Below are 57,671 nucleotides of genomic sequence, written 5' to 3'. Positions count from 1 at the left end.
ATCATATTTCAGCCGCGGCACCTGCATGATAAAATCATTGAAATTCGCCGTATCGGTTTTCTTTATAAAATGGGCCACTGCCTTTATTGAGGCAATAGTAAGGGTTACATTGTATTTATCCGCAGCACCAGCATGTCTTGTAAAATTGTTCAACTGGTTGCAAATGTTTTCAATGGCTTGCCCGGTACCATATTGACGAATGTGTATCCAGGCCAGCCTCAAATGGGCTTCATGATTAAACTGATCAGGTGAAAGCGCACAATTTTTAAACTGAGTTTCAAACTCCTTGTCTGTTAAGTCAGCATGTGTTTCCATATTAAATTATTATTCTGCAGTGCGTACATTTAATTTGCGGTTGCTTACCGGTATCTATGATACCGCCATTCAAAACCTGGTGGCATCATAGATATTTTTCCATCTTAATATTCGCTCTCTCGTAAAGCCCCGGCTCCAACGCAACTTCAACAAAACCAACACTTTTATACAAGTGTATTGCCGTTGTCAATATAGTATTTGAATATAAAATCAGTCGCTCAATAGAAAGTTGCTTCGATACATTCACACAATGTGTTATCAGCGCTTTACCAATACCGTATCCCTGTGCACTTTCTGTGACAGCCATTTTACCAAGTTCAAACACAGTTGCTGTCTTTTTCAGCAGTGAGGCGGTTCCGACAATTTCACCATTCATTTTGGCGTAAAAGATAACACCTCCTTTTTCGATAATTTCCTTTGCCGGGTCCGACAGGGCAATCACATCGCCGGGCTCTACACGAAAGTATTTTTCAAGCCATTCGTAGTTAAGTGTTTTGATGGCAGGTTTTAAGTCTTCGCAATAGTCAACTATCTCCACCCGGTCACCATGGGAATGTGGCGCTGAAATTACAAGAAAATTTAAATCAACAGGTTGCTGATTAGCTATGCAGTGCAAACTTTTTTGCAACACCTGGATGGATTCATTTGCTTCTACAATATAGTGCTGACCGTTTATCTCAAAAGTGGCGGTACCAGATAAAATATAAAATACCTGCTGCGCCTTTGTGTGATAATGCAATTGTTCAGTGGTTCCCGGAGGCATCCGTTCCTGTATCACACCCAGGCTGTCCGACTTTAGTAAATGCCAGCCAGCACAATTGTTGCCCCAGTTGTAATGTGCCGTGTTTTCAATTGATCTGATCATTTTATTTTACTTTTCTTCATTCACCTTACGTAAGATGCCGCTAATGTGTAAATATCCTTACAATGCTTTTCCATCCACTTATCCGGACTTGCAATGGCCGACCAGCCAAATTGCTTATATAAACCATGGGCGTCGCCGGTTAATAAAATCCACCTGCGCAAACCCTGTAACTGTGGATGGTTCATCACTTCCTGCATCAGCATTTTCGACAGTCCTTTGCCACGGAATTCAGGCAAAATAAAAACATCACCTAAATAAGCAACGGTGGCAAAATCAGAAACAATGCGGGCATAGCCTGCCTGTTGGTCACCATCATAAATTCCAAAATTCAACGAATTAGCAATGGCCGCCTCTACAGTACTCAGTGGGATCCCCTTACTCCAATAAGCCTCCGTAGAAAGAAAATGATGAATTAAATCAACATCCAGTTTGGCTCTGTCTGTTGATATAGTGAAATTGCCCATGTCGCTTTTTAAGATGATAATACGTTTGAAAAAAATAGTTTTAGTCTGCCACTGACAATAAGCGCCGGTGATAATTTATTTGCCCCAGGTGATAATTTAAATGCGTTAGCAGGTGGATCAACGTATATCCCATTTCAGTTGGCTTGTCCCAAATCACTACCGGAAAGTCTTCCTGCAGCTGATTTTCAGACATACTGTTGAGTCCCATTTCCACCACCCGCATGGTATCTTCTATCATTTTTATCAACTCTTTTTGCGGGGTATTTTTTTGAGAAAACTCGAGGTCTCTATATCGTTCATAGCCGGTTTTGGCAAGCCCGGCTCCAATGTATGCATTGAGGTTACCGATTAAATGAAGGCATAAATTGCCTGCTGAATTGGCAATTCCCTTATCTACCAGCCAAAGACTTTTTTCATCATTGTACAATGCAATTTCAGTTTTCAACCTGGTGAGATCCCTGCTGTACAAATTTTTAAAATCTGTTATCATGATTGTATTGTTTATGCCACAAATGTCCACATAATTTTTCAATCAGTACAGATACAAATCTGTATTTTTAAACCAGTACAGTTAAAAATATTAAACAATCATTGTCACCGATCTATTTCTTTTTAACCAACACGATCCGGCTCAGTACAAATTTATTTTTATCCGCCGATGTCTTAAATCTAAACGATATTGACCGGTTATTATCCGTAACTATAATACTCCCCGCTTTTTGCATCAGCAGTTTTTCGTCGGTAGGACCATTGGCATCAATCCAGGGAGAGATCTGTGTTTGCCGCTGCCACAGAGAAAACTGCGCAGCGTTGATGCCTTTGTGATAGTCCACATACACATCAAAATTGCCCGGTGGAATTTTATACAGCAACATCTTTAATAGTGTTTCGTTACTTACCGTATAATACATTGTTTTGGCAGGCGTGCCGTCCCATTTGGTCTCTGCTGCCATATTTTCATCCATGGCGGTATACATCAGTTGCGGGTAAATTTCCAGGGTATCCGGCATGTATATTTTGGTGTTGCTGTTATTGGGTAAAATAAATTGTGGATTGGTCCGGTCGCAATAATAGTAACTTACCGAAGTGTAATCTGCAGGCCATTGATTACCCTCCGGACCATGCTCAATTGAATGCTGTAAACTTTTGGCAAAAGATATTTTATCATTGATAAAAAACCGGTAGCCACCGGTACGTGCCAGCGGGATAGAATAATCCAGGGCACCTGAAAGCGGCAGGCTTGTGGCATCATCCCAGCGATCGAGCAAGGCATACCATCCACCGTTAAAAAAGTCTTCCGAACCCGTACCATGATACCGCAGTTCACCATCCACTACTGTAGAATCATCGCCTTCAAAAAAGCCTGTAATGCCCGGCACCAGGCCCTGTGACTGCAAGGCCACACCTGCTAAATGCCCCCTGCCTTTCACATCCAGCATGGTAAAAGGCTGACCATTGGGAACAGGATTTTCCCTGTACCACATGGCGTAAAATTTGCCTTCATTGGCGACATCTCTTTTTTTACCCGATACATAAAATGTGGTGAGGAGCGTTACATTATTGAGTTCGCTACCGGAGGTTGCTTTTCTGTAAATCAGTTCAATTTTTGCCGCTTTATCATAAGGCATGGGGAACATCGAGTAATGTCTTTTTCCATCAGACCCAACCAGCAATCCCTGCATGGATGCATTACCAAAAGCATAGCCAAAATAGTCTGCCAGCGGGCAGTACACCGCCGGAGTCTTTTCATTGTCCCAGCTTATTTTAATGTCGATATTTTTTGCAATGGTATCCATTGCAGCAGCCGTATTTAATTCGAAGCCAGCTATGCGGCCGCCGGTTGCCGCCTGGAAAATAGTAACTGTTTGGCCGGGTTGCAAGGTGAATATCTTTTTAATTTCGCTGATAGGTATCTCGCTTTTGTAAATATCTTTTACTGTCACAACAGGGCTATTCCAAACTGATTTTATTTGTTGTAATGATGCCTTTTCATTTTTGTCCACCTCCATTGAAAAGCTTTTCATCAGTAGCTTTGGATTAAATAACCTGTACCCTATCTGGTGAAACCGCGTGGTTTTTGCACGCAATACTATTTTGCAGAATTTATTAAACGGAATGGGCAAGTAACAATAATATCCACCCAGTTGGTTAGCACAAAGCGGCGCAATAAACGGAAAAACTTTACCCGAAAAAAGGTCCATGTAACAAATAGAAAATGTGGGTACAGAAGTATCATCAATGTAAAAATCCATCGTATCATTTGTAGGTGTGGGTGTCCAGAAACGGTTGATAACGCCGGGACCTTTCTGATCAAAAATCACCAGCGTGCTGTCTGCATTCCGGCGAACAAAAGAATAAGTGCCATTAAAGCCGTCATTGTTCATTCCTGTCCGGTCGTAGGTAGATACTTCTGCATCGTATATACCAGTTGTATATTCGGGAAGAGAGGAAATATCATACAGACTTTTTAAAAAGTAGCCAAGACCAAATTCTCTTTTATAGTCGCTCTGTTTTTGAGCAAAAGTCAGCTGGCTGACAAATAGCAGCACCAGTGAGGCTATCGTTTTATGGAGCATCGTTTTTTTACAATATTATAAATTCAATACCAGTTACTGTGCTGTCATTTTTATGAATGATTTTACTTTCTTTTGGTCCAGGTGTGTTACTATTGATTTATACCTGCTTTTTATAACCTATTCCGAAATTGGCATTGTTAACAATCAAAATAAAGCCCTTTCTTTAAATTCCTGTACATTTATTTTTGATGACTTACCCTGTTATGGCCGGCGACATTGTTATAATTTAAACGCTGTTCCGCAAGCCAAAGCAATACCTTAATAAATGGAGTTTTGGACCATTAGTCGGCTAGGTAAAAAAGGCTAAAAAATTGATTGATGTATGAACCTTGATGAAGTAAAACCCAGGCCAATGGGCGATGTGCCCGGCTCGCCGGAAAATATTAAGTTGAAAGATTTCCGGCCGGTGTCTGTTTTTAATACCGTTAAGACGGTTGTTCGATCTGCCCGGTTTCCGGTGATAGACATGCATACGCATGCCTGGCAAACAACAACGAATATTAAGCAATGGGTTAACACAATGGAAGCAGCAAATGTTGAAAAAGCGATTATACTATCTTTTGAAACCGGTGCTGCCTTTGATGAAATCATGCGGCGTTTTGCTGAATACCCCGACAAATTTTATATCTGGTGCGGCCTGGATTATACCGGTTACAATGAACCGGGCAATGAATGGACCGATCGTGCGATTGCAGAACTGGAGCGCTGTTACAGGCTCGGTGCAAAGGGCGTGGGCGAGTTGGGTGATAAAGGTGTGGGCGAATATTATTCAAGACCGGTGGCTGGTTATGGCCTGCATTTAAATGATGCAAGAATGCAACCTTTGCTGAAAAAATGTGGTGAACTAGGTATGCCCGTAAATGTGCATATTGCAGATCCTATCTGGATGTACCTGCCCATGGATGAACAAAATGATGGCCTGATGAATGCCTACAATTGGCGGATTGATTTGAACAGGCAAGGCATATTGGATCATGCAGAATTATTAAAAACATTTGAGGAAGCCATACGGCAAAACCCCGGCACAACTTTTATAGCCTGCCATTTATTAAACTGTTGTCACGATCTGGAAATTGTTGCTAAACTGTTTGACAGGTACGATAATATATATGCTGATATTACATCCCGTCTGAAAGAAATTGCTACTGTGCCGCGGTATGCAAAAGCATTTTTTGAACGCTACCAGGATAGATTATTTTATGGCAGCGATGCCGGTTACGATCCCGCTAATACATTCGATTTTGCCACTAAAATTTACCAGGCGACTTTCAGGTTACTTGAATCTGCAGATGAACATATTTATGAACACGACCTGTTTAAATATCACTGGCCTTTGTATGGACTGGAACTTACGGATACTGTATTAAAGAAACTCTACCATGATAACGCCATGAAACTGCTTACAAGGTAAAAGGGATATTTAGTATCTTTCAATACTCTTTTAATGAGCTCTAACCAGGATAAAACGTCTTCATTTTATACAATTTACAATATGATCCACAAAAATTTATTCCTCGCTTTCTTTCTTTTACCACAATGTTTGTTTGCGCAAAAAGCCACTATCATTGAAGAAAGCAGGGAGCTGCTTACCTACCCTTTTAGTGATGCCAACCCGGTGCCGATTTTAACTGGCAGCCATAAAAATATTTATCCCTACCATAGTTTTGACGGCTATGCTGTAACCGGCAAAAAGCAGGCATGGAAAGTAATAAAAATGGAGAACGATTACATTGAAGTGTATGTGTTGTCGGAAGCCGGTGGCAAGGTTTGGGGTGCCATAGAAAAATCCACGGGTAAAGAATTTATTTACCGCAACGAAGTGATCAAGTTCCGCAACATTGCCATGCGTGGGCCGTGGACTTCTGGTGGTATTGAATTTAATTTCGGCATCATCGGCCATAACCCTGGCACTGCCAACCCGGTTGATTATACTACCAAAGAAAACAGCGACGGCAGCGTGAGTTGTTTTGTCGGCAACATGGATTTGCCATCCCGCACACAATGGCGGGTGGAAATCCGGCTGCCAAAAGACAAGGCCTATTTTGAAACAAAAGCTTTGTGGAACAACCCAACGCCATTGACACAATCTTATTATAACTGGATGACAGCCGCCGCCGTTGTTACAGACGACCTTGAGTTTTATTACCCGGGCAACCAGGCGCTGGAACACAATGGCGAAGCCAATCCCTGGCCCATTGATAAAGATGGCCACAACCTGGCGCCTTACCGCAACAATGCTTTTGGTTCGCATAAGTCGGTACATATTGTAGGTGAGTACAACGATTTTATGGGAGGTTATTATCATAAATCGGAATTTGGTTTTGGTCACTGGGCTTTGTATGATGATATGCCCGGGTACAAATTGTGGTTATGGAGCCAGGCAAGGGAAGGTGCCATATGGAAGGATCTGCTGACCGACAGCGATGGCCAGTACATGGAGTTCCAGGCTGGTCGCGGATTTAACCAGTACTCTGCTTCGGATATAAGGACACCGATATCGGAGATGACCTTTCCCCCAAACCAGACCGACCAATGGAAAGAAATGTGGTTCCCCGTAAAAGAGATCGGCGGCTTGCAGGAAGTATCGCAATCGGGTGTGTTGAATGTAACGCACCAGGATGGCACGCTGCAAATTGCCATCAACGCCCTGGCATTTGCCGATGCAAAAATTATTGTACAATCAAACGGTAAAGTAATTTATACACAGGATAAAAAGTTTACGCCAATGGAAGTTTTTAAGGCTTCCGTTGCATTGGCAAAAGATGCGCCGTATGAGCTGGTGGTGGAAGGCATGGATCTGCAACATGGTTCTGTCAACAAAAATGAAGTAAAGCGGCCGTTTAAAACAACCATTCCTGCAAATGAAAACAGTGCGGCTAATTTTTATCACCAGGGGATGGAGCTGAAAGAAGCGAGGAATTATACCGGAGCCAAAATCAGTCTTACCAAATGCCTGCAAAAAGACTCTTTGTATATAGATGCAATGGCTGCAATGGCCGAATTATTTTACCGCAGCAACCAATATGATTCCGCCTTGTATTTTGCCAACCAGGCACTGCAATTGGATGCTTACCATCCGGCTGCAAATTATTATGCCGGCATTAATTACCGTGCTAAAGGCGATTTGATCAATGCGCTTGAAACCTTTGGCTGGTCGGCCCGTTCGATGGAATTCCGTTCTGCCGCCTATGCACAAATGGCTGGTGTGGAACTGCAGTTAAACAACCTGCCGTTGGCAGAACATTATGCGTTGCAGTCGCTTGATTTTAATAAAAACAATGTGGTGGCACTGGAAGCATTGGCCGTTCAATACAGAAAAGCTGGTCAAGCTGAGATGGCAGATAAAATAATTGAACAACTCAATCAACTCGATCCGCTGAACCATTTTGCACATTTTGAAAAATACCTATTGCATCATTCGGCTGAAAATTACACACTGTTTTCTTCCAAGATAACAAATGAATTTCCCTACCAGAGTTATTTAGAAGTGATGCTGAATTATGTGGATGTTGGTTTAAAAGAGGATGCGTTAAAAGTATTGGAGAAAGCACCGGCACATGCGCTGTTAGCTACATGGAAAGCGTATCTGAGTAATGATGAAACCATGTTGGCAAAGGCTGCCAATGAATCACCCGCATTCGTATTTCCTTACCGCACCGAATCCATTGCTGCACTGGAATGGGCCGTATCAAAAAATCCCAGCTGGAAATTTAAATATTATCTTGGCCTGAATTACTGGGGTATCGACCGGTTGGAAGAAGCAGTAAAATTATTCAAAGCCTGTGGCAATGAACCCGACTACGCGCCTTTCTATAGTTCACGGGCCTTTCTTTTCAAAGGCAATGCGGCGTCCGAAATGGCCGATCTGCAAAAAGCAAAAACAATCACCCCATCCGACTGGCGCAACTGGAACAGGCTGATTGAATATTATGAAAGTACCGGTGATAATAAAACGGCCTTAACACTTGCAACGCAGGCCAGTCAGCAATTTAAAGGCAATTACAATCTTGCATTGCAGTTTGCCCGGGTGCAGTTAAACAACGGCCAATATGAAGCCAGCACCAAAACGCTGGATAAGACTATCATCCTCCCTTTTGAAGGCAGCACTTCCGGCAAAACGGTGTATGAACAAGCCTATATCAACGTGGCACTTAATTTAATGAATCAAAAAAAATACAAGGAGGCTTTTGACAAATTGGAAAAATCGAAAGCCTGGCCCGAAAGCCTTGGTGTTGGCTCACCATATGAGCCTGATAACCGCCTGCAGCAGTATCTGCAGGCCATTTGCATGGAAAAAACAGGTCGTACAAATGAAGCAGCATCTTTGCGTGATAGTGTGATAAAATATACTATGGCGGACGAGAATGTCATGCATCCTTCATTTAATAATTTACTGGCTCTGCAAATTTTAAAAAAGAAAAGTGCCTCGGAACAGGCAAACAATTTGGTTGAAAAAATTAAAGCTTCACCAGCGTACAATAATACGGCGCATCGATATACAATAGCTGCATTTTCGAACGATATCAACACGACAGATAGTCTTCAAAAAGATTTGCTGGCCAACAACTATTACAAAATAATCAAGCGGATAGAAGCATTAGAAAAATAAAATGATTTTGGCTGAAATACTCAACTTAGGTAACTGGTATAAGATAATCAATACAGTTTTTGCTTTTTCTTAAACTAAGCATAAATTGCTGCTGATAACAACGATTGACAACAAAGAAACCGCATTCATTGCCCCCAATAAAATACAAAGTAAAAAGCAAATATGAAAAATATTCCTGTTCGCACAACAGTAGTCGGCAGTTATCCCTTTCCCGGCTGGCTCGAATTTTCAACACAACATTTAGATAAGTTTGGCAAGGCCGATATTGAAGAAATGATTGAAGACGCCGTGATTGCTGCAGTGCATGACCAGGTTACAGCCGGGTTGGATGTGATAACCGACGGCGAACAAACCCGCTTTGATTTTAACCTGTCTTTTTATGGTTATATCAGCGGTATTCAAAACAACGATACCGAGACAAGAAAATTCGGCCCGCCTGCACATGACCAGCGGGGGAAAAATAATATTGTAGGCGAGCTCACCGCACCCAACGGACTGGGCGCAGTAAAAGAATTTTTACGCTTAAAAAAACTGGCGCCGGAGGGCCCTGTTTTAAAAGCAAGCATTCCCGGACCGTACACATTAAGCGGCAGGCTGTTGCCGAATGAGCAATACAAAGATCGCTACGCCATCACGGAAGCCTTGATGCCCATCATCAGCAAAGAGCTGGAAGCATTGGTGGCAGCGGGTTGTACAGAAATTACCGTAGATGAACCCTCCATGAGTTGTTATGCTTATAAAGAAGATACCAAACGATTTGTAGATATATTTAACCGCACGGTGAAACCGATTGTGGGAAAATGTAATTTAAGTACACATTTATGTTTTGGCAACTTTAAGGGACGCCCGGTGGGTTACAGAAGCCTCAAACCCATGCTGCCTGATTTCCTGGAACTGGCCGTTGATGAAATTCATATCGAGATGGCCAACCGGGAATTTGCGGAGATAGAATTGCTGCAGCCTTTCGCAGAAAAAATGCATGTAGCGGTCGGCATCATCGACGTAAAAAATTATTACATAGAAACGGTGGAGGATGTGGTGGAAAGAATACAACGTTGTTTGAAATACATTCCCGCTGAGAGATTGTCCGTAGCGCCGGATTGCGGTCTAAGCCAGACAGCAAGATGGGCTTCCAGGCAAAAATTAATCAACATGGTAAAAGGTGCCAAAAAAGTAAGGGAAAGCTTATAATGGAATTGATAAAAGCCATCCAAAAAAATGAAGCACTGGTTGCGGAAATGGATTCCTTGCTGGAAGACAAAACAAATTTTCATGCCTGGTGGCTTGGGCAAAGTGGTTACCTGTTGCAATGGAACGGTAAGCGGGTGCTCATTGACCCTTACCTCTCCGATTCACTCACAAAAAAATATGCAGCATCCGATAAGCCCCACACCCGCATGGGCGAACTGGTGATAAGGCCGGAATTATTAAAAGACATATTGATTGTCACCTCAAGTCACAATCACACAGATCATCTGGATGCAGAAACGCTGATACCGGTGTTAAAAAATAATCCGGGCATTAGTTTCCTCATTCCCGACGCCAACAGAAATTTTGTTGCAGAAAGAGCACAATGCGAAAAAGCATTCCCCACCGGGATAAATGATGACTTGTCTGTCAAAATAGATGACTTTACCTTTTACGGTATCCCGGCCAAACACAATGAAATTGAAAGGGACGAAAATGGCAACTTAAAATTCATGGGTTATATAATTGAATTTGGTCCATACAAAATTTACCATAGCGGCGACACCTTATGGTTTGATGGTATGGTTGATTTGCTAAAGCCCTATAACATAGACCTGGCAATGCTTCCCATCAATGGCAATAAGCCCGAAAGAAAAGTAGCGGGCAACCTGGATTGTAAAGAAGCGACGGAGCTTGCAAAAGCCATTGGTGCAAAATGCGTGGTGCCCTGCCACTACGATATGTTCAGTTTTAACACAGCAGACGTGAATGATTTTATAGAAGCAGCAGAAAAAATAAACCAGCCATATAAAGTTTTAAAGGGCGGCGAAAGATTCAGCAGCAACGCATCATTTTAAACTACAGAATCAATCGAAAACAGCATGCAACAACTGCTTGAAGCAAAAAAAATTGTAATCATCGGCGGCACTACAGGCCTTGGGTTGTCGGCCGCAAAAGCATTTATTGCCAGCGGCGCAAAGGTGATAGCGGTAGGCAGAAATATGGAAAGTGTTGCAACAGCAAAAGAAATTTTAGGAGACCATGCAACTGTTCTCAGTGGCGATGCAATGCAGCCCGATACAGCGGTTAAAGCCATTGATACCTGCATCGAACTGTTCGGCGGCTTTGATGGTTTGTATCATGTAGCCGGTGGCAGCGGCAGAAAAATGGGTGACGGACCTTTACACGAATTGTCACTCGAAGGCTGGAACAACACCCTGGAACTGAATCTCACTTCGCTCATGTTATCCAACCAGGCCGCTGTAAAAAAAATGCTGGCATTGAACACGGGTGGAACTATTTTAAATATGGGTTCGGTGCTGGGCTACTCCCCTTCGCCGCATTTTTTTTCAACACATGCGTATGCTGCGGCAAAGGCTGCCATCATTGGCTTTACAAAATCAATCGCCGCTTATTATGCAAAAAATAATATACGCATCAACGTCATCGCACCGGCGCTGGTTGAAACACCCATGGCACAAAGAGCTGCAAAAGATGACGCCATTTTATCTTTTATAAAAACAAAACAACCGTTGGATGGCGGCAGAATCGGCGCCCCGGAAGACCTGGATGGACTGGCCACCTATTTTATGAGTGACCTGTCAAAATTTACAACGGGTCAGGTTGTCGCAGTGGATGGCGGATGGGATGTAAGTGAAGGACAATATTCGGTCTGACAAAAAATAATTTGTGCACCGGCAATTGTTTTCAATTGAGCATCGTTGTGTCACTCACTTGTACTTTTAAAGCAATAGTGAACAATAAAATTGAAGCGCCGGCATTAAGTCGAACAAATGGCATATCGCAGAGATATACTGTTGTAATAGTGAAGATGGTTTACTACATCAAATTATTGCAACTTCCTTTTCAACCATAAATAAACATGCAAAAAAAAATCATTGGCATTGATTTAGGCGGCACAAGAATAAAAGCGGTAGCATTGGATGCCAACGGTCACCTGTTGCATGAAACCTACCAGCCAACCAATGATGGCGATGATACCAGTTGGAAAAATGCCGTTGCAGTTGCAGTAAAAGAATTGCAGCATTTGTTAAACATCAATGAAACAGTCATTGGACTTTCTGCCCCTGGTCTGCCCAACATAGATAATACTGCTATTACCTTTATGCCCGGCCGTCTGCAGGGCCTCGAAAATTTTAACTGGAGTAAGTATTTGCAGCAACCCACTTATGTGCTAAACGATGCCGTAGCAGCCATGATGGGCGAAGCCACTTTTGGTGCCGCCATCAACAAAAAAAATGTGGTAATGCTAACACTGGGTACAGGTGTGGGTGGCGCCATCCTAATCGACGGAAAGCCTTACCAGGGCGGATTTAATAAAGCCGGTCATATAGGCCATATGGTGATTGACGATGAAGGCGATTGTGACGTAACCGGCATGCCCGGCAGCCTGGAAGATTGCATCGGCAATTGCACCATTGAAAAAAGAAGCCGGGGCAAATTCAACTCCACCTATGCCTTGCTGGAGGCGTATAAAAACGGCGATGCATTTGCAAAAGAAGTCTGGTTAAAATCGGTGAGACAACTGGCCATTGGGCTGGCTTCCATCATCAACATTCTTTCGCCTGAAATCATTGTATTGGGTGGTGGCATCACACAGGCAGGTGATGATTTATTTGAACCATTAAATAGTTATCTTGACCAATACGAATGGCGGCCGGGTGGAAACAAGACAACCATCGTAAAAGCAACGTACGGCGATTTTGCAGGCGCCATTGGTGCCGCCTGCTTTGCCATGAGTAAACAGACTTTATAAACAACAACACATGACGATCACAGAAGATTATTTACAAAAATGCGCCGGCATTATTGAAACGGTGAAGGCACAACAACCACAAATTCAGCAGGCCGCCCAATGGTTTGCAGAAAGTATTTTAGCCGGCAGAATGGTGCACCTTTTTGGCAGCGGTCATAGCCGCATTATGGTAGAAGAAATGTGGCCTCGTTACGGTTCTTTTCCCGGCTTTAATCCCATCGTTGAATTATCGCTTACCTACCACAACAATGTAGTGGGTGCCAACGGACAGCGGCAGGCCATGTTTTTAGAAAATGTAAGCGGTCTTGCAGCAAGAATTTTGCGGAATTTTTCTTTAAGCGAAACAGATTGTGCGCTGGTGATTTCTTCCGGCGGCTGTAATATTGTACCCATTGAAATGGCTGAACTGTTTCAGCAGAAAAAAATAAAAACGGTGGCGCTGGTAACCTCCGCACATTTGGCAAAAAGCAAAAGCAATCGTCCCGACGGCAAAAAACTGGCTGATTTTGCGGACTTAATTTTAGACAGCGGTGCCCCGGTTGGCGATTCCATGATTTATGTAGACGGGCTGGAAACCCCTGTAGCACCGGGTTCTACCGTAGGCGGTGTAATGATCATCAACTGCATTAAAGCAGAACTGGCAAAGCTTTTAACAGCAGCAGGTAAACCGCCTTTCGTATTAACGGCTTCCGCCATTGTGGGACCGGAGAAAGCCACTGCTTTATTTGAAGCAGCCTACGATGAACATGCGCACCGGCTTTCGGCACTTTATAAAGATGTTGGCAAATAGCAGGCACGGGTGGCTCACCCCAAAATAAAAAAAGCTTACAAAGTGAAAAGTATAAGGGTGGTCACCCTGGAAAGGAAACACATGCAAATACAAAGTAACTAATCAAAACATTAGTTGCTTATTCACCATCAAAAATCACTTGAAAAAAGCGGAACAGCCTACATTAAAACAAATTCAATATGCATCGCCGGGTGAGCCACTCTTGAGGAGTGACCCACCCTTAAACTTCAATAAGATGATTAAAAATGGTACCGCTCTTATAGCATTGTTATCACTGTTTTGTTTTAGCCATTGCAATCCCGGTGGTGGCAAAAATGCCATTGCTACAGATTCTGTCAGCATCGCCGCCGGCGAAATTTCTTTTACTAAAAATTGCAGTGGTTGCCACAACTTTAAACAGGATGGCATCGGTCCTCAATTAAGCGGCGTCACCGGTACGCTATCGCCGGATTGGTTGCTTCACTTCATAAAAAATTCACAGCAAATGATTGCCTCAGGCGATCAGCAAGCCAACCAATTATTTGCCAAATATAAAAAGTCGGTTATGCCTCCGTTCGAGGCGTTACAGGATGCTGAAGTCAATCAGCTCATTGCTTATATACATGCACAAAAGGCAACCGGTTCCCAGGCAAACAAAAAGAACAATGGCATATCGAACCCTATTCCCGGGCCTATTGTTCTTTCTAACCTGGTAGTCAACCTGCAACCGATTACCCAATTTCCGGCTACCAGCGATAAGCCGCCACTGGCCAGGATTACGAAGCTGGGGTTTCAGCCAGTGACAGGGAATTTATTCGTCAACGATTTGCAGGGCAGGCTGTATAAAATGAAAAATGATAAGCCAATTGTTTATCTGGACATAGCAAAACTAAAAACCAAATTCATCAACAAACCCGGATTGGCAGCTGGATTCGGCAGCTTTGCCTTTCACCCGGAATTCGCCAGCAACGGGTTATTGTATACTACGCATACAGAAGCCCCGGGTTCAGGCAAAGCCGATTTTGGTTATGCGGATAGTATCAAGGTAACCATGCAATGGGTATTGACCGAATGGAAAACAACAACGCCCAACGCTGATTCGTTTGCGGGTAGCAGCCGGGAAATGCTGCGGGTAAATATGGTGACGGGCATACATGGCGTGCAGGAAATTACTTTTAATCCGCTTGCGAAAAAAGGCAATAAAGACTATGGTTTGCTGTACATAGGCGTGGGCGATGGTGGCAGTGCCGAAGCAGGCTTCGCTTTTCTTGAACACAGCATTGAAAAAATATGGGGCACTATTATCCGCATCGATCCAAAGGGTAAAAACAGCGTCAATGGACAATATGGTATACCCTCAGCCAATCCTTTTGCAAACAGTAGCAATAATAAAGCGGTGAAAGAAATCTATGCCTGGGGCTTTAGAAATCCGCACCGCATCACCTGGACCAAATCAGGCACTATGCTGGCCAGCAATATCGGCCAGGCTAATATTGAATCGCTTTACGAAGTGCAACCGGGCCATGATTATGGATGGCCAATCAGGGAAGGCAATTTTGTATCAGCAGAACTCAGTGACAATTTAGGCAATGTATACCCGCTTCCCGCAAACGACAGCATATATAAAATCACCTACCCTGTTGCTGAATTTGATCATGATGAAGGCAAAGCCATATCCGGCGGCTTTGAATATTGGGGCAATGCCATTGCCGCATTGAAAGGCAAATTTTTATTCGGGGATATTCCTTCCGGCCGGTTATTTTATTTGGATGTAGCCGACCTAAAACAAGGAAAAATGGCAACCATTAAAGAATGGAAAATCACCATTAACGGTAAGCCCGAAACGTTGAAAGCAGTTTGTGGCAGCGACCGCATCGACCTTCATTTTGGAAGAGATATGCAGGGCGAATTATACATCCTGACAAAGGCAGATGGCAAGATGTATAAGATGGCAGGCGCAGAGTTGAAGCCGTAGTTTGATTGAAAGCGCTTGTTATTTCAAGTTCATTTTGCTTTATCTTTTACTAAAGGCAATTAAATAAATACCTTCAGGCAATATTCATTTTATTCACCTGTTTCCTGTTACAGTGAGCCACCCTTTTTGGTGACCCACTGGTAAAAAGATACCATGAAAAAACATTTTTATTACTTACTGGCATGTTGCTTCTTACTTACATTAAGTATATCTTCTTATGCAGATTCACTGCCGGCTCCTTTTAGAATTTTACCGTTGCCAAAAAACGTGCGCCTGCTTAAACAGCCGGGGCTTGCATTTAGTACGCTAAAGGCAATTATCCTCAAAGGCGGGTTGAGAGCACCTGTAATGGGCTACCAACTTTCGCAAATGCCGGCAGGATATACGGCTTCCGGAAAGGGCACACTTACCCTCAACCTCGACCCAAACATGGCTTCCATGCCTTCGGATGAAGGATATATCATGACCATTCATACGGAGAGTGTAGAGATAATTGCAAAGAACGAAGCCGGCATATTTTATGGCTGCCAGTCACTGGAACAACTGCTGGAAGATGCAAGGGATTTCAGAAAGCCAATACCTGCGTGTATCATTACAGATTATCCGGTACTCAGTTATCGTGCTGTACATTTTGATGTTAAGCATCACCTTGACCATATGAATTATTATTACGAAAGTATTGACCGGCTGGCCAGGTATAAAATTAATGCGGTGGTATTTGAGTTTGAAGATAAACTGCGTTACCAGTTGCAGCCCCTGGTGGGCGCTCCGCAATCCATCAGCATTGATGAAATGGCCGCACTTACAAAATATGCCAAAGAAAGGTTTATTGAAATTACGCCGCTGGTGCAGGGTTTGGGCCATGCTACCTTTATTTTAAAACATGAAGAATATAAAGCGCTGCGGGAATTACCTTTTAGTCACTGGGCATTTTGCCCCATGGATGAAGGCACCTACAAAGTGCTGTTTGATTTATACAGCGATGCCATTAAGGCAACGCCGGGCAGTAAATACCTGCACATAGGCGGCGATGAAATTGGTAACATCGGCTTGTGCCCAAGATGCAAACCTACTGCCGATAAAGAAGGTATGATGGCCCTGAATTTACACTGGCTTAAAAGAGTATGTGCATTTGCAAAAGAAAATAACCGCACTCCCATTTTCTGGGATGACATGCCGTTGCAGGAAGCCGGCTTATATACCAGCACATGGAGCGATGAGGTTACTACAGCACAGGCAAATGAAGCCTGGAAAAAAGGCGTTCCAAAACTGGACAGCCTGCAAAAAGATTTTCCTGGTAACTGTGCCTATATGCGCTGGAATTATTCCATGGCCAAACAACCCGGCAATATCCTGGCGCTGGACTGGTATAAGACACATGGCTTAAAGGCGATGATTGCCACGGCCACGAATACCGAGGGCGGCATGTTGTTTCAGCAGGATGAAAGAGACAAGGGCATGACTTCTACTGGCATCAGTGTTATAAAAAGTTTTGTAGAACTGGCTGCTGAAAAAAATATTTCAGGCATGTTGTGTACAGCCTGGGATGATAAAAGTCCGCACATGGAAAATTACTGGCGTGGGTTTATTGCTGCGGCAGAATATAGCTGGTCGCCGAAAGGCCGTACACTGGATGAATATGATGTAGCCTGGCTGCAGAGAGAGTATGGTGTTGCTTTACCGAACTATAAAAAATTTGCAGCTGATTTAAGACAGGGTTCTGAATTATGGTACGATGGATTTTATAAAACGGGTAATTTTTTTGATGATAACAATGCATTGCAGAGTTTCAAACAGGTAGAGCATTGGCTGAAGCCATTGGAAGGCCGTGAAAATACACCCTTTGATTATACCACTAAACTGATTGAACTTCCGGATCTGAAATCACCCGGCACGTGGAGCAAAAAATATAAAGACAGGCTCGGCAGAGCCATTGTGGCTAGTAATAATTATCCGTTGCTTGCTGCTAAAATAAATGATGTCATTCATAATTCGAGGAGGAACAGGTATTACTGGAAACTTTCCCAATCATTGTATAATTTTCAAATCTCCACACCTGATCTATTACTTGCATTGGAACAGGCTGACAGCCCGGATAAAGCAAAACAAAAAGATGGCATAGTACACGTGCAGCAGGCGCTTACACATTTTCACAATGCATGGGCTGGTCTGCAAAATACATACAGCGAAACACGTTTTATTACCTATCCTTCCAATTATATTCCTGACAGGTATTTCCATTTAGCAAGTCAGCGGGAAGATTTAAGTTGGATGATACAGTCGCAGGAATTATTTGAAGGCGTGATAAAAAAGTGGTTGGAAAGCCAGTAGTAAAGCAGTATTGGCAAAAGGACTAGCTTTCAGATGATTTATTGATTCGTAGGACTATCTCTTAAGTATTTTACCAATCACCGGCAATAAAAAATCAGCAATCCGCATCATACCTAAATCCGTTGGATGCACACCATCCACGGCTCCTTCATGATCCGTACCAATCATGCCAGCTGATTTCTGGTAGTATAAATCTTTAACGCCCGCTTGTATAAGTGTTGCATAAGCCCTTTGCAAATCCTTCATCTTTTTTAATTCCGTCCGCTGCGCAGTGGGAACAAAGTAGCTGTTTTCAAACGGAAAATTTTCTACCAGCAGTACCGGTACCAAAGGTCTTAACTGCTTCAGCAATTTAACCAGGTTTACGGCACGCTGGTATATCAATAGTTCATCCGTGTTGGGATTGCAATCCACTACATATAAAGCTGCATCTATCTCTCCCATGGCTTCTGCAACAGACGAATCAAATTTACCTTCGCCGCTAAAACCAAAATTGATAAAGCTTCTGTCAAGCTTTCTTTCCAGGATATTGGTAAATGCCATGCCGGGTCTGCTGGCGCATCCGCCCTGTGCGATGCTGCTGCCGTAATACACTACAGGTTTCTTTTCAATTAAAAACTGATCAACAGGTTTTGTAATGGCCGCATCTGCGTTTATACCAATGGATACAGAATCAACGCCATCATACAACGGCAGGTTCAGCAGGTATTCACGATATACAGGATCACCATTTTTAATCATCACATACTCACTTGTTTTTTCTTTTGGGCGGCCGGTTTGTATAAACTGCCAGCCGCCGTTTACCATCGCATATAAATCAACCCCTTTTATACCGGTCGCCGCCATGTGCGAAAAAAGATTATCATCTTTCAATGTCCATCGTATCGAAATATCAGTAGCGTTGCTGCGAAACCGGATGGAGATGCCTGCCGAATTCTGACCCAGCCCCCATACTTCTTTGCGCAATTTATTTTGGTACTGCTGCGGAAAACGCACATAGTTTTTTTCGCTGTGGTATTTGCCGATAATGGTAAACTCCTGCCCGTCGTAGAACTTCAATGGGTCTGCAGGAGCTTGTTTTATTGAACCACTTCCGCCTGCTATAACAGTTATGTTGCTGCACAGGCAACAAAGGAGAATATAAATAGTGCTTTTCATTTGTATCATAAAATAAGAAGGTAAATAAAGGATATGGCAATTTAGAATTATTACCATCAAGTAAAAATATTTTTATTCAATACAGGCATTTGCTGTTATTGATTTGAACGATGCCGGCTGGGGTGAATTAAATTAAATGCATAGTTTTACTGTTCCCGGAGATAATCAACATTCACATTTCATCTTTTATCCAAACACCATTTACCCGGGCATCAATTATGAACCAACGGTCTATAAAATACATACTGCTATTGTTGATAACAATACCGGCTTTAAATGCCTGCGAATACCAGTTTGATCAAAAAGTAAGGCAATGGAATCCGTACACCAAATTCCAGGTACTGGTTTTTGAATCTACAAAAAACCAACGTGACTCCATCTTCATCAGCGACGTTGAAGAACACCAGCAGAACAACAATCCCGTTATAAAAGTCAAATGTGAAATGGTAAACAAAAACCCGGCAACGTCGGTTAAAACGCAGTCCTGGCTGCTAACCTTAACCACCACGGAACGCAACAAAGCGGAGTTTAACATCCATCTGTTTACAAAAACAGCAAGGCTCTGGCCCTTTGTTCCGAAAAGAACAACCTGGCTGGATTCTCTACCAATGACTAAAATGGAAGTGTACGGTACAGATTACAGGGATGTGATACTATTGGAGCCCGATAAGGATGCTGCAGACTATACTACCTCGTCAGCAGGCGAAACATTTGTTGAAAAAATTTACTGGAGTAAAGAGCATGGTCTGATCAGATACGATTTAAAGAACGGTACCGTTTGGAACCTGGCGAAAAAATACAGTCTGTAAAAAAGCGGGATCATTGATCATAAGACTATGTGCTGACCTGTATAAATAAGCCCTCCTTCAAAACCAAATAATAATCATTTACAGGTAGTACCTGGGAGTAAAGTTAGCCGTATAACCTGGGTTAGTTTATTATTATGCAGCAGGATTAACAATTTTTTTTCTAAAAGACACGGCAAAAAAAGAGATTGGTGGCCAAACTTTTCAAAATAAATTACTGCCGGAAAATAAATTATGTAAAGCAGCCTCCTGATTTGCGGATACAATCTTATAAAAGCAAGAAAGGACCGCACTACGCGATCCTTTTGTCAGAGGTCCCGAGCAGATTTTTCAGGAACCAAATTAGGTTTGATTATCAATAATTTAATTTCTTCAGTCTATTTTTTAGTCTATCGCATAATTTCTTATTCCAAAATCTTACTCAACATCATTCAATTTTACACCTACCTACAAAGATAATTTTTTTTTCCTTATTAGTTAAGCCGCCAATTTGTTTGATTACATCATTATTGTATGGTATGCCTTTTTAAAAATTCAACAGTAAGGTTTGAACTTAATTTTTATCTATTTTAGTGTGCATGTGCTGATCGGAACATTGTAAATACCCGCAGTTTTTTACAAACTAATTCACTCATATCCTTCCATTAATTTAATCATGGGGATAAATAACAAACAAACAGTTAAAAAAAACTTTCTGCAGCAAAATGTTTACAATTAAAAAAGGCATTGCATATAGAAAGTATGTAAACTGAAGATCCAGTTTTATACCAACTTACAGCCAAAGCTAAACGTTGTACAGTCGCACGGCTTCCTGAGAGCCCCAATTGATTGACTTTAAAACCGTGTATAGTCCTCATTCCATCATGATCGTAGCAACCCTGCCTTGAAACAGTGTTTGGCAAAAGCAAGGTTTTTGTAAAAAGAATACTATCCGCCGCCCCGGATGGAGATTGTTTTTACAAAACCCCCGGCCAGTCCCGACCCTGTATTTTGGCGGGACGCAGACCTTGTTTTTGCCAATCTGTCAATAAATTTGCGGCAGATCAGGATGAATGAGTGTTAGAGATAAGTGTTTATTAAATCTGCCTTGAAGCATTTTCAGCATGTAAAAAATTTAAAATTGTGTGTATGGCGAAAGAAATAACTTAGTGATCAAAAACATTCACCTGCGTAATTCGCCGGCTTATTTTCCAAAAGTTGTAAGAAATATGATAGCGTATGGCGTCGGGTCTTTGCAATAGCTTTTTGCATAGTTTTTGGAGTTCGTTGTTGATCTGAAGCAATTTGAAACAGCCTAAATTGTGGTTGGCGAGGCAGGAGCAAATCTCAATGCCCAATATTTTTTACTGCGCAGTTCGCATATCCCGTTTGCCGAAGGCCTATAAAGTAATACAGGCATAATGCGCAGGTACTTTACAATCATTTTTTTGTAAATTGTTTGGACAGCCATTGTTTTACCGCAAGCAATTTTAAAATACGGAATTGTGGATGGTGAGCTACGAGCTAACCTCAATGACCGATATCAATGCAGTACTTGGCTTCTTCTGATTTTCGCACAGCTTTGTTCTTTATAATAATAATTAGTGTATGTTGTTCTTTCTTTTTACCCATCCATGAAGCAACATTGGTTAATCTACGACTTTAACAATGCTGCAAGATTCAGGCAACTCCGGTCGTTGCAAGTCTGGTATTAAATCAAATAGGTTACTCCGGTTTTATTGGCCCTTTCGCCAGCCTTACCAATTCTGCATATTTGTTCAGCGGCAACCTTATTTACCAGACATAATTGTACGCATGATTGATAAGAAGAGTCTATCCAAAAAAGAAATTTGTACCAAATTTATTACACCAGCTATGGAATTGCAAGTCCAATATACCTAAGGCTATTATTGAAGCAAGGACAATAAACATTCCGTAAGGGCGGGTATTCAGCAGGCGCTTGACTATGCTAAATAATGGACATTCCCTGAATGGTCAGCGGCAGGCGTGACAGCTAAGGACGGCAATATTGAAACCGAAATTATAATGGAGCCTTTAGGTCACCATAGCAAAACCCCATCACTGTTTTTCTGAATAATTTGTTCAGCGGTAATTAATGCGATTGCTTTTTTTTCAATAAACGTTATAAAGGTTATTCTTTATCCTTCCAATGCCATCTACAGAAACGACGGCTTATAATTATGGATTAGGACGGCAGGATAATTGAAATTGACCAACGTTTAACTTTTGACAAACCTTGTATTCCGTAAAAACCGGAAGATGATTGTCAAAGTCATTGATGAGTACCGCATCGTAAATGTTACAAGTGAATGAACCGGTTCAAAATGAATCACCCAGCCTGTTGTACGTACCACATTTGTAAGAAGGGTATTATGTTGTTTACAATCAGAGATGCGCGACAACATTAAAAACTCCAAAAACTTTATCTGTCTCTGCACATATGCAACTCCGACCAATTGCTTAACATTAACTTAAAGGTTTGTTAACAACATATACAACGTTGAATAGTATTTTTATGAAAATTAACTGCTGTCATTCATCTTGATAAGTACTGTATTTAATCGCAACGTCCAATGTGATAAACTCAGACAAGAATTGAATTGCATTTGTAGTTATAATTACTATAAGGCATTCCTCCGGTTGGAGGATATTTTTTACCAAGATTATTTCATATACAATTATGCAGGCGATTCAAAGGTATCATTATGACCGGCTAAGGGGCTACCTCAACCTCTTGCAGAAAGAAGCTGAATTTTATCAGTTGCCGGAAGGTCACCTGCTTTCGATCATTGAACAGGGCAATAAACTGCAGGACCTGTTTACTAATTACCATGAAGCACTTGCTTTTATTGAAATTTTAATTAAACAGTATGATTCGGAATATCATGCTGTACGGCGGTTAATGCATCTTCATAAACAATACCGGAAAAGTTTTCCGAAAAATAATTCTTTACAATCATCGCCAATCCCGGAAATAATAAGAGGTGCTGATGACAATAAAGTCTTATAGAGAAAGATCATTTTTTCTCCGGTGAAAAAGATTTCAATACAATCAGTTAAACCATTCTGCCAGGTTTAGAACACTTTCCTAATTTTAAAACATACTTAAATATTTCATACAAAAATGAATACAAATTATCAGTTCAGTGCAAAGCGAAAGCTAACCGTTATATTACCATTGGCTGCTTTGCTTTCGCTGCAGGCATGCAAACAATCACCAACAGATTTTGCAACAACATGGACAAAAGAAATTAAAGAAAAAATAATCGAAGACGCCAGCCAGCAGTCAGACAGTACTTTTTCCGATACAATACATCACGAACTTACTTTACTAAAAGGCAACAAAAAATTAAAGCAATTTTATTTTGCAGCGCGGAAAGATCAAAATGAAAATGAAAAGATAAAATATGACACCGGAATGATTGTTCTTTTCAGTTCAGATCAAAATTTTCAGTACATCAGGCAGCCGCTTATACCAGATGTGGACAGGAGTTATGAAGGAGTTGCCTACAAAGGAAACCGATTTGGAGCAGCTGAATATATTTACAGAAAAGATAAAATCAAAGAAGCCGCTTTCCATTTTAAAAATTTGAACGTAGGTACCTGGGTCAGGTACGATTCGACAGGTAAAAAAGTGGATGAAACAGAAAATGGTAATGCAGAAAAACTGGAACAGCTGAAAGAAATGAAATACTACCGTTAACCCGCTAATCCCAAAAAAGCATAAAAGCAAGTGTTAAAAAAACATATTGTTCGTTGAGGGTTTCATTTATGAAACCCTTTTTTAGTGTCCGCCGGTAAGGTAGAATAACATTAGACCAGGGTCGCAAATGTTAACTTTACAATTACTCTGTAATCAACGGTAGTCTTTTACGCCGGGACGATGTTTCATTCTGTATTCGGTATAAGAAATTACCCATTTTACCGGCTGCCATGTCCGCCTTCGCAGATGTCATATTTGTAAGTATCATTTTTCTGAATGACAAAAGCCAGTCTTTGCAGACTGGCTTCGTAATAATGTAAAGTGTAATCCTGAAATCTTATTCGAATAAATTAATAAAAACCAAACTAGTTGTTTGCAATTGAAATCCATGTTCCACTTGCAGTCCATACATCTGTGGTTGTAACGGCACCACGCTGAGTTGTACCAGTAAAGAAGGGTAAACCCAAAGCAGCCAGGTTAGCACCTCCACCTAAAGCAGGAGAACCAGCAAGAGGTTTCAAAGTACCATCCAGTTTAAAATCTGCAAAAGTACCTAAAGCGGCGTTGTTGTTGGCGGCACCACCTAATCTTCCTAAAGAGAAGGCATCAGTAGTAGAAGTTAATGGAACGGGGTTACCTTCAATTGAAGATTTAACTACAGCGTTGGCAGAATTTGTCTGGAACACATTGTAGGCAACAACAACTGAATCGTTCAAACCTGGAGCATTAGCTACCAGTGCATTTGTTGTAGGAGTTGTAACAACTGCGAAAGGATGTTGCTGAGCGATAACCAGAGAGTTAACTAAAGTAAGTCTTGAATTTCTCCTGATTAACAAACCTCCATCATAGTAGAAACCGGTTGTTGGGTTAGAACCAAAATTCTGTGGAACTGTTGGACCAACAAAGGTAGCATTTGCTATAAATGCATTGGTGTGAGGCAAAACATTCGTTGCACTTGCATCGTTATCAGACTCAATAAAGTGAGAACCTGAGTTATCACAGTTGGTAGTCTGGTATGCAATAATGAATTGCATTTTACCATGATATCCTTCATCTTCATCAAAATTATCATCATGCGGCTCATAAGCCAACACGTGATCAATGTTAACGTCACCGCCAAAGAACTCGATTGCATCATCACCAGCCCATGCAATTTCGTTGTGGTTAAATACAGTGGCAGAACCTACAGCGCACATCGTAAAACCATTTACTTCCTTGTTTACCTGGTAAACAACACCACCGCCAAACTCAAAACGATTGTATTTAATAGATCCGGAATTATCCGCATCATTGGTTCCACCGTAAGTGTTTCTTACATCTGGTTTGTAGTCGAACGCTTCGAAAGTATTGGTGGTAGCACCATTTGCCTTGTGCATTGTAGCTTTACCATACAATACAACTCCACCCCAATCGCCGTAATGACGTGAACCAACTGGTTGTTCAGATGTCCAAACGATTGGTGAATTTGCAGTACCGTTGGCAATTAACTGGGCTCCCTGCTGAATTAACAATGTTCCTTTGTTGTTTTCCAAGTTAACAGTATCAGGAATAGCAGGACCAGTGCTTCCTTTAATTGTAACACCAGGATTTACTGTTAAAGTAACACCTGGAGCAACATAAACCAGACCTTGCAAGATGGTGGTTCTTGTAACAGTGGTGTTAACAGAAATAGTACCCCTTAATGTGTCCTGGGTTGAACCGATGGTTAACGGTTTTTCAACATTAGTCAAATCATTTTTTTTACACGAGCTAATGATAGCTGTCAAGCCCATCGCTGCTAAAAGAATTTTTTTCATTTTGTTTTTTTTAAAATTTTTGGTTTTTTAATTTCGTTGAGAAAATGCGGTCTGGGTTTTTGATAAGACGTCTTGAAATTTTAACTTTTCGAATAAGTAACCAAAAGTATCCACCCAGTATTATGTAATAATTAACAGAACGTTATCAATATGGAATGTTTATAAAAAAGATATTTTCTAACAACGGTAAGCCTTTTCTTTAGCCATATAAAATGAGTAATAAAAAAATTGTGAAATACAAAAAGTGCAGGATTAGTCGGAAAGGTGCTCGCTAAAAAAAGTTTACCTGTACTAAACTTAATTGAGGTTATTAAAATTTAAAATATTAAAAAAGGCAATCCCTGACGTTGCACTAAATTCTTTAAGAGTTGAACTCTTGTGCAACAGTTTACTTGGTCTATTTTAATTATTATAGTTAGTCTGCAAAGGAATAAAATTGGTCCAGCCCTGCAACCAGTTATCTGCACCTATAGCTCCACGGTAGGTTACTTTTTTAATGAAAGCATTGTCAAAATACGGATCATCAAAATTGGCACCACTCAACAATGGTGACGATGAAGAGGGAGATGGGTTAGGGTTATAATCATAACCAAATGGGTCGGCAAAATTAAACTGCGATGAACTTAGGAATTGCTGCCCTGCATAATCTGATCTCAGTAAAAGATCCTTTAAATCCTGTGAAGTATATTGCTTATAAATGTTGGGTGTGAGGTAAAATGTGTGAGTGGTATCATTGCTGTGATACACACAATATCTAAAGTCAGAACTACCATCCTCCAGGGAACGGGCAGTAAGTTTTGCGTTAATGTAAACAGCTGATCTGGGAAAGCCAAGCAAAACAGAATTACGGATACGAAAGCGCCCTGCTTCTACCACAACTGCTGCGACCTTACTACCATCGACATTTCCAAAAGACCCGGCCCGTGTAGTGTCAAAATACTTAAGATTCGTACCATTCTGCAGATCGGGCCCAAGCACGGTCAAGTTGGATACAATAGTAAAAGTGTTTTCACCGGCTAATATCAGACCCGCCAGCGTTGTGTTTGAACCGGCCCTTGGCGAAAAATAGGGATGCCGGTAAGCAAGCAAATTTTGCATGCGTCCCGAATAACCCTCTCCCAGCACGAAATCTGATCCGCCGCAGGCATAGGACACCAAATTACTGGCATCTACATTACCACCGTAAATTTTAAAAGAGTGCTGATTCGCTGAGTAACTGGCCTCTATGTTCTCAACGATCGTACCTCTGCCCACATTCTGTAATAACAACGATGGCAATTGCTGAAAGTTACTGAGGTTGGAACTGCGGCCAGCAAACTCAATTCGAACATATTTTAAAACACCAGTACCGGTGACAGAGCTGTCAATAAGCTGGGGATAGTTTCCACTTATGGCAATCCCCAGCCACGAGTGTTCATTCTGATTATTTTCGCCAATATTCCCCGGAGCTCCTTTGGCAGCAGAACTTGTAAATACAATTGGTTCCGTCGCTGTCCCTGCTGCTTCAATTCTTGCGCCCTGGTTGATCGTAATTCCAATTCCATCGTTAACCTTAACCAACGTACCAGCATCCACTATCAGTTTCTGACCCCTGTTCCTGCTAATACTGGCAGCCAGTATGTATACAGTATCCTTCACGAGATGAATAGTATCTCTACTGAGTCTTGCATCGCCGATTGCAATAATGACTTCAGGTTTGGCATAGCTTTTAAAAACACTCTCCTTTTGGCAACTGCTGAAAAAAATGACAGCAGGCAAAAGCAGGCAGTGGCATAGTTGTTTTAAAAATGACTTCATAACCGTTTATAGTTTACCCTGATTAAAAGGTATAAGTAATTGCCAGTGAATACGTGCGCTGACCTGCTACCTGCGAGGCATAATTATCCGTCCCCTGCAGGTAGTTATCAAATGACTTGCGTATATTAATGATTACCGGCTCGTCTGCCTTTCCATTACCATTGATATCCTGGTATAAAATATAAGGCTTGTTCAACAGGTTGGTGACCTGCATCTTTATTTTACACTTTTCTTTCCAAAGCGCCTGCGTGAACACCAGGTCCACCATATTTCTTGCCTTCATCCTGTAAGGTGGCAATGCGGCAACAAGATGCCCGTTTGCCAGGGTTCGGGTAAAATCGGATGAGCCAAGTTCATTATTATAATCACCTGTTCGGTTCAGTGAAATAGTGGCCTCGAAGGAATTACTGAATAGCTGAAGACTGGCCCCGGCATTTAAAATATAATTAGCCTGACCAGATAAAGCGTGTTCACCCACATAGTCAAAATAAAAATCATTAATTACCTTACGTTTCACCTGGGATTGCAACAAAGTACCATTGCCAAAAAGCGTAACATGGTTTAACCATTTTGCAAAAGATATAAAATCCAGCCTTTTTCTTACCTCAGCTTCTACTCCCTTAACGTATGCGTTACCTGCATTGACAGGTATTCTAAACTTGTCCACATCAAAACCGGTTCTGCCCTTTGCATATTCAATAGGGTCTTTTAAATTTTTATAAAATCCAGCTACCGTTACAATTTCACCGGAAGTTGGAAACCACTCCAGTTTCACATCATAGTTGGTGATAGAAGCACTTTTTAAAAACTGGTTACCCTGCGTTAATGAAAAATTTTGATAGTCATACCTTACAAAAGAAGCCAGATCTTTTAATTCCGGTCTTATCACTGTGTTGGAATAAGCCGCCCGGATATTGACGCTCTGTACGGGACTGTATATAAAATTTACGGATGGTAAAATATTCACAACAGACCTGGCACCAAATTGGGCCGTCTGTTGAAGTGGTTCCTGAAAGTCCCTTAAATAGAGGGGTGTATAAACACTGATAGTTTGCTGGTAGTTTTCAATTCTCACGCCCCAGATAATCCTTATTTTTTTTCCTATCTTATTTTCAACACTTTCATATGCCGCAAGTAAACTACTGCCCGCATTATAATTGGAAGAGGTACTGGCCGAAGCGGCAAGCCGGTTCGTTACATCGGTACTACCAGGCGCATAGCTGGACGCCGCGAATATACTGTCTATAGTTGCCGAAATCGTATTTTCAACAGGCAGCACGGTACCGGTCGCCTTTCGTTGCCTGTTCTGAAAGAGGATGCCGGCTTTAAACAAATGCTTGTTTCCTGAAAAATTAAACGGTGTTGTAATATTGAATGCGCCTCCGTAGATGATATCCTTATTTTCTGACCAAGCCCTGCTGGCCCCTGATAATGCTGCACTGTAGGTAAGATTGGAAGATCCCTGTTCAACAATCCTCTGTACAGAATCTTTTATTCCGAACACAAAATTTCTTGTGTCCGGCGTAGTTGTATTATTTGCTGTGGCATTTACATTCCATTCAAGCCTTGTTTCATTATTTTTACCGGTGCGATGCTCTCCGGAAAGAATCGAGTTCAAAATGCTTTTCTTTTCATTTAAATAAGTCAGACCGATGTACTGATTGTCCTGGTTGAAAAAATCGGTATTGCCAAACCTTACTTCCGGCCTGTCTATAAATAAATTATTCAATACCTGGCTGTATAGATTTTTAAGCGTTATTTTACTATTGCCAAAACGGTACGCGAGATTAACCACACCTCCGATATCCACCGAATAACGGTACCGCATATTCTGAGAATAATATCCCAAACCAGAAATGGTGTCTGGCAACAGACCGTTTGAAAAAATGGGGTCTCTGGATGTAGTTTCCCTTTCAATGAGTTCCGTCTTACGCTGGCTGATGGCGGCCACTATGCCGATCTGGTTATCATTTTTTAACTTAAAAGATTTGCCCCAGCCCAGCTGAAAACTTTCGTTCAATCCCGAGTGTCCGTCATTTACGGGCGCCAGGTTATTGGCAAGCGTTTTTAAATACCGTGACCTTTCCTGGGGATTTAAAAAATAGATAGGTACCTGGCTGGTGCCCGTTGGAAATTCTTTCGGCAGCAATAAACTTTTTTCCTGAAAACCAATCACAGCCAACTTATTTCTTTTGTCGGCATAAAAATCCTTTCCGAATGTTTGATCAGAAAAACCGGTTTGTACGGTAACAGAATAGAAGTCTTTTACCGGAAAATCTTTTGTATTTACCTGCACAATCCCGCCGGCGAAATTACCGGGCATATCGGGAGTGGCTGTTTTATTTACCGTGATATTATCAATTACAGCGGCCGGTATCAGGTCGAATGCAAAGGCGTTGCGGTTGGTTTCTGTACTGGTCATAGGTACGCCATTCAGCATCGTCTGGTTATACTGATCATTCAACCCCCTCACTACCACAAAACGGTTATCCTGTACGTTTAATCCTACTACCCTTTTCAAAATCTGGCCAGCATTATTATCCGGTGTTTTGCGGATGGCTTCTGTCGAAATACCGTCTGACGCTGCTGCGCTGCGCTTTTGCGCAGAATAAAGCGAAGACTGTGCTTCCTTTTTTACGGAGGAAGTAATAACAACACCAGCCAGTTTATTCGAAACTGTTTGTAAAATAACGTCCAGCACTGTAGGTTGTCCTTCTTTAATAATTACACCAGTTAATTCCTTTGCGGTGTAGCCTGCATGTGAAAAGCTAACAGTGTACGTTCCGGCCGGGAGGTTAAGCGTGTAAGTACCATCCGCAAGTGTTGATTTGCCATACCTGGTTTCTTTCACCGTAATGTTGGCGCTCATTATTGCTTCATTGTTAGCCGCATCAATAATTTTTCCGGTAAGCTTGCCGGTTTGCGCAACTACCATATGAGCAAAAAGGATAGTGCTTACTACCAACAAACACAAGGACCTGGTGCCGCCGCTTAATCTATTGCTAACCGGTATCTGATAAAACATAATCGTATAAATTATTTCTCTTTAAATCCCTGCAGCAAAACCTTACTCAGGGAAATTATAATTTGTTTTAAGTGGTGTGGCGTTCACCCATCCTAACCACCAGTTGTCGCTGCCCAATGCGCCCAGATAATTTTCCTTGATAAAAAATGGCTCGGCAAAGTAGGCTCCGGTATAGTCACCTGCTTTCAAAACCGGCGAGTTTGACTTTGGTAAAGGATCCAGCTTTTCATAGTTAAAGGGATCCTGGAAGGAAAAATCAGCAACGCCAGAAAATAATTGGTTTTTTAAAACCGGTTGCAGGATAAAGCTGCGTAACTCTGTGCTGCTGAAAGTTGCACTGGCAGCAGGATCAACGAAGAAGGTTCTTGTTGTATCGCCGCTGTAAAAAACGGTATTTGAAAGCTGCGACTCTTTCCGCTGCAACGCGTTACCGGTCAGGGAATCGCCGAGATTCCATGCACCCGCCGGGTAGCCCAGTATCAAACTGTTTCTTACCTGAAATCGGGTATTGCCTGTAGTTACAAGTGCTGCATTATTTGCAAGGCCTGTGTTGGCATATACAGCCGCCGAACCATTCTGACCATCCGGGCCAATGATGGTTAAATTAGAAATGACCGGATTGGTAACTGGCAGTGCGTCCGCAGGATTGCCCGCATTGTTTTCAATGAAAACACCGGCAAAAGCATTGTACGGAGCACTGCCCGTACCTCCAAAAAAAGGATGGCGGTATGCGATGATCTGCTGCATTTTACCCGTATAGCCATTGGTAATATAAAAATCCGCCGGCCCCCCACAGGCATAGGAAATCAGGTTCCTGCAATTGAAGCTGCCACCATAAAAATTGAATGCTGACAACGGATCATCCTGACCGACCCTGCTTGTATAACTTACCATTACATTTTCGATGGTGGTGCCGCTGCCTACTGCATCCAATGTGAGCGCTGCAAATTCTATCCTGGCATATTTAAATATTCCGGAATTATCTGCTGCATCACCGGCAGCGCCCCGGGCATTGTTAACCGCCCTGCCCTTAATAAGGAGACCTCCCCAGCTTTCAGACTGGTTTCCTGTTGCAGCAGCACTGGTAAATATGATGGGATTTTTACTGCTGCCATTCGCCAGAATGGTCGCTCCGGGGTTAATAGTTATGCCAGCCGTACCGTTTGCTGTAATTCCCGGAACTGCTTTTATTATAGTGCCTTCATCAATAATTAATTGTTCGCCATCCTGCCTGGTAAACGGACTGTTTAAAATATATACCGTATCGTTATAAAGATGTACTGCTTTTATTCTCGACTCTTTTAAAATAACCTCCGGTTTTACAGGTGAACTGGTAACATCTTCCGCCTTTTTACACCCTGTCGACAACAACAATACCAGCAGGAAGACATTTGTGATCAATACAGTGAAAATATTTTTTTTCATACGTTATCTGAATAAATAAGATAATGACAAATAAACAGTACGCTGGGACTGTATTGAAATAATAGTGTTGTCGGTTCCGCTCTGATAATAACCTCCATTGTTGCCGATGGCCGTTAAAACCAATGGCGCATCAAATTTTTTATTGCCGTTTAAATCCTGGTACATAATGTAAGGATTGTCTAAAACATTGGTTACACCTGCAATCACTTGCATCCTGGATCTCCATATTTTTTGGCTTACCTGCATATCCAATTGGCGCTTACCTTTTATTCTGTAGTCCGGTATGGCGGCAACCTCGTTTCCATTATCGTGAGACGCAAGTTTACCCGAGCCTAACACCGAAATGTAGCCACCCGTTTGATTAAACAGTATCGTTACTTCCGGTATGTGTGGCTTTTGCAGAACGATACCTGCCTTGTATGTATAAGCGGGGCTTCCCGATAGCGTGTGTTCCGGAAAAGGCTGCGACAACAACCTTACCGGCCCCGCATCTACCTTTGATTTCAGCCAGGTGGCATTTGCAAAAACAGCCAGGTATTGTAACCAGCCAGCGTTGGTTGCTTTATTCAATTGTATTTTTAAGGATGCATCAATACCCTGCACAGTCGCGGGTGCAGTATTATGAGGTTTCATCATGACGGTGCCGGCTGTGTAAGACGATAAAATATACTCTATTGGCTGATCAATGCGCTTATAAAATCCCGAGGCTCCAATGGTAATTCCATTGCCAGATGACCAGTTAATTCCGGCGTCATAATTAGCAATTTCCGTGCTCTGTAGAATTGAATTCCCTGTTTTCACCGTGAAGGTAACCGGGTCGTAATATTTATAGCCAGTGAGCTCCTGCAGCATAGGCCTGTTAAGCGTTTTGAAATAACCGGCATGCAGCAAGAGATGCTTTTCTATTTCGTACCGCACTAACAAAGATGGTAAAACGTTGATATAGCTTACAAACGTATTTTTATCCAGCGGGTTAAACCTTGGATTTTTAAAGCCCGTCACATAATCGTATTCTGCTGCTGAAACCAGCTGGGATGAAGATTCCACCCGTATACTCCAGTCTGTGGCAAGTCGCTCCGTTAGCTCATTTTCAAGATGGAAATAGGCCGCTCCAAAGCTGCCGGAAGCTGAATAGTTAGCCCTGTTATTGGCATACACATTGGAATAACTGCCGCCAAAATTGGTATAATAATTCGTTATAGTTAAACCCCCGGGATAGTATCTTTCAGGTGCCAGCAGGCTATCAATTCTGTAAGAGCCATTGCCTGATACCTGCAGCAGCGTACTTGTAAAAACCCGGTTCGTGCTTTTAATATCCACACCACCGGTAATTACCTGTGGCAGATGCAGGAAATTAAAAGCAGATTGAATGCTGATTGATCCCTCAAAATTATTGTCAGTATAATTTCGCCATAGCCGGCTGTTCCTGGTCAAATTAGGATCAGACAAATCGGGGTTAAGTACGGTTGGGTTAAAGGCAGATTTTACTGTTTGTGCCAGCTCATAATGATCCCTGTAAGCTGCATCGTGGCGCACCAGTAAATTTCTTTCATCCGGATTTTCTTGTCTTAAATATTGGTATCCGGCAAGCCAGTTCAGCTTCAGCTTTCCATTAGTGCTTAAAACATGCTCGCCGGTCAACTGACTTACCAGGAATCTTCTCTGCGTTGTAGAATAATTAAACGCATCATGTGCGAGGCTGTCTTCATCTGCTTTATGTACCTGCGTACGTTGCGTATAGGTGTTGCTGAACTCGCTGCCAAAATAATTTTTAAAGGAAATTTTAGCGGTGCCAGACAAAAAAGTGGCATTCAGTAAGCCTGCAAGATGAGACAGGTATCGGTAGTTGATATCACTGGACTGAGAAGCAATTAATTCTGTTGTTGCATTAAATGGAAATGAATTGCCAGTTACATCAGGTAAAACCTGGGTCACCGATTCTTCAATCAATTGCCGTCTTGATTGCGACAGGTAGCCCAGGATACCAATCTTTTTGTTTTGTTTTAACCTGATTATTTTTCCAAATCCAATAGTCAGTTGCGCATCCGGCTTTGTATTTCCGTAATTGAAAGCGGCAAGATTATTTTTCAAACGTCTGGAAAGGTCCACCTGCTCCTGTACATTTTTACCGTTAAATGAAGCCTGGGATTTTGGCGTCGGAAATGCTGCCGGCAGATCTCTGATATTACCCGGCAGACTCAACCATTGCGCCTTGCCTTTTTGGTCGTTTAAAAAATCTCTTCTACGGGATAAGTCGGAAAAACCGCCCCCAGCCTGCATATAAAAAAATGACTGATCAGGTAAATCCCTGGTCTTTATTTCCGTCGTACCACCAGCGAAATCTGCTGAATAAGTTCCGTCTGCAATTGTATGTACCTTTACTTCACTGTAAGCATCCGCTGGCAGCAAATCCAACGGATAAGCCTTGCGGATCGGATCAAAGGATGTTAATGACATACCGTTTAACAGAACCTGGTTGTACCTGTCCCCCATACCCGCTACGGTAATTGATTGCAGATTGTTGCCAGCATAATCCTGTACAATCACACCCTGTAAACGTTTTAACAGTTGCACCCCATTTCTGTCAGTTCCTGTGCCAATATTCTTTTCCGTCACTGCATCATATAACACACCCGACCGGGGCAAGCTTTTTTTAGAGGCAATAATATTCTCCTTATAAAAACTGGAGTGTGCAACAGCATCCCCTGGAGGAACTGAATCTTTCATTGCTTGCTTCTTTATTCCAGGATGTTCAATTTTAGCCAGTGGAAACAGCGTTATATCCAGATAGGTAGAAGTTCCGGCAATTACTGCACAATCAGTTATCACCTTCGTTTGAAAACCGTTGCTTTTGCAAATCAATGTGTACTTTCCTTTTTTCACCACCAGCAAATAACTTCCATCTGCTGTGCTCATGGTGTTGAATGCATTCTTTTCCTGCTGAATGGTGACGCCGGACAGGTATCTTCCGCTGGAGCCATCCATTACCCTTCCTTTTAAAAAGCCATTGGCCGGCTGCGCAGCAGCAGTGACGGAGAATAACAATAAAAAGCAACTGAAAGAAAAAAGAGATGACGTTAGCTCCGCTATTATTTTTAAAAAGAATATTCTCATAACAATGAATTCATTTTAAACAGGTGATACCGTCCCAACGATTACAGCGTACCGTTAAACATGCATGCCTGTTTTGAAACAAGTAGTTTACTGTTTCAATGGTGTTTATTCAGCACCGGGCGAAAGTAGAGTAACACCCGCATTTGAATGTTACCAAAGTATTATGTAATTATGAAGATTTGCGCAGGCTGGTATGGACGCAAAAAAAAAGCGGTTTATTGAAGCAATGCATATGCTTTCTCCAGAATAGGGTCCTTGCCGCCTGATTCCTCCAGCAAGGTTATGCCAATATTTACATCCGGCGTGATGCCGTTTTCAACAGGGTGTTTATTTATATCCAGTGTTTTCGTCGCCGTGTACTGCAATTTCCACCCGTTCAATAATACATAGTCGTTCGGAAACCCTCCACCACCGCCGGTTTGATCGCCTACAACTTTTACATTTGGCAATACCGACATAAATAGTACAAAATCATTGCAGGCACTGAAGCTGGCCCTGTTGGTTAACACACACACAGGTTTTGTATAAGGTGTGCTGTTGCCCGAAAGAAAATAAGGAGCGGCATCCGAAAAATTTTCGTGACCGCTTCCATTTTTTATCTGCTCATATTTAACCAATGTTTTTTCACCGAGGAAGCGACGTACAAATTTTTCAGCATTGGCAGATCTGCCTCCCGTATTATTTCTGACATCAAAAATAATTCCCTTTGTACTACTCATTTCATTCATTACCTGGTCGGCCTCTGATTCAGTAATATCATTTTTAAAAGAGGCATAATAGATGTATCCAACATTGTTTACTGTTTTATAGATCACAGGGCCGCTAACTTTAAAGTCATTTTTCAGATAACTGGTAACTATATTCTTGTAATTAAAATTGGTGGAATAGAGCGTAAAAAATCCATCATAGGTGGCGGTGTCGGAAGCAGACATAAGGGATACATGGCCATCCTTCAATGTTTCCAGCATATGATCGATCACTGTAAACAAAGCTGCATCTGTCATCTCTTCGGTCACCTGTACCCTATAGGTTTGATAGGTGCTTTTCCAATCAATTCCTTTTACTGAAAACAAGGCGTATTGTTCGTCCATTACCTTCCATGCTTCTTCAAAAACCAATACAGGATTGCTTTTAACTGGTTTTAGGTCCAGGGCTTTTTCACATCCTCCCAAAAAAAACAGCACCAATAACAATGCAGGCAGTTTAATCTGCTTTCCACTTTCCTTTATTATGCTTCTCATCTTTAAAGTATAAAACTATAGGATAAAACAATTGTGTGATTGGCTTGTAGCACCTTCCTGCCACCCGAAAAATGGCAGTAGTCCCAGGTATAATTCAATGCAAGCTGGTGTCTGTCCGCCAGCATTTTTTCCACGCCGAGCATATTTATTAATCTTAGAAACGAATTAAAACTTTGAATCCTGCTTTGACTAAAAATATCGCCGGGTGAAAAACCGGCTTTTTCTGAACTGGCTGATGCACTGTTACTACCGAATGAAGGTTGTACTATGGCAGACACAACCGGGATGCTGATGCGTTCCTTTATTGAAAAGCCGGCTGAAGGATCGCCGATAACATACAGAACCGTTGCAGCCGCACCAAGCGAGGTGGCAAAATCGAATGAAGTATTATTATTGATAAAGCCACCAAAAGACCTGCCATTATAAAGTACGTTTACACAAATACCAGCCTTATAAATAAACGGACGTTCGCTGTTACCAAGTTGGTAAAGATTTGTATAGTCAGCAGTGAAGTGGCTGTTGCGTAAAGTGTTCTGCTTGTCTGCTGTTTGAAGGTTGCCCTTTGTAAAGGAGCATTCTAACTGATGACTTGCTTTATTTTTGACATAACCAGCAGCAGCAAAGCCTGCAACCGTTGTGCCGTCAAAAGAGAGCGCAGTAAATCTTCTATCCTGAACAACCGATTTTCCTGCACCGGCACCCACACTGAAACTCCATTGAGGTATACCAACGTGGCCGCCTTGCTGGGCAACACTCAGATTAAATGTCCATAATAAAAACAACGTAAATGCCATATTCTTTTTCATAACCCTGGTATCAAAGCCCGTGATATTGACTACTGTCCAATTTTTTTTAGCCGAAAACATCAGCAGTTGGTTTATACAAATAAAATCTTTCTCCTGATATTATCTGGCGCTTTTTGACTGAAAAACGAATTGGTAACAGTTAGTTAACAATTAGGTAAAATGAAGATTTGAATTTAGCTGCGAAATAAAAATTTGAAGAATTTTGTGCAAATGATCTGAGAGAATCCCACCCAACTATTTTTTGAAAGACAACGCTTTTAATTACTGTCAGGCAACTGTGGCGGAACATCCGCACTTGCCCGATAAAACGTGATGGCTGTATTTTTTATTGCTGTGATAATGATTTCTTAACACCACCAAAAATGGCCGACAACAATATCTTGATAGGAATGAATGGCTCTATGCTGGATGAAAAACCTACTGGTGTGGGCGTGTATTCCTTCAATCTAATCAATAATCTTTCCAGCCTCGTCATAAATGAAACCCGCAAAAAAATAACGGTTTTCACGCCGACAAATACCTCGCTGAATAAAAATATAAAAACTATAAAACTTTCGGATTGGCTACAATCAACCAAATACGGTAAGCTGGCGGCTTTTTGCAGATTTACCTGGAATACTTTTTACTATCCTTTACAGGCACGCAAATTTGATATACTGATAAGCCCCACGACGCATGGAAGCTTTTTATTAAACAACCAGGTAATCGTTATTCATGATCTGCTGTCGCTGCGTTTTCAAAACATCAGTTCACATCAGCGTTTTTATTTTAAATACCTGCTACCTGCTTTGATAAAGAGAGCCAGGCTCATTATCGCAGTTTCAGAAAATACCAAACGTGATATCATTCATTTCTTTAAATGTCCGGAGGAAAAAATTAAGGTGATTTATAACGGCTATGATGATGACATCTATTTTCCTGTAGCAGAAAAAAAACTCATTATTTATAGTCAGTATGGTGTAAGAAATTATCTGCTGGCAGTTGGGCCAACCTATCCGCACAAAAATTTTGAACTACTCATAGATGCTTACAATGCGATGAACACCGCCTGCAAAAAGAAGCACCCGCTTGTTATTGCGGGAGGGAAAGAAAAGTATTTGGAAGTTTTGAAAGCATATGTACACGGACTGGACCTGGATAGCTGCATCCACTTTGTCGGCTATGTTCCCGTTGAACTGATGCCGTCCCTTTACCGGGAGGCACATACGCTGATCTTTCCAAGTTTATATGAAGGTTTTGGTATACCGCTGCTGGAGGCAATGGCTAGCGGCTGTCCGGTGATTAGCTCCAATACCTCATCCATGCCTGAGGTTTGTGGTGATGCTGTTTTGTATTTTAATCCGACGGATCAATTTTCATTGACTGCATCCATGCAGTTGCTCATTATGGACGACAACCTTCACAGTGAACTGAAGCAAAAAGGACTGGATCAGGCTAAAAAGTTTTCATGGAAAAAAATGGCCGGTTCATTCAACAATATCATTGATAATTTTTCTATAAATAATTAAACCAACTGTAATGCTTGAAATAAGTTGCTCCATCGTCATTTTTCATAATCCAGCTGAAGAACTACGCAAAGCCATTGAAAGTTTCTTAAGCTGTTCAAAGAAAATAAGATTGTACCTGATTGATAATTCTGCTGATGATAGTGCGAGGTTTCAGTTTCTTTCTCCCCAGATTGAATACATCCATACAGGTAAAAATGTAGGATACGGTGCCGGACACAATATTGCTATCAGAAAGGTGCAGGGACGTTCACAATACCACATCATCCTGAATCCGGACATTGAGTTTAATCCATCAACACTGGATGGCCTGTATGAATTTATGCAGCAAAATGCGAATGTGGGGTTGGTAATGCCAAAAGTATTATACCGCAACGGACTCACTCAATACCTCTGCAAGCAGCTCCCCTCCCCTGCTGATTTATTTCTCAGGCGCTTTTTTCCCGGCCCCGTCAAGTTTGCTGTAAAAAAATTACTTGAGCAATATGAACTAAGGCATAAGGATTATAACAACATTATGGAAGTGCCAAATTTGTCCGGCTGTTTTATGTTTATCCGGACTGCTGTTTTTGAAACAATCGGTGTATTCGATGAACAATATTTCATGTACCTGGAAGACACAGATCTCAGCCGGAGAATAAATAAATATTACCGTACCGTATATTACCCACTGGAGACGATCACGCACGGGTACAGCAAAGCTTCCTACAAAAGTTTTAAACTCATGCTCCACCACCTGACTTCTTCTGTAAAATATTTTAATAAATGGGGTTGGTTCAGGGATCAAAACCGCTTGCTGATCAACAGGTACATCAACTATAATTCCTTCATACCACAGATCAAATCTGCAGAACAAAAAAACCAGGTACAGCAACATATTATTTCAGTTGACTAATGAGCAAGAATATAAAGGGTATTTCAATAATTATTTGTTGTTATAATAGTGCCGCCCGGCTTCATAAAACACTGCAGGCTGTTGCTAAACAGCAGTGTGACCCAAATCTTTCCCGGGAAGTGATTTTGGTAGACAATGCTTCAACCGATAACACATCGGTAGCAGCAGCTGAAATCTGGCAGGAACTGGAGACCAGTAGCGATATAAAAATTATCTATGAGCCCGTGGCCGGTTTGGGCAATGCAAGGATCCGTGGTGTTAAGGAAGCTGCCTATTCATTTGTGCTGTTTTGCGATGACGATAACTGGTTAACCGAAAACTACGTCCAGGGCGTATTTGATATGCTGGATGGTGATGAAACCATTGCAGCCTGCGGAGGAATGGGCGTTCCGGTTTTTGAAACTGCTGAACCTTTCTGGTTTTATGCCTATGCTGAAGCCTTTGCCCTGGGGTCACAGGAAATTAACAGCGAGAATGGCCAGATGCTGAATTTGTATGGAGCTGGACTGGCTGTACGCAAACAGGTATACGAACAATTATTCCAGGAAGGCTTTGATCCGCTGCTTAAGGACCGCATAGGAAAAAAACTAAGTTCGTCGGGCGATACCGAATTAACCTATGCATTTGTTTTATTGGGATATAAACTGGCCTGCTCCGATGAACTAAAGTTTTACCATTACCTGCCAAAGGAACGGTTGACGTTTGACTACCTTAAAAAATTATTTATCGCATTCGGCAAAGACGGGCCGGTTCGCAATCTTTACTACGCCTATATCAGTCACCGCTTTTTTCACAGGCATATAAAAAACTGGAATTTTCACCTGCTGCTGAGTATAGTGAGGCTGATAAAATATTCCTGTGTTCCCCCTAAAAAATATGGCCGGGGTATATATTTTCACTGGAATATGGCCTATATCAAGCAGCTGCTGGATATGAGAAAAAGCTATCCTGGAATGAAAGTACATATTTCAAAAATCACGGAAGGCAACTATCATGCCCTGCAAAATACCGGCACGAAGAAGCACCTTTCTGTCGAAACCAACGGCTTGTCCCAACTCAGTAAATGAAAAAATATTACATCAGTTCAGTCAGGGGGCAGTCGGGTATCTGCAAATATTCGGGAGATTTTTATGCACTCGTGTTAAAGCAAAAAGGCTATGTTCTGACAGACAGCAGTGAAAATCTGCTTTCTCTTTTTGAGACCATTTTACCTGCAGATCATGTGCACATTGAGATCGGTATTTTTCAAACAAAGGAGATAGGCATTTTGATGGCAATGCTGGACTCCGGTTATAAAAACATCGCAGTAACCCTGCATGATGCACCATTGTTAAAGTATCCCTTTCATACATTCAGTAATCCCTTTTTAAATAAGCTATCCAAATTTTACGATATCTACATTAATCAGTTTACCTCCGCAGCACCCTATCTTAAAAAAATAAAGCGTATTTATGTTTTATCACTGAAGGCCCTGGTTTTAATGCAATCGAGGTACCAGCTGGATAACATCCATTTTTTGCCGCATGTGATTGACACTGCAGAAATCAACCATAGCGATACAGCTAACAACAATTTTATTTACCTGGGATTTATAGGAAGAAATAAAGGGATTGAATATGCACTGCAGCTGCATCAGCAATTGCTGAATATTTATCCGGACAGCCAATTTTACGTTGTAGGAAAGGCAATTGGAAAGGAACAGGAATTCCTTCACCAGTTAATGAAAAAATATACAGTCAATGTACACTTTACCGGCTATGTGGCGGATGAAGTATTGGATGAGATGTTTGGGCAGGCTACTTTTTCTCTGCTGCCTTTTAAAGCTTACAAATTCTTTATGCCTTTCAGTGGTAGTATTTTGTATAATCTAAAAAAAGGAAAAATTGTTTTCACCTGTAATACGAATGCAGTCGGTGAAATTGTAAGCGAAGGTAAAACGGGCTTTTTCCTTACCGGTATTATCACAGAAGATGTTGACACCATTGCCGGGGTCATGCGTGACAAGGCAATGCAATGTGGAATTAAAAAATCAGTTACCGGTTTCCTGATGCACAACCATGCCGCATCTGTTGTAAGCAGTTATCTGCAGGAGGTGTAATGCCATGTGCTTCATGATCCCGGCAGGCGTCTTTGCTTTAACAACACACAATAGTGTATAGAAACAGGGCTAAAAATTAATCCAATCATAATGCCCCAAACTAAATTTCTAAACAGCTGCAGGGTAGCTTTACTTAAACTTATACCATGACCATTTTGTTCGCCTCCTTCATATTTGTTGCCAATTTTTTACTGGTTTGTTATTCCATCCGGAAAATAATTTACATCGCCCATAAGAAACATTTATTTGATGAGCCTTCCGAAGTACGCAAAATTCATTTAACCAAAACGCCCAACCTTGGCGGCATTGCTATATGTGCGGCGCTCGTTTTTACATCCTCCCTGTTTCTATCTTATGTAACCATTCCAAAAATCAATTACCTGATTTTTGTATCGCTGGTGCTTTTCATTCTGGGCACCACCGATGACCTGGTCGGAGTCAATCCAACAAAAAAAATTATTACCCAGCTGGCAGTTGCATTAATCATCACCATGCTCGCGGGCTGCCGCATCACCAATCTGAATGGCTTTCTCGGCATCACCGTTTTGCCTTATGCTTTCAGTATTGTTTTCTCCAGCGTGTTTATCGTCTTTCTGATAAACGCATTTAACCTGATAGACGGCATCGATTGTCTGGCAGGGGGTATTGGCCTGCTTGTAAGCATTTGTTTTAGTTTTTACTTTTGGGAAATGCAGCAAACAGGATTTATGTTTATAGCAGTGGCAACGGCGGGGTGCCTTGGCGGCTTTCTGTTATTCAACCGTACGCCGGCAAAAATATTTATGGGTGATACAGGCTCTATGTTTTTGGGATTTATAACAGCCCTGCTCTCCATCAATTTTATGGAATTGACTCAGCCGACACTATTTGCCAAACATGCTGTATCCACCAAGGCGCCGGCCATTGTTTTAGGTCTTTTGATCATACCGGTATTCGACACCCTGAGAATCTTTGTACTAAGACTTCTGCAAAAAAAGTCTCCCTTTGCCGCAGACCGCAATCACATTCATCACCGTTTGCTCGACCTTGGATTCAGCCATTTACAATCAACCGGCATATTATTGCTGGTAAATGTGCTTGCCCTGTTGGCTGTACTTATCCTCCCATTCAGAACAGAAATACTCTTTGTAATTATAGCTGCACTGGTACTGGCCTGCAATGCCATTTTATCCTTCTTTCACAGGAAAAGGATGCATAATAATCGTCCAAACCTGGCACCGCATGCCTATCAGCTTACCAGGCAGCCACCCCTCCTGGCAGACAGCCAGTTGCTAAAATAACATTGGTAAAAATGGTAGTCGTCAGTATCAAAATTACGATTCGAAGAGATCATTCTTTTATTGAAGCGATTGACTTTTCTCTTTTCGCAAACCCTCCTGCACCGCCAATAATATCATATTATTAAATCAACCCGGCGGGCACACTAAATCCTCAATAATATTCTAAACTTGCAGCAAAACGGTGTAATGAATCATCCAACTCATACGGATAAAAAGTGGCGGGAAGTGATTACCAACAAAAGCAATTTGTGGACGCTAAATTACAAGGAGATCTGGGACTACAGAGACTTACTGATCATCTGGATGCGACGGGATATTCTTTCAATTTATAAACAAACTATCCTCGGCCCGATATGGTTTGTACTGCAGCCGGTTTTAACAACCATTACTTTTGTTTTTATCTTTTCCCGCATCGGCAAATTTTCTACTACTGGTTTGCCACCTGTTATATTTTATTTAAGTGGCATCGTTATCTGGAGTTACTTCGCTGAATGCATTACTAAAACAGCCACTTTTTTTAAAGACAGTACCCCCATCTTTTCCAAGGTTTATTTTCCCCGTTTAATTATTCCCCTGTCACTTGTATTAACCAATCTTGTAAAATTCGGCATTCAATTTCTTTTGTTCATTGCAGTTTACGTTTATTACCTGGTCACAGGCCATGATATGCATCCAAACATTTACTTACCGCTTATACCCGTATTGATAATTTTAATCGCAGGTTTGGGGCTAGGCAGCGGCATCATTATTTCATCACTAACTACAAAGTACAAAGATTTTGTACACCTGATTACTTTTGGTGTGCAGCTGATAATGTTTATATCGCCTGTGCTTTTTCCGGTAGAGGGTATTGCAGATTCCGGATATAAGAAAGTTATCTTAGCCAATCCTGTCACGGGCATTATCGAAGCCTTTCGTTTTGGTTTTACTGGTAAAGGTTATTTCAGCTGGCAGCTGCTGACCTACGATGCAAGCTGTATGATGATATTATTGCTTGTTGGCATCTTGGTATTTAATTCGGTAGAAAAGGATTTTGTTGATACAATATAAACGTATTAACCAGGATAAATTATTTGTATGATGTCTATAATCATCTGTTCTGTAAATAGCAAACTGCTGGGGCAGCTGCGCCAGAATATTGCCGAAACTATTGGAATTGAATATGAGATCATTGCTATTGATAATTCCAGTAAAAAAGAAGGCATTTGCTCGGTATACAACAAGGGGGGAGCAACGGCCAGGTACCCCATACTATGTTTTATGCATGAGGATATTTTATTTGAAACCAGCAACTGGGGGTTACTTATTGTACAGCATTTTAGGCAACCTAAAACAGGTTTGCTGGGCATTGCCGGCGGGGACAGCAAAGGACTTGTTCCTTCCAGCTGGTCATCCTCCTTTAAATCAAACGAAATAAATATCATACAGCATACAGAAAAAAAAAGGGAAGCAAGGCATATAGTAGAAACATATAACAACCTTCCGGGAACAAAAAAGAAAGCGGTTACACTGGACGGGGTATTGCTGTGTACCAGAAAAGAAATTTTTGCCCAGTTGAAATTTGATGAAGTGAATCTGAAAGGTTTTCACGGTTACGACATAGACTATTCCCTGCAGGTATTTTGTTATTTTGAGGTAGCCGTTATGTTCGACGTGGTAGTGCATCATTTTTCAGAAGGAAAGCCTGATAACAAATGGGTAGAAAGCGCTGTTGTTATCAGCCGGAAATGGAAAAAACAATTGCCCGTTTCTGTATATCCTTTAACCCCTGCAGAGTTTAACTTTTATCACTGGAAGTCACTGCAGGTTTTCCTGGAAAGATTATTTCAGCTCAACTATAGTTATCCAAAAATAATCCTTTACTATCTGCGGTTTTCCTGTTGCAGGTATTTTACAATCAGGCGCTTTCTTTCCATGGGAAAGTATGTGTTTGTTATCATGTGGCATGGCAGGTATAAGAACAAGCAGGCAGTTACCGGCTGCATAAACGAAAAAATAATTCATCAGCAAACTCCCGTTTTCTAATTCCCGCGCCATGATCAATGTAACCAAACCATTTCTACCACCTGCCCACGAGTACCAGCGGTACATTGACCAAATCTGGGAGCGGAACTGGCTTACCAATAATGGCCCATTGGTGAACGAACTGGAACTTAGGTTGAAAGAATACCTGGGAGTGGGTCACCTGTTGTATCTGAACAACGGTACCATTGCCCTGCAGATAGCTATCAAGGCATTAAAATTAAAGGGTGAAATTATTACCACTCCTTTCAGTTATGTGGCTACAACTTCCTCCATTATCTGGGAAGGCTGCACCCCTGTTTTTGTGGATGTGGATAGCGCCACACTCAATATTGATGCGGGCAAAATTGAAGCGGCTATTACGCCAGCCACTTCAGCCATTATTGCCACACATACCTATGGTAACCCCTGTGATATTGATGCCATACAAGAGGTAGCTGACAGGCATGGTTTAAGAGTAATTTATGACGCGGCGCATTGTTTTGGGACAACCTACAAAGGCAAAAGTGTTTACCTGTACGGAGATATCAGTACAGCCAGTTTTCACGCCACAAAAATATTTCACACGATAGAAGGCGGTGCTGTATTTACAAAAGATCCGGAGTTGTTAAAGAAAATGGCCTACATGAGAAACTTCGGGCACAACGGACCAACGGATTACGCCGAAGTAGGTATCAACGGCAAAAACTCAGAGTTTCATGCGGCCATGGGGCTGGTGAATTTGAAATACATTGAAGACAATGCGGCCAGCAGAAAAAAGCAATATGAACAATATACATACTGGATGAAATACCTGAAACTCAGGACGATTAAAATCACTGCGGACAGCAATGTCAATTACTCATACTACCCGGTAATTTTTGAATCAGAAGAAGCGATATTAAAAGCCATTGAAATGCTGAACGGACACCTGATCTATCCGAGAAGATATTTTTACCCGACACTTAATAATCTCCGGTATGTCAGGAAATGTGTTACCCCGGTTTGCGATAATATCAGTCCGAAAGTACTTTGCCTGCCGGTATACCATACCCTCAGCATGGAGGAAATAGATTTTATATGCAGGCTGTTGTTAAGGGCACAAAATAATTAAGCAAAAAAGAAAAATCATTTTATTGATCACTATAAAAATTTAATTATGTTATTCATCGGTTCAGGCGGTCTTGCCGCACAGCTATTTGAGGATTTGCTGGCCAGCAATATCCAGGACGTTGTATTCTGGAGTGAAGTTGATACCGGCAATGATTTTATAAAGGAAAGATTTCCAATCATCGGTACAGATGAAGAAGTCGTCGAGTATTTTACCAATACTTCCACCTCCTTTGTGATGTGTATAGGAGATATTGGTCACAGAAAAAAAATGGCAGAAAAATTTACAAAACTTGGTGGCAAGCAGGCTTCTTTTATTACGCCGTTCTGCAAGATCAGCCCTTTTGTAAAAAAAATAGGTAAGGGTGTTATGATACTGAATGATGCCGAACTGGAACCCGGTGTAATTGTAGGCGACCAGAGTTTACTGAATAAAAAATCAAAGTATGGCCATGCCTGCATCATCGGCACGAACTGCGAAATTGCCCCGCTGGCCATTATATCTGCCTATGCTGAAATTGGGGATGATTCCCTGATTGGCATCGCTTCGCTGATTTTACCCAAAATTAAAATAGGCAAAAATGTTACCGTTTCGGCAGGATCTGTTGTCACTAAAAACATCCCGGACAATGCGGTCGTTTCCGGATCCCCGGCTATTATCCGTTTTTATAAAAAAGTAAAACCGTCAGCGGTTGAAGTATAATTTAATTTAACCAGGATGCTGAACACACTAAAACAATTGTTTCGTAATAATTATAAAACAGCGCCGGATGTGCCGGTACTGAATGCTGCAGCCATGCACCATGCGGAGTCATTTGATATGCTGGTAAAAAACCTGAATACCTATTTTGCCAATCATCCGGAACGAAACATCTATGCAAAAGAACTGGCCTTTCTAAATTCAGGCTTTAAGGCTGATCCAGGTATCGATAAAATCAATTACGCGATCTTTCCCTACGACTTTATACTTGGGTACGACTACCGGGCCATTCCGGTTTATTTTGATGAAACTGCGGCTATGTTTTTTGTTTACCTGGATGGAAAAAAGCTGTATTACCACAAGGGGTACACCAATGCTGCAGATGTACAAAAAAGTTTTACTTTTCTTCTGGCAGAACAGCATCCGGATTCACCGCATTGTTACCTGGGCAAAGATTTGCAGCTAGGCAGTAATGAAGTAGTGGCAGACCTGGGAGCGGCGGAAGGAAATTTTTCCCTGCTGGTAGTGGATCAGGTGAAAGAATTAATTATTGTAGAGGCAGATACCAGCTGGATAGAGGCACTGCACAAAACCTTCGAACCCTGGAAGGATAAAGTTAGAATTATCGGTAAATCTGCCGGCTGTATCAATGATGAAAAAACAATCACGCTGAATAAACTGGAGGAAGGCAACGCAATTACTTTTGTAAAGATGGATATCGAAGGCTCCGAAACGAGTGTAATCAATTACGCGGAGTCCTATATTGGCAGCCATCACCTTAAACTGGCGGTTACTACCTACCACGGCTATGAAGACGCAGGTGTAATTAAATCCATATTGGAAAGGAATGATTACCATACCTGGTTTTCTGACGGCTACATGCTGTTTATTTCTGACGATCTTACACCACCCTACTTCAGAAAAACGCTTGTTAAGGCTTACAAATAAAAGAATCGCTTACTTTGTTCAACTGCAGATGAGGTAATGGATCGCAGGCTGACACCTGCCTGCTTCTTTTTATTTTCGCAAACGAAAACAGAATTTTTTTCGCCATCACAAAATTGTACAAGACACCTTCTGTATTAAAGGTTACCAGTTTGGCAATGGTAAAAAGGGAATACCTGGCCAACCTCCTTAGCACAAGATGTCGATAATGCTGCCGCCTGATATCGCAAGCCTGGTTTAAAAAAATAATCCAGTCTTTTTTTATCTGATCGCGTACTGGCAGCCTTGTATCGGCCGGAAGTCTTTCCCGGTCGTGATAAATTCTGGCAGTGTTGAGTACGCCTATTTTAAACCCCTTAAAAATGGCCCTGTTTGCATAATGATCATCCTCCCCATAATGAATAAAAACCGGGTCAAATCCACCTGTTTTTTCCAGGCAGTCTCTGCTGATGAGCCAGGCAGCCGCATTAACAAAGGGGGTATCTATAATGGTATGTTCCTGTGTATTATTCAGCAAGCCGGTTAACTGCCAGTCCAATATACCGGACCGCACCAGGTAATCATAGAAATAAACATCAAAACCGCTGCCCCCACCGTTCAAATGCAACGGACTTAAAATACCAAACTGCGGATTATCCGACTGGGCTTTTACCAGGCTGGCAATAGTTTCCTTCTCCACTCTCGCATCCTGGTTTAGCAGCAAAATATGGTCTGCCTTATCTTCAAGCGCTATTTTTAACCCGATATTGTTGCCCTGGCCGAAGCCCAAATTCTTTTTCCCTTCAATTATATGGACCATCGGATAATAATCCCGGATAAAAGACAAGGTTAAATCTTTGGAACCATTATCTACAACAATAACCTGCGGACGGTGCGAACTTGTTGTAAGACTTTGAAGACATTTATCAATCCATCGCATGGCATTATAGGTTACCACAATGCAATAAACCAATGGCTGCTTTATCATTTTTAAGTTAAGTTTTTACAAATGAAATGCCCTGTCCGCAGAAAGGATAGATTTGCTTTTCAGTGATAAAATTAGGCGCAATTACTCCAATCCAAAACAAACAAATTATTATCTTTTATGCTTTTTTCGGTGTTAATGGCGCATTATAACAACGCACGTTTTTTGGAGCAGTCTATTACCAGCGTGTTGAGTCAAAGTCATACCAACTGGGAGATTGTATTGGTGGACGATGGTTCAACAGATGAATTTGAAACTGTTGTGAACGCTTTTAAAAATGAGGCAAGAATTAAAGTTTTCAGAAACGGAAAAAACAGGGGCTGCGCTTTTACAAAAAGAAAATGCATTGAAAAAGCTGCCGGAGAACTGGCGGGCTTCCTGGACCCTGATGACAGACTACATCCGGACGCCATCAGAACAATGGTGGAGGCACATACCCAACAACCGGCCTGTAGTATCATACACTCCAATCATTATGTTTGCGACCAGGCATTAAGCATCATCAGGATTGCGGAATATGTCAAAGCGCTACCACCCTATACCCCTTACCTGTTGTTAAATGACGGCAGGGTTCATCATTTCGCAACTTTTAAAAAGACTTGTTACCAACATACCAGGGGCATATCTTATCCCAAACAAATTGATAAGGCCATCGACCAGGATTTGTATTATTTGCTGGAAGAAGAGGGCGATATTTTTTTTATTGATCATCCTTTGTATTATTACCGCATCCACGAGGGTGGTATTTCAACCATGGGTAAAGAAGGCCTAACTACCATGGCGCACTATGCCACGATAGAAGCAGCTTGCCTGAGAAGAATCGAAAAGCTTAAAGAAAGCGACCAACCGGATAAAAAAAACTGGATAAAAAAATACAGAACCAGGTACTATAAAATTCGCATTTTTAATAGTTTTCGCCGGAAACAATGGGGTAAATTCAGTATTAGTCTGTTGGTATTTCCCTTTGTTGGCGGAATGCAAAACCTATTGCAATACTGCCGCAAATTACCAACAGAAGGAATAGCACTGTTAAAAAAATCTTTTGCGACTGACTATAAAATTGTTGAGTAAATTGAAGTCAAGTTTCCAGTCCTTTCATAAGAAAAGTTGTGGTCCTTTCAGCAGCTGCAAGATTTATTTTTTTAAAGCGTTCTCTTTAATAACGTTGTTTCTCAGCAGTGTTACGCTGTGACTTTCGGCTTGCAAATAAATTTTATTGAAACCACATGCTTCCATGGAAGCTACTACACTGGAAGGAATCAAAAAATTATTATAGTATTCGTTCACACCTTTTCTGAGCAATTCAATTTCATCAGGAGCCAGACTGAACAGGTAGTCAATTTTGTTTTCAAGATCATCGGAATTGTCAAAAGTAATTACCTGCTTTCCATCACAAAGCGGAGGCATAAACATGTCAGCATAAGACCATTGTATGAATGGAATACACCCTGCCGACATCGCTTCAATAATATTATGGCTAAAGGGAATTGTAATGCCAGGCAATGCAAAGAAAAAATCAAATTTCGAAAGCCAATCCCTGAGTTCATTCATCGGAACATCCATCTGAAGCCTATCGAGCAATAATATTTGGTTATCATTATTAGCAGTAAAAAAATGATGGAGATCATTCATACTTTTAATTGGCAACAACAGTTTTTTCCTGTTCAAAAATGAATATACATCTGTTCTTGACAGTACACTAAAAAGATCATCCGTTTTAATCGTATCATATATCTGCTCATCAAAATTGCCGGCCATAAAAAGGGATCTTTTCCTTTTAACATTTTCTAATGGAACATTCCACCAACCTGCGTGATACATCAGCGGATGTTGTGCCATTGGAATAAAACAAACATTCTCTGGCGATTGATTTTTTTCTGTTGAGGTTGAGGAAAAATAATCCGCAGAAAGTACCTGGTCGTTCAGGTTTATGAGTTCAGTTTGTGAAGGAGGCACGCCGAGATTTACTATCTTTTCATCAAATAAAAATGAGACACAATTTTCTTTTTTTAATTCGTAGAGTAAATTAAAATTTCTATTTATGTAAATGGTATATCCTTGCAGGTGCAAAAATTTTATCAGCAGGTACAGGTATCGCTTAAAATGATTTTCTTTTAAGTCAAGCAAAATATTTTTTTTCCCTGCTTTCGGGTTAAAAAAAAATCTGTAATACCAGTAAAATGGAACGATGGTAATGTGAACATATATTTTGCGTAACAAATTTTTCATGCCCATTTATTCCATGAGGGATACAATTGCTTGTTGCAATATAGTGCAGTAATTATTTTGAGGGTCTCCTGGTATAAACCCTTACATAATCAACAATAAAATGATCGGGCAAACTTTTTATGCTTAACGGCCCTGCTGCCTGTTGATTTACCCCAAGGCTCAAAACAATAAATTCAGGTACATGAGAAATCAATTGATTGCCGGAAAAAGTTTTTTGGCCATCCACATACGTTGTGTAACTGGTATCGGTCCACTCCAGGCCAATGGTATGAAAATCATCTGCAGTTTTCGACAGTGTTCCCCATTCTGGTCCACCAACTTTATGCCCTGCCCCATAGCCGCCGTAGTGTATGGTATGAGCAACATGATCCCTGTTCAAGTGCGGAAAATATTCAAAAATATCCAGTTCGGCGCCATTTTTATCCGGTGTGCTGCCCGGTGCTGTAATGGTAGGTGACTGCAACCAAAAGGCGGAAATTGTTCCGGGGGTATTGGCGAACTTTGCCCTGCATTCAAAATAACCATACTTTATTTTAAAAGTATTTTCGGTGGAGATCATCCCTGTCAGTACCGAATCGGTACTGGTTTTTACTTCCATTACCAGGTGGCCTTTTCCGTCCAGTTTTGTTGACTGCTCCGTAATGTATGATTCGTCTCTTTTACCTACACCACGGTGATTCCATTTCTTCAGATTGAGCTGCCTTCCTGTAAATTCATCACTCCACACAAGCGTATAGCCTTTCACCGGCGACATTTGCTGATCAGGATATTGCTTTAGCACACAAAAAAATACAAGAAGATAATTCAGGTAAAACATCACAATGGTATTAACTGTACGGTGATAAAAGGAAAAGATTTTTTATAATATTCAAATGTATATGAAAGAACAACGATTCAGGGATGCAGCCCTTTATCAAAATATTATCCTTGTGTTAATTTAACCTGAAGAAATTACTACCCTTGAAGATGTAGCATTGCTGCCAAAATCAAGAGGACCGGATAAAAATCCAACCCGCCTTAAACTCTGTATGCTATGAAAAAACCATAGTAAATATATCTGATTTTGTTCACCCTCTTGAACATTGCAGTTTAAGTTATGATTAAACAATGTACATATGAAAATCAACCCACTTTAACCATAATTTTTATAAAATATGCTGATTCCCTTTAAAAAGTAAAAAATGTAGAATCTATTTACAGCCTTCGTGATGTTTATCACGGTAAATAGGTCATGCAGATTGAATTGTATCATGTGGGCTGTTGGACATTAAAGGATAAACAACATTAGTGGAATTTATTTTTTACTCGTAAAAATCTTCTTTCAAAAAAATAGTATGAGCTCCAGGCAAGCAGCGCAATCAATAAAAGGTTCTGGGGAAATTGTGCGAACCTGCCCAATTTTCCGTCAATGCCTGTCAACAATTGTTGCCAGATATAAAGACTAAAAGACAATTTACCCACCAGTATTGCATATTTGTTATTCAATAAGCGAAACAACATGGTCTGTTCAGCAATGATGACACTATGCAATAACAGGGCTATCATCAATGTTGCTATCGCCGGATTCAAAGCGTCAATACCAATCCTGTTTGAATAAAAAGGCCAGATAAAAAATGGAAGTATTAAAGTTATGTACACACCATACTTCTGAAAAAAAGTAATTGGTAACCAGTTTTTAAAAGCTGCCACCGCAAGCAGCGATCCCATTAAAACCCCATCGCTCTGATAAATCAATAAGCCAGTTAATTTTAAAAATGGCCATTCAGGAAAATGGCCGCTATAGGCGAGCGCTCTAAAAAAAACAATCCCAAAAATGGCGATAATTAGTAACCAATCTATGCTGTTTGTAAATTTTTTAAGCAGTAAGGGAAACACCAGGTAATATTGTTCTTCAATTGACAGCGACCAGTAGTGAGCGGTATACCAGTTGCCCTGGAAATAAGCCAGGTTGCCCATAAAAAAAGCTGCACCAAGAAAACATTTTAAAGGTATGTTCAGGTGCAGCAGGGCATTCAAAAGCAGCATGCAGAAAAGGTAAAGAAACGCCACGGGAAAAATTCTCAATGCCCGCCTGATATAAAAATTTTTCAGGGAAATGTTGCCGGTATGAATCTTTTCTTTTAGCAGTAAAGTGGTAATTAAAAAACCACTGATCACAAAAAAAATATGCACTCCCAAAACCCCTGCTTGTTCTATTATGAAATGTGTTTGTTGATTTACTTTAAAAGCATTTGACAAATGGGAGAACAGCACCAGGCTGATGGAAACAGCCCGGATGCCGTCTAATGCGGGCAACCTGTCTGCAGCAAAAGCCGGTGGAATTTTATATTGCATTGAGTTCATAAATTTTAGAGAAGGTCAGGAAAAACGCACAGGCATCTTTGGAAAAAGATATTCCCTATAAAAAATCGCCTTAAATAATTAAGGCGATCTGTACTAACCTACACTAATAACATCGTTTTTTTTACTGTTTGACAAGTTTGAGTTTTTGAATTTGGCTACCCTGTCTTACTTCTATAAAATAAATACCTGCACCTAATTTTGCGCCAAATTGTATTGTTCCGTTAGCAGCAATTCCTTCTTTTGTTTCCATTATTCTGCCGGCAACGTCTGTTACAATTATTGAAAGCAAATTGTTATCACTACTGTTGATGGAAATGCTGAAATAATTGCGGGCAGGGTTTTGCGCTGCAATAACCTGCAAGGGCTTATTTACACCAATAGTAGTAATCATAACCTGGTTGAAATTGCCGATGCGATGTGGTTGTGCAGTCGCTGTGCTTACCCAGGGCGATAAATACTTTCCCTGAATGGGCGCCTCAAATTGGCCGCCAGGAAGTGTCCAGGCAACGCCAAGATGATCCGGACCGACATATTCCTTATGGAGTGTTTCAATATAGTAACGCCCACCCTTGACTAACATTACCGGTGCTGATTTTTGTTTTGCAAATTTGTTCCATTGCATGGGCTCCGTCCAGGATTCTGCATAAGCAATCAGTTGTTTATTGGCGGGATTGTCGTCTGTACTTAACCACAATCCTACCTGGTCATCACCGGAAATATAGAAATTATAATAACCGGTTTGTGGCGCACAAATATAGCCTCTCACCCTTGCCGCATACTGATCGCCGAGATTGGGTCCGTATTCAAATGCGCTAAGAGATTCCAGCACATCCGGTCTATCCGGGAAGGCGGGATTGTTCATCACATCGCCCACGATTAAACCTTTGGTGTTAGAAAAACCTTCCGCAGAAATGCTGCCGCTCCCGGTACACGTTGTGAGATTTATCAGCACGATACCAGAACAGGTTGTGGCACCAAGGTTGTCGGTAACTGTTGCCGTTAAACTATAATTGCCTCCCTCCACATAAGGCCTGGTATAAGTATATGGCGCATTGGAATCCTCCCCCAGTTTATTGCCGTGTTCAAAAAATGTTACTTTAGATACTGTGCCGTCAGAGTCTGATGCAGCTGCGGTAATGGTGATGGTGGCGCCGGCATTAAAAGAAGTACCTGTAACGGGACTGGTAATTGTTACGACCGGTAACTTATTATTAACGTTGCAGGAAGGACTATTGCTGGACTGACCTGAAGTACCAATTGAAATAAATGAAAAGATAAAATATGATACCGGTATCTGTATAAAAAGTAAATTTTTTCTCATAAAGTATTTTTACAAAAATAATGTCATCAATTGTGCCACCTCTTTGAGCAATCTTATCAAAAGGTTAAGTAATAGTTATGTCCTTACCAATTCGATTTAAAACGGCGGCCTTAAAGTATTTTGAGACCGGTTAAAGTTGCTGGTTAAAAATTTCAATTTTATTTTGACAAATAGTTATGGCTTCAGGATTTTATAATCGACTGCTATAGTATTGAAGGCTTTTTAAAACAAAGTCTTAGCAATAAAAGCTTTCAAAATTTAATTATCACACAGCATTCGATCTGGGCTATCCCTGATAAAACACTCTATTTTTATAGACTTACTGATTTAAAAAAAATGAAAACCAAATTAATCGTCTTTTTCTCTATTGCTGCATTGCTGGTAATAACAGCCGGTTTTCAAACAAAACAAAATGAATCAGCAAAAAAAATAACCGAAAACTATTTGGTTGAAAAGAATGAATTGTTTAACAGAACAACCGAATTGAATAGCTTAGTCAGTGTTGGTGGTAAATCAACAAAACGCAGTGTGGAAGCCATCAAACTAAAATTAAGGGAATGCAGGCTGGCTTATAAAAAAATAGAATGGGTTCTCTCTTACTATTATCCCCACGTAGCAAATCTTTTCAATGGCCCGGACATAATGGAGGAAGAAGATCCCGGAGAATTTGAACCCGCCCACGGTTTACAGGTTATTGAAAACATATTGCTCAGCGGTGACAAACCAGACTCTGCAGCGCTGCACAAACTTACAAATGAGCTTACATGGCTGCCAAGATCAGTTGCCTCCCTGTCGGAAGCCGTGACAAGGATTTCCGGATCGCCCAACGGTGAAATACTTGCCGCAATAAAATACGAGCTCATTAAAATTACCGTGCTGGGTTTTACCGAATATGACAATCCCGTTCAAAAAAATTATTTGAACGAATCCATCACGGCACTTACAAGTGTAAAAGAAAATCTGAAAATGTTTGATGAACAGGTAAGTCTGCCGTTGCGCAAAAAGAGTGATAGCTTATTTCAACAAGCCATTGAATACATACAGCGTAACAACGACAATGTAAAGTTTAACCGGCTGGCGTTTATCACCACTTATTATCAACCATTAAGTGTTTTAATAGATGATTATGCCGCTGAATTAAAAACAGTTTACAACTCCTACAACCAGTACATTGACATCAGCGAAAAATCTGTTTTTGATTTACCATCTTTTTCAGGCTTTTTAAATAATAAAAATGACCCCTTGTTATCTGCCAGGATAGACTTAGGAAAAAAGTTGTTCTTCGACCCGCTGTTATCAGGCAATCTGCAACGTTCCTGTGCCTCCTGTCATAACCCTGAAAAAGGATTTACCGATGGTCTTGCCAAAAGCATTTCTTTTGACGACCCCGGCAAAACCCTGTTAAGAAATGCGCCGGGGCTTATAAATGTTTGCATGCAAACCACTTTTTTTCACGACTCCCGCGAACGTACTTTAGAAGCTCAAATTAGTTCAGTGATAAAAAACCCGGCTGAATTAAATGGTAACTATCCGCACATTATTTCTCTGCTGAACCAAAGCAATACTTATCAATACATGTTTGCCAAAGCCTTTCCTGCAGACAATCCGGTCACCCAGGGGCATATTGCACAATCCATTGCAGACTATGAACGCTCACTATCCGGATTCAATTCAAATTTCGATCAATACGTTGCCGGCAATACTAAAAAACTGACGGCTTCTGAAATAAACGGGTTCAATCTATTTATGGGCAAGGCCCGGTGCGGCAGCTGTCATTTTGTACCCTTGTTTAGCGGCTTGTTACCGCCGTTATACAATTCATCTGAATTTGAAGTGATAGGCATCCTGGAGAATAGCAATTTTAACAAGCCGGTACTTGATGCAGATAAAGGCATCGGGGCATTGACCGGAAGACAACATCAGATGTATGGCTTCAAAGTACCAGGCCTGCGCAATGCTGCACTTACTGCACCATATATGCACAACGGAAGTTTAAAAACGTTGGAAGAAGTTTTATTGTTTTACAATAAGGGAGGTGCTGCAGGTTTGGGCGTACCTATATCCAATCAGACACTACCATCCGGTTCTCTTAATTTAACAAAGCGGGAAATGAAAGACATTATTCATTTCATACAATCTTTGACAGATACCTCAAACACACAGCCTGCACCTGTTCCACTGTCTTCGGCCGCTGACAAACGAACTCTTCATTCTTAGGATAGTTTTGCAGGTACTAGCTAGCGGCATAACTATCCTTTTTGAAACCAGCAGAATATTTATTACAGGTAAATTCTAAACACCAAGTCGCTATATTGAAATCATTCCTGCGGGTATTTGCCTGAAGCTGCAGACCAGATGAAGTGGATGATCAAATTGTACTGGTTCTTTCATCCTCCCGGTTTATTTGATGGTCAGTAAAACCTGCCATAACCTTTGCCATAATTTTTATTTTACCAAGCCTTGGGACTGCCCGCATTGAGTAAACTAAGATTTTGGTTAAGAAGCCTGGCAAAACAGTTGTCTTACGCCCCAACGCTCTTAAAATTGGAACGCCAACTTGTGAAGGTTTTAGAGTAGTGGTCATCCTCATATTTGCCCTTTGTGCAAATCCGCTATCAACAGGGCCAGGCGCTGCTGCCAACACGTCGACGCCATAGGGCTTCAATTCAACTGCCAATGCTTCTGAGAATGTTTGAACATAGGCTTTTGTTGCAGCATAGTTGGCAGCATAAGGTACTCCCTGAAACGCAACCATTGAGCTCATCAGGATAATGCCACCACGTTTTTGCCGTGCAAAATGCTGGCTGTAATAATGTGTCAATGCGAGCAGGGCTTCACAGTTTACTTTCAGCAGATTGATTTCTGCAGGTAACGAACTGTTGATAAATAATCCGGAAGTTCCATAGCCTGCTGAAACTACCAGTAGTCCAACGTTTAGGCGTTGCGCAGATTGAATGATCTTATCGATTCCATCCGGTCCGGAAACATCCGCAGCAACTATCTTAATTTGAATATCAGCATTTGCTTTTAACTGCATTTCAACTTCTTCCAGTTTTTCTAACTGCCTGGAATGAATGACAAGATTAAAACCTGCAGCTGCTAATTGTAAGGCCAATTCCCGCCCGATACCTGAGGAGGCTCCGGTAACAATCGCCCATTCACCATACCTTGTTTTCAATCTGCTTTTTTCCTTATCGGTCAATTTCATTTTGAATTTGTTTTGTTTTTATAAATGGCTTCGCCTGCAATGCCTGTATCAAAACTGCAGTTGCAACAACTAAGTAGACCCCACTGAGCGTAAAAACCGCCCTTGTAGCTTTTAACAGGTAGAATGAAAGCAATGGTATAACCTGTAACGCATGCATGCCAATAAAATGAGCCACCCGTAAATCACCTTCTTTCATGTTCCATTTAAAGATTGGAAGAAAAGTGTGTTGTGGTTGCGTTCCAATAGTGTGTGTTTGTCTGCCGCCCATAGCCAACCCTTCAAAGGAAAAAATAATGAAGATAAATATGCTTAATCGTATCGCCCACAAATAAT

General features: G+C 41.3%; 44 protein-coding genes and 1 pseudogene (2 of these 45 cut by a window edge). 25 read left to right on the top strand and 20 right to left on the bottom strand.

Features of this window, described 5'->3' with window-relative positions:
* From QWZ08_RS14225 to QWZ08_RS14205, 5 genes are all read right to left on the bottom strand, one after another.
* Nucleotides 1-315, bottom strand: the 5' portion of a protein-coding gene (locus tag QWZ08_RS14225) for a hypothetical protein (RefSeq protein ID WP_290338112.1). Its footprint begins 99 nt before the window's first position; 315 of the gene's 414 nt are visible here — the first part of the coding sequence; the start codon lies at nt 313-315; its stop codon lies off the left edge, out of view.
* Nucleotides 316-400: 85 nt separating this feature from the next.
* Nucleotides 401-1,180 (bottom strand): GNAT family N-acetyltransferase, encoded by a 780-nt coding sequence (locus tag QWZ08_RS14220; protein ID WP_290338111.1) that lies wholly within the window; start codon nt 1,178-1,180, stop codon nt 401-403.
* A gap of 20 nt (nt 1,181-1,200) precedes the next feature.
* The gene (locus tag QWZ08_RS14215) at nt 1,201-1,644 is read right to left on the bottom strand and encodes a GNAT family N-acetyltransferase (protein ID WP_290338110.1); all 444 of its coding nucleotides are present in this window, start codon (nt 1,642-1,644) and stop codon (nt 1,201-1,203) included.
* Between the two features lie 40 nt (nt 1,645-1,684).
* Nucleotides 1,685-2,134, bottom strand: coding sequence for a DinB family protein (locus QWZ08_RS14210; protein WP_290338109.1), 450 nt, complete (start codon nt 2,132-2,134; stop codon nt 1,685-1,687).
* Between the two features lie 112 nt (nt 2,135-2,246).
* Nucleotides 2,247-4,220, bottom strand: coding sequence for a glycoside hydrolase family 172 protein (locus tag QWZ08_RS14205; RefSeq protein ID WP_290338108.1), 1,974 nt, complete (start codon nt 4,218-4,220; stop codon nt 2,247-2,249).
* 322 nt (nt 4,221-4,542) lie between these two features.
* On the opposite strand from QWZ08_RS14205, the gene QWZ08_RS14200 reads away from it, so the two are divergent.
* The 9 genes from QWZ08_RS14200 (at nt 4,543) to QWZ08_RS14160 (ending at nt 17,868) form a co-directional block, all read left to right on the top strand.
* On the top strand, nt 4,543-5,631 hold the full coding sequence (locus QWZ08_RS14200; RefSeq protein ID WP_290338107.1) for an amidohydrolase family protein: 1,089 nt from the start codon (nt 4,543-4,545) through the stop codon (nt 5,629-5,631).
* Between the two features lie 81 nt (nt 5,632-5,712).
* Nucleotides 5,713-8,829 (top strand): DUF5107 domain-containing protein, encoded by a 3,117-nt coding sequence (locus QWZ08_RS14195; RefSeq protein ID WP_290338106.1) that lies wholly within the window; start codon nt 5,713-5,715, stop codon nt 8,827-8,829.
* Between the two features lie 162 nt (nt 8,830-8,991).
* The gene (locus tag QWZ08_RS14190) at nt 8,992-10,020 is read left to right on the top strand and encodes a hypothetical protein (RefSeq protein ID WP_290338105.1); all 1,029 of its coding nucleotides are present in this window, start codon (nt 8,992-8,994) and stop codon (nt 10,018-10,020) included.
* Nucleotides 10,020-10,874, top strand: coding sequence for an MBL fold metallo-hydrolase (locus QWZ08_RS14185; protein WP_290338104.1), 855 nt, complete (start codon nt 10,020-10,022; stop codon nt 10,872-10,874). Before QWZ08_RS14190 ends, QWZ08_RS14185 begins: the two co-directional genes overlap by 1 nt.
* Nucleotides 10,875-10,898: 24 nt before the next feature.
* Nucleotides 10,899-11,693, top strand: a complete 795-nt coding sequence (locus tag QWZ08_RS14180; protein ID WP_290338103.1) for an SDR family NAD(P)-dependent oxidoreductase — start codon at nt 10,899-10,901, stop codon at nt 11,691-11,693.
* A gap of 206 nt (nt 11,694-11,899) precedes the next feature.
* Nucleotides 11,900-12,793, top strand: a complete 894-nt coding sequence (locus QWZ08_RS14175) for an ROK family protein (protein WP_290338102.1) — start codon at nt 11,900-11,902, stop codon at nt 12,791-12,793.
* A gap of 10 nt (nt 12,794-12,803) precedes the next feature.
* Nucleotides 12,804-13,583 carry a sugar isomerase domain-containing protein gene (locus tag QWZ08_RS14170; protein ID WP_290338101.1) on the top strand — a complete coding sequence of 260 codons (780 nt, stop codon included), beginning with the start codon at nt 12,804-12,806 and terminating at the stop codon, nt 13,581-13,583.
* A 139-nt stretch (nt 13,584-13,722) separates the two neighbouring features.
* Nucleotides 13,723-15,537 (top strand): PQQ-dependent sugar dehydrogenase, encoded by a 1,815-nt coding sequence (locus tag QWZ08_RS14165; RefSeq protein ID WP_290338100.1) that lies wholly within the window; start codon nt 13,723-13,725, stop codon nt 15,535-15,537.
* 153 nt (nt 15,538-15,690) lie between these two features.
* On the top strand, nt 15,691-17,868 hold the full coding sequence (locus tag QWZ08_RS14160; RefSeq protein ID WP_290338099.1) for a family 20 glycosylhydrolase: 2,178 nt from the start codon (nt 15,691-15,693) through the stop codon (nt 17,866-17,868).
* Nucleotides 17,869-17,922: 54 nt separating this feature from the next.
* Here QWZ08_RS14160 and QWZ08_RS14155 read toward each other — a convergent pair whose 3' ends face one another.
* Nucleotides 17,923-19,035: an SGNH/GDSL hydrolase family protein gene (locus QWZ08_RS14155; RefSeq protein WP_290338098.1), complete on the bottom strand. Its 1,113-nt coding sequence runs from the start codon at nt 19,033-19,035 to the stop codon at nt 17,923-17,925.
* A gap of 209 nt (nt 19,036-19,244) precedes the next feature.
* Here QWZ08_RS14155 and QWZ08_RS14150 point away from each other — a divergent pair, with 209 nt between their 5' ends.
* From QWZ08_RS14150 to QWZ08_RS14140, 4 genes and pseudogenes are all read left to right on the top strand, one after another.
* Nucleotides 19,245-19,835, top strand: a complete 591-nt coding sequence (locus QWZ08_RS14150) for a hypothetical protein (protein ID WP_290338097.1) — start codon at nt 19,245-19,247, stop codon at nt 19,833-19,835.
* Between the two features lie 1,794 nt (nt 19,836-21,629).
* Nucleotides 21,630-21,854: pseudogene (locus tag QWZ08_RS28310) on the top strand (hypothetical protein); the annotation flags it as partial.
* 658 nt (nt 21,855-22,512) lie between these two features.
* On the top strand, nt 22,513-22,842 hold the full coding sequence (locus tag QWZ08_RS14145; protein WP_290338096.1) for a hypothetical protein: 330 nt from the start codon (nt 22,513-22,515) through the stop codon (nt 22,840-22,842).
* Between the two features lie 114 nt (nt 22,843-22,956).
* Entirely contained in the window at nt 22,957-23,535 is a 579-nt protein-coding gene (locus tag QWZ08_RS14140) for a hypothetical protein (protein ID WP_290338095.1), read from the top strand.
* A 365-nt stretch (nt 23,536-23,900) separates the two neighbouring features.
* Here QWZ08_RS14140 and QWZ08_RS14135 read toward each other — a convergent pair whose 3' ends face one another.
* The 7 genes from QWZ08_RS14135 to QWZ08_RS14105 form a co-directional block, all read right to left on the bottom strand.
* Nucleotides 23,901-25,331 carry a beta-helix domain-containing protein gene (locus QWZ08_RS14135; RefSeq protein WP_290338094.1) on the bottom strand — a complete coding sequence of 477 codons (1,431 nt, stop codon included), beginning with the start codon at nt 25,329-25,331 and terminating at the stop codon, nt 23,901-23,903.
* A gap of 402 nt (nt 25,332-25,733) precedes the next feature.
* On the bottom strand, nt 25,734-27,128 hold the full coding sequence (locus QWZ08_RS14130; protein ID WP_290338093.1) for a beta-helix domain-containing protein: 1,395 nt from the start codon (nt 27,126-27,128) through the stop codon (nt 25,734-25,736).
* 22 nt (nt 27,129-27,150) lie between these two features.
* On the bottom strand, nt 27,151-30,153 hold the full coding sequence (locus QWZ08_RS14125) for a TonB-dependent receptor (RefSeq protein ID WP_290338092.1): 3,003 nt from the start codon (nt 30,151-30,153) through the stop codon (nt 27,151-27,153).
* A 42-nt stretch (nt 30,154-30,195) separates the two neighbouring features.
* Complete coding sequence (locus tag QWZ08_RS14120) at nt 30,196-31,578, bottom strand: beta-helix domain-containing protein (RefSeq protein ID WP_290338091.1); 1,383 nt, start codon at nt 31,576-31,578, stop codon at nt 30,196-30,198.
* A gap of 3 nt (nt 31,579-31,581) precedes the next feature.
* Nucleotides 31,582-34,692 (bottom strand): TonB-dependent receptor, encoded by a 3,111-nt coding sequence (locus QWZ08_RS14115; protein ID WP_290338090.1) that lies wholly within the window; start codon nt 34,690-34,692, stop codon nt 31,582-31,584.
* Between the two features lie 215 nt (nt 34,693-34,907).
* Nucleotides 34,908-35,933: a S41 family peptidase gene (locus QWZ08_RS14110; RefSeq protein ID WP_290338089.1), complete on the bottom strand. Its 1,026-nt coding sequence runs from the start codon at nt 35,931-35,933 to the stop codon at nt 34,908-34,910.
* A 2-nt stretch (nt 35,934-35,935) separates the two neighbouring features.
* Nucleotides 35,936-36,799, bottom strand: coding sequence for a hypothetical protein (locus tag QWZ08_RS14105; RefSeq protein WP_290338088.1), 864 nt, complete (start codon nt 36,797-36,799; stop codon nt 35,936-35,938).
* A 302-nt stretch (nt 36,800-37,101) separates the two neighbouring features.
* On the opposite strand from QWZ08_RS14105, the gene QWZ08_RS14100 reads away from it, so the two are divergent.
* From QWZ08_RS14100 to QWZ08_RS14055, 10 genes are all read left to right on the top strand, one after another.
* Nucleotides 37,102-38,247: a glycosyltransferase family 4 protein gene (locus QWZ08_RS14100; RefSeq protein WP_290338087.1), complete on the top strand. Its 1,146-nt coding sequence runs from the start codon at nt 37,102-37,104 to the stop codon at nt 38,245-38,247.
* Between the two features lie 10 nt (nt 38,248-38,257).
* Nucleotides 38,258-39,139 (top strand): glycosyltransferase family 2 protein, encoded by an 882-nt coding sequence (locus tag QWZ08_RS14095; protein WP_290338086.1) that lies wholly within the window; start codon nt 38,258-38,260, stop codon nt 39,137-39,139.
* On the top strand, nt 39,139-40,206 hold the full coding sequence (locus QWZ08_RS14090; RefSeq protein WP_290338085.1) for a glycosyltransferase: 1,068 nt from the start codon (nt 39,139-39,141) through the stop codon (nt 40,204-40,206). The genes QWZ08_RS14095 and QWZ08_RS14090 overlap by 1 nt, the downstream gene beginning before the upstream one ends.
* Nucleotides 40,203-41,237: a glycosyltransferase gene (locus QWZ08_RS14085; protein ID WP_290338084.1), complete on the top strand. Its 1,035-nt coding sequence runs from the start codon at nt 40,203-40,205 to the stop codon at nt 41,235-41,237. Before QWZ08_RS14090 ends, QWZ08_RS14085 begins: the two co-directional genes overlap by 4 nt.
* Nucleotides 41,238-41,383: 146 nt before the next feature.
* Entirely contained in the window at nt 41,384-42,517 is a 1,134-nt protein-coding gene (locus QWZ08_RS14080) for an MraY family glycosyltransferase (protein WP_290338083.1), read from the top strand.
* A 186-nt stretch (nt 42,518-42,703) separates the two neighbouring features.
* The gene (locus QWZ08_RS14075) at nt 42,704-43,567 is read left to right on the top strand and encodes an ABC transporter permease (RefSeq protein WP_290338082.1); all 864 of its coding nucleotides are present in this window, start codon (nt 42,704-42,706) and stop codon (nt 43,565-43,567) included.
* A gap of 27 nt (nt 43,568-43,594) precedes the next feature.
* Nucleotides 43,595-44,542 carry a glycosyltransferase gene (locus QWZ08_RS14070; protein WP_290338081.1) on the top strand — a complete coding sequence of 316 codons (948 nt, stop codon included), beginning with the start codon at nt 43,595-43,597 and terminating at the stop codon, nt 44,540-44,542.
* Between the two features lie 10 nt (nt 44,543-44,552).
* Entirely contained in the window at nt 44,553-45,632 is a 1,080-nt protein-coding gene (locus QWZ08_RS14065; protein ID WP_290338080.1) for a DegT/DnrJ/EryC1/StrS family aminotransferase, read from the top strand.
* Between the two features lie 45 nt (nt 45,633-45,677).
* On the top strand, nt 45,678-46,331 hold the full coding sequence (locus QWZ08_RS14060) for a DapH/DapD/GlmU-related protein (protein WP_290338079.1): 654 nt from the start codon (nt 45,678-45,680) through the stop codon (nt 46,329-46,331).
* 15 nt (nt 46,332-46,346) lie between these two features.
* Entirely contained in the window at nt 46,347-47,276 is a 930-nt protein-coding gene (locus QWZ08_RS14055) for a hypothetical protein (protein WP_290338078.1), read from the top strand.
* Here QWZ08_RS14055 and QWZ08_RS14050 read toward each other — a convergent pair.
* On the bottom strand, nt 47,260-48,240 hold the full coding sequence (locus QWZ08_RS14050) for a glycosyltransferase family 2 protein (RefSeq protein WP_290338077.1): 981 nt from the start codon (nt 48,238-48,240) through the stop codon (nt 47,260-47,262). The genes QWZ08_RS14055 and QWZ08_RS14050 overlap by 17 nt on opposite strands.
* Before the next feature lie 117 nt (nt 48,241-48,357).
* On the opposite strand from QWZ08_RS14050, the gene QWZ08_RS14045 reads away from it, so the two are divergent.
* The gene (locus QWZ08_RS14045) at nt 48,358-49,308 is read left to right on the top strand and encodes a glycosyltransferase (protein ID WP_290338076.1); all 951 of its coding nucleotides are present in this window, start codon (nt 48,358-48,360) and stop codon (nt 49,306-49,308) included.
* 63 nt (nt 49,309-49,371) lie between these two features.
* Here the strand turns inward: QWZ08_RS14045 and QWZ08_RS14040 are convergent, their stop codons facing one another.
* The 4 genes from QWZ08_RS14040 to QWZ08_RS14025 form a co-directional block, all read right to left on the bottom strand.
* Nucleotides 49,372-50,466, bottom strand: coding sequence for a hypothetical protein (locus QWZ08_RS14040; protein ID WP_290338075.1), 1,095 nt, complete (start codon nt 50,464-50,466; stop codon nt 49,372-49,374).
* 52 nt (nt 50,467-50,518) lie between these two features.
* The gene (locus QWZ08_RS14035) at nt 50,519-51,283 is read right to left on the bottom strand and encodes a glycoside hydrolase family 16 protein (RefSeq protein ID WP_290338074.1); all 765 of its coding nucleotides are present in this window, start codon (nt 51,281-51,283) and stop codon (nt 50,519-50,521) included.
* A gap of 467 nt (nt 51,284-51,750) precedes the next feature.
* Nucleotides 51,751-52,800 (bottom strand): acyltransferase family protein, encoded by a 1,050-nt coding sequence (locus QWZ08_RS14030; protein WP_290338073.1) that lies wholly within the window; start codon nt 52,798-52,800, stop codon nt 51,751-51,753.
* Between the two features lie 130 nt (nt 52,801-52,930).
* Complete coding sequence (locus QWZ08_RS14025) at nt 52,931-54,130, bottom strand: Ig-like domain-containing protein (RefSeq protein ID WP_290338072.1); 1,200 nt, start codon at nt 54,128-54,130, stop codon at nt 52,931-52,933.
* Nucleotides 54,131-54,466: 336 nt separating this feature from the next.
* Between QWZ08_RS14025 and QWZ08_RS14020 the strand changes: the two genes are divergently transcribed.
* Entirely contained in the window at nt 54,467-56,347 is a 1,881-nt protein-coding gene (locus QWZ08_RS14020) for a cytochrome-c peroxidase (protein ID WP_290338071.1), read from the top strand.
* Between the two features lie 151 nt (nt 56,348-56,498).
* Here QWZ08_RS14020 and QWZ08_RS14015 read toward each other — a convergent pair whose 3' ends face one another.
* On the bottom strand, nt 56,499-57,338 hold the full coding sequence (locus tag QWZ08_RS14015; RefSeq protein ID WP_290338070.1) for an SDR family NAD(P)-dependent oxidoreductase: 840 nt from the start codon (nt 57,336-57,338) through the stop codon (nt 56,499-56,501).
* Nucleotides 57,322-57,671, bottom strand: partial view of a hypothetical protein gene (locus tag QWZ08_RS14010; RefSeq protein ID WP_290338069.1) — the final stretch only. The gene runs 442 nt beyond the window's last position; 350 of the gene's 792 nt are visible here — the last part of the coding sequence; its start codon lies off the right edge, out of view; it ends in the stop codon at nt 57,322-57,324. The genes QWZ08_RS14015 and QWZ08_RS14010 overlap by 17 nt, the downstream gene beginning before the upstream one ends.

Origin of the sequence: Ferruginibacter paludis, assembly GCF_030409685.1 — a bacterium.
Classification (GTDB): Bacteria; Bacteroidota; Bacteroidia; order Chitinophagales; family Chitinophagaceae; genus Ferruginibacter; species Ferruginibacter paludis.
The sequence above is the reverse complement of the archived record's forward strand: the minus strand, read 5'-3'. Positions and strand labels throughout refer to the sequence as shown.

What these genes read in the sequence shown, in the direction of transcription:
- QWZ08_RS14030 (WP_290338073.1), bottom strand. Translation starts at nt 52,800, where the DNA reads ATGCAATATAAAATTCCACCGGCTTTTGCTGCAGACAGGTTGCCCGCA.
- QWZ08_RS14040 (WP_290338075.1), bottom strand. Translation starts at nt 50,466, where the DNA reads ATGAAAAATTTGTTACGCAAAATATATGTTCACATTACCATCGTTCCA.
- QWZ08_RS14075 (WP_290338082.1), top strand. Translation starts at nt 42,704, where the DNA reads ATGAATCATCCAACTCATACGGATAAAAAGTGGCGGGAAGTGATTACC.
- QWZ08_RS14155 (WP_290338098.1), bottom strand. Translation starts at nt 19,035, where the DNA reads ATGATACAAATGAAAAGCACTATTTATATTCTCCTTTGTTGCCTGTGC.
- QWZ08_RS14090 (WP_290338085.1), top strand. Translation starts at nt 39,139, where the DNA reads ATGAGCAAGAATATAAAGGGTATTTCAATAATTATTTGTTGTTATAAT.
- QWZ08_RS14185 (WP_290338104.1), top strand. Translation starts at nt 10,020, where the DNA reads ATGGAATTGATAAAAGCCATCCAAAAAAATGAAGCACTGGTTGCGGAA.
- QWZ08_RS14100 (WP_290338087.1), top strand. Translation starts at nt 37,102, where the DNA reads ATGGCCGACAACAATATCTTGATAGGAATGAATGGCTCTATGCTGGAT.
- QWZ08_RS14210 (WP_290338109.1), bottom strand. Translation starts at nt 2,134, where the DNA reads ATGATAACAGATTTTAAAAATTTGTACAGCAGGGATCTCACCAGGTTG.
- QWZ08_RS14215 (WP_290338110.1), bottom strand. Translation starts at nt 1,644, where the DNA reads ATGGGCAATTTCACTATATCAACAGACAGAGCCAAACTGGATGTTGAT.
- QWZ08_RS14175 (WP_290338102.1), top strand. Translation starts at nt 11,900, where the DNA reads ATGCAAAAAAAAATCATTGGCATTGATTTAGGCGGCACAAGAATAAAA.
- QWZ08_RS14150 (WP_290338097.1), top strand. Translation starts at nt 19,245, where the DNA reads ATGAACCAACGGTCTATAAAATACATACTGCTATTGTTGATAACAATA.
- QWZ08_RS14105 (WP_290338088.1), bottom strand. Translation starts at nt 36,799, where the DNA reads ATGTTTTCGGCTAAAAAAAATTGGACAGTAGTCAATATCACGGGCTTT.
- QWZ08_RS14050 (WP_290338077.1), bottom strand. Translation starts at nt 48,240, where the DNA reads ATGATAAAGCAGCCATTGGTTTATTGCATTGTGGTAACCTATAATGCC.
- QWZ08_RS14135 (WP_290338094.1), bottom strand. Translation starts at nt 25,331, where the DNA reads ATGAAAAAAATTCTTTTAGCAGCGATGGGCTTGACAGCTATCATTAGC.
- QWZ08_RS14145 (WP_290338096.1), top strand. Translation starts at nt 22,513, where the DNA reads ATGCAGGCGATTCAAAGGTATCATTATGACCGGCTAAGGGGCTACCTC.
- QWZ08_RS14160 (WP_290338099.1), top strand. Translation starts at nt 15,691, where the DNA reads ATGAAAAAACATTTTTATTACTTACTGGCATGTTGCTTCTTACTTACA.
- QWZ08_RS14085 (WP_290338084.1), top strand. Translation starts at nt 40,203, where the DNA reads ATGAAAAAATATTACATCAGTTCAGTCAGGGGGCAGTCGGGTATCTGC.
- QWZ08_RS14110 (WP_290338089.1), bottom strand. Translation starts at nt 35,933, where the DNA reads ATGAGAAGCATAATAAAGGAAAGTGGAAAGCAGATTAAACTGCCTGCA.
- QWZ08_RS14095 (WP_290338086.1), top strand. Translation starts at nt 38,258, where the DNA reads ATGCTTGAAATAAGTTGCTCCATCGTCATTTTTCATAATCCAGCTGAA.
- QWZ08_RS14120 (WP_290338091.1), bottom strand. Translation starts at nt 31,578, where the DNA reads ATGAAAAAAAATATTTTCACTGTATTGATCACAAATGTCTTCCTGCTG.
- QWZ08_RS14025 (WP_290338072.1), bottom strand. Translation starts at nt 54,130, where the DNA reads ATGAGAAAAAATTTACTTTTTATACAGATACCGGTATCATATTTTATC.
- QWZ08_RS14205 (WP_290338108.1), bottom strand. Translation starts at nt 4,220, where the DNA reads ATGCTCCATAAAACGATAGCCTCACTGGTGCTGCTATTTGTCAGCCAG.
- QWZ08_RS14080 (WP_290338083.1), top strand. Translation starts at nt 41,384, where the DNA reads ATGACCATTTTGTTCGCCTCCTTCATATTTGTTGCCAATTTTTTACTG.
- QWZ08_RS14065 (WP_290338080.1), top strand. Translation starts at nt 44,553, where the DNA reads ATGATCAATGTAACCAAACCATTTCTACCACCTGCCCACGAGTACCAG.
- QWZ08_RS14020 (WP_290338071.1), top strand. Translation starts at nt 54,467, where the DNA reads ATGAAAACCAAATTAATCGTCTTTTTCTCTATTGCTGCATTGCTGGTA.
- QWZ08_RS14125 (WP_290338092.1), bottom strand. Translation starts at nt 30,153, where the DNA reads ATGTTTTATCAGATACCGGTTAGCAATAGATTAAGCGGCGGCACCAGG.
- QWZ08_RS14180 (WP_290338103.1), top strand. Translation starts at nt 10,899, where the DNA reads ATGCAACAACTGCTTGAAGCAAAAAAAATTGTAATCATCGGCGGCACT.
- QWZ08_RS14170 (WP_290338101.1), top strand. Translation starts at nt 12,804, where the DNA reads ATGACGATCACAGAAGATTATTTACAAAAATGCGCCGGCATTATTGAA.
- QWZ08_RS14115 (WP_290338090.1), bottom strand. Translation starts at nt 34,692, where the DNA reads ATGAGAATATTCTTTTTAAAAATAATAGCGGAGCTAACGTCATCTCTT.
- QWZ08_RS14060 (WP_290338079.1), top strand. Translation starts at nt 45,678, where the DNA reads ATGTTATTCATCGGTTCAGGCGGTCTTGCCGCACAGCTATTTGAGGAT.
- QWZ08_RS14055 (WP_290338078.1), top strand. Translation starts at nt 46,347, where the DNA reads ATGCTGAACACACTAAAACAATTGTTTCGTAATAATTATAAAACAGCG.
- QWZ08_RS14070 (WP_290338081.1), top strand. Translation starts at nt 43,595, where the DNA reads ATGATGTCTATAATCATCTGTTCTGTAAATAGCAAACTGCTGGGGCAG.
- QWZ08_RS14200 (WP_290338107.1), top strand. Translation starts at nt 4,543, where the DNA reads ATGAACCTTGATGAAGTAAAACCCAGGCCAATGGGCGATGTGCCCGGC.
- QWZ08_RS14045 (WP_290338076.1), top strand. Translation starts at nt 48,358, where the DNA reads ATGCTTTTTTCGGTGTTAATGGCGCATTATAACAACGCACGTTTTTTG.
- QWZ08_RS14190 (WP_290338105.1), top strand. Translation starts at nt 8,992, where the DNA reads ATGAAAAATATTCCTGTTCGCACAACAGTAGTCGGCAGTTATCCCTTT.
- QWZ08_RS14035 (WP_290338074.1), bottom strand. Translation starts at nt 51,283, where the DNA reads ATGTTTTACCTGAATTATCTTCTTGTATTTTTTTGTGTGCTAAAGCAA.
- QWZ08_RS14015 (WP_290338070.1), bottom strand. Translation starts at nt 57,338, where the DNA reads ATGAAATTGACCGATAAGGAAAAAAGCAGATTGAAAACAAGGTATGGT.
- QWZ08_RS14220 (WP_290338111.1), bottom strand. Translation starts at nt 1,180, where the DNA reads ATGATCAGATCAATTGAAAACACGGCACATTACAACTGGGGCAACAAT.
- QWZ08_RS14140 (WP_290338095.1), top strand. Translation starts at nt 22,957, where the DNA reads ATGAATACAAATTATCAGTTCAGTGCAAAGCGAAAGCTAACCGTTATA.
- QWZ08_RS14130 (WP_290338093.1), bottom strand. Translation starts at nt 27,128, where the DNA reads ATGAAGTCATTTTTAAAACAACTATGCCACTGCCTGCTTTTGCCTGCT.
- QWZ08_RS14195 (WP_290338106.1), top strand. Translation starts at nt 5,713, where the DNA reads ATGATCCACAAAAATTTATTCCTCGCTTTCTTTCTTTTACCACAATGT.